55 protein-coding genes and 1 riboswitch (2 of these 56 running past the window's edge) are annotated in these 55,856 nt (G+C 62.5%); of the genes, 27 read left to right on the forward strand and 28 right to left on the reverse strand.

Annotated features, from left to right (window positions below):
* The 9 genes from cbiB to HS961_RS18725 all read right to left on the reverse strand — a co-directional run.
* Positions 1 to 702, reverse strand: the 5' portion of a protein-coding gene (cbiB, locus tag HS961_RS18685; RefSeq protein WP_182324565.1) for an adenosylcobinamide-phosphate synthase CbiB. 393 nt of this gene lie to the left of the window's left edge; the window shows 702 of its 1,095 coding nt (coding positions 1–702); the start codon lies at positions 700 to 702; its stop codon lies beyond the left edge, outside the window.
* Entirely contained in the window at positions 699 to 1,421 is a 723-nt protein-coding gene (gene bluB / locus HS961_RS18690) for a 5,6-dimethylbenzimidazole synthase (protein WP_182324567.1), read from the reverse strand. The genes cbiB and bluB overlap by 4 nt, the downstream gene beginning before the upstream one ends.
* 22 nt (positions 1,422 to 1,443) lie before the next feature.
* Positions 1,444 to 2,013 carry a cob(I)yrinic acid a,c-diamide adenosyltransferase gene (cobO, locus tag HS961_RS18695; protein ID WP_182324569.1) on the reverse strand — a complete coding sequence of 190 codons (570 nt, stop codon included), beginning with the start codon at positions 2,011 to 2,013 and terminating at the stop codon, positions 1,444 to 1,446.
* 63 nt (positions 2,014 to 2,076) lie between these two features.
* Positions 2,077 to 2,898: an ABC transporter ATP-binding protein gene (locus HS961_RS18700; RefSeq protein WP_182324571.1), complete on the reverse strand. Its 822-nt coding sequence runs from the start codon at positions 2,896 to 2,898 to the stop codon at positions 2,077 to 2,079.
* Positions 2,898 to 3,875, reverse strand: a complete 978-nt coding sequence (locus tag HS961_RS18705) for a FecCD family ABC transporter permease (RefSeq protein ID WP_238347960.1) — start codon at positions 3,873 to 3,875, stop codon at positions 2,898 to 2,900. Before HS961_RS18705 ends, HS961_RS18700 begins: the two co-directional genes overlap by 1 nt.
* Before the next feature lie 68 nt (positions 3,876 to 3,943).
* Positions 3,944 to 4,930 (reverse strand): ABC transporter substrate-binding protein, encoded by a 987-nt coding sequence (locus HS961_RS18710; protein WP_238347656.1) that lies wholly within the window; start codon positions 4,928 to 4,930, stop codon positions 3,944 to 3,946.
* 11 nt (positions 4,931 to 4,941) lie between these two features.
* Positions 4,942 to 5,529: a bifunctional adenosylcobinamide kinase/adenosylcobinamide-phosphate guanylyltransferase gene (locus HS961_RS18715; RefSeq protein ID WP_182324575.1), complete on the reverse strand. Its 588-nt coding sequence runs from the start codon at positions 5,527 to 5,529 to the stop codon at positions 4,942 to 4,944.
* Between the two features lie 10 nt (positions 5,530 to 5,539).
* On the reverse strand, positions 5,540 to 6,961 hold the full coding sequence (locus HS961_RS18720) for a cobyrinate a,c-diamide synthase (RefSeq protein WP_182324577.1): 1,422 nt from the start codon (positions 6,959 to 6,961) through the stop codon (positions 5,540 to 5,542).
* Positions 6,962 to 6,983: 22 nt separating this feature from the next.
* Positions 6,984 to 8,885, reverse strand: a complete 1,902-nt coding sequence (locus HS961_RS18725; protein WP_182324579.1) for a TonB-dependent receptor domain-containing protein — start codon at positions 8,883 to 8,885, stop codon at positions 6,984 to 6,986.
* 82 nt (positions 8,886 to 8,967) lie between these two features.
* Positions 8,968 to 9,216, reverse strand: a riboswitch (cobalamin riboswitch).
* 37 nt (positions 9,217 to 9,253) lie between these two features.
* Between HS961_RS18725 and HS961_RS18730 the strand changes: the two genes are divergently transcribed.
* The 3 genes from HS961_RS18730 (at position 9,254) to HS961_RS18740 (ending at position 11,150) form a co-directional block, all read left to right on the forward strand.
* Complete coding sequence (locus HS961_RS18730; RefSeq protein WP_182324581.1) at positions 9,254 to 9,469, forward strand: DUF904 domain-containing protein; 216 nt, start codon at positions 9,254 to 9,256, stop codon at positions 9,467 to 9,469.
* Complete coding sequence (locus HS961_RS18735) at positions 9,469 to 9,882, forward strand: cell division protein ZapA (protein WP_182324583.1); 414 nt, start codon at positions 9,469 to 9,471, stop codon at positions 9,880 to 9,882. The genes HS961_RS18730 and HS961_RS18735 overlap by 1 nt, the downstream gene beginning before the upstream one ends.
* 446 nt (positions 9,883 to 10,328) lie before the next feature.
* Positions 10,329 to 11,150 (forward strand): sulfite exporter TauE/SafE family protein, encoded by an 822-nt coding sequence (locus HS961_RS18740; protein ID WP_182324586.1) that lies wholly within the window; start codon positions 10,329 to 10,331, stop codon positions 11,148 to 11,150.
* Positions 11,151 to 11,167: 17 nt separating this feature from the next.
* Here HS961_RS18740 and hemN read toward each other — a convergent pair whose 3' ends face one another.
* Entirely contained in the window at positions 11,168 to 12,550 is a 1,383-nt protein-coding gene (gene hemN, locus HS961_RS18745; RefSeq protein ID WP_182324588.1) for an oxygen-independent coproporphyrinogen III oxidase, read from the reverse strand.
* A 149-nt stretch (positions 12,551 to 12,699) separates the two neighbouring features.
* On the opposite strand from hemN, the gene fnr reads away from it, so the two are divergent.
* Together fnr and HS961_RS18755 are read left to right on the forward strand one after the other, a co-directional pair.
* A complete protein-coding gene (fnr, locus tag HS961_RS18750) occupies positions 12,700 to 13,422 on the forward strand; it encodes a fumarate/nitrate reduction transcriptional regulator Fnr (protein ID WP_182324590.1) in 723 nt (240 codons plus the stop codon).
* Between the two features lie 156 nt (positions 13,423 to 13,578).
* Positions 13,579 to 14,022: a universal stress protein gene (locus HS961_RS18755; RefSeq protein WP_182324592.1), complete on the forward strand. Its 444-nt coding sequence runs from the start codon at positions 13,579 to 13,581 to the stop codon at positions 14,020 to 14,022.
* 110 nt (positions 14,023 to 14,132) lie between these two features.
* Here HS961_RS18755 and HS961_RS18760 read toward each other — a convergent pair whose 3' ends face one another.
* The 7 genes from HS961_RS18760 to lgt form a co-directional block, all read right to left on the reverse strand.
* Positions 14,133 to 15,689, reverse strand: a complete 1,557-nt coding sequence (locus HS961_RS18760; protein ID WP_182324594.1) for a malonate--CoA ligase — start codon at positions 15,687 to 15,689, stop codon at positions 14,133 to 14,135.
* A 67-nt stretch (positions 15,690 to 15,756) separates the two neighbouring features.
* Entirely contained in the window at positions 15,757 to 16,548 is a 792-nt protein-coding gene (locus tag HS961_RS18765; RefSeq protein ID WP_182324597.1) for an enoyl-CoA hydratase/isomerase family protein, read from the reverse strand.
* A gap of 16 nt (positions 16,549 to 16,564) precedes the next feature.
* Positions 16,565 to 17,581: a tripartite tricarboxylate transporter substrate binding protein gene (locus HS961_RS18770; RefSeq protein WP_202883129.1), complete on the reverse strand. Its 1,017-nt coding sequence runs from the start codon at positions 17,579 to 17,581 to the stop codon at positions 16,565 to 16,567.
* A 205-nt stretch (positions 17,582 to 17,786) separates the two neighbouring features.
* The gene (locus HS961_RS18775) at positions 17,787 to 19,274 is read right to left on the reverse strand and encodes a malonyl-CoA decarboxylase (RefSeq protein WP_182324599.1); all 1,488 of its coding nucleotides are present in this window, start codon (positions 19,272 to 19,274) and stop codon (positions 17,787 to 17,789) included.
* Positions 19,271 to 19,939 carry a GntR family transcriptional regulator gene (locus tag HS961_RS18780; protein ID WP_182324600.1) on the reverse strand — a complete coding sequence of 223 codons (669 nt, stop codon included), beginning with the start codon at positions 19,937 to 19,939 and terminating at the stop codon, positions 19,271 to 19,273. The genes HS961_RS18775 and HS961_RS18780 overlap by 4 nt, the downstream gene beginning before the upstream one ends.
* 274 nt (positions 19,940 to 20,213) lie before the next feature.
* Complete coding sequence (locus HS961_RS18785; protein ID WP_182324601.1) at positions 20,214 to 21,002, reverse strand: transporter substrate-binding domain-containing protein; 789 nt, start codon at positions 21,000 to 21,002, stop codon at positions 20,214 to 20,216.
* A gap of 102 nt (positions 21,003 to 21,104) precedes the next feature.
* Complete coding sequence (gene lgt, locus HS961_RS18790; protein WP_182324602.1) at positions 21,105 to 21,935, reverse strand: prolipoprotein diacylglyceryl transferase; 831 nt, start codon at positions 21,933 to 21,935, stop codon at positions 21,105 to 21,107.
* Positions 21,936 to 22,209: 274 nt separating this feature from the next.
* Between lgt and dapA the strand changes: the two genes are divergently transcribed.
* Together dapA and bamC are read left to right on the forward strand one after the other, a co-directional pair.
* Positions 22,210 to 23,106: a 4-hydroxy-tetrahydrodipicolinate synthase gene (dapA, locus tag HS961_RS18795; protein ID WP_182324603.1), complete on the forward strand. Its 897-nt coding sequence runs from the start codon at positions 22,210 to 22,212 to the stop codon at positions 23,104 to 23,106.
* 39 nt (positions 23,107 to 23,145) lie between these two features.
* The gene (gene bamC, locus HS961_RS18800; protein ID WP_182324604.1) at positions 23,146 to 24,252 is read left to right on the forward strand and encodes an outer membrane protein assembly factor BamC; all 1,107 of its coding nucleotides are present in this window, start codon (positions 23,146 to 23,148) and stop codon (positions 24,250 to 24,252) included.
* Positions 24,253 to 24,491: 239 nt separating this feature from the next.
* Here the strand turns inward: bamC and HS961_RS18805 are convergent, their stop codons facing one another.
* The 3 genes from HS961_RS18805 to HS961_RS18815 form a co-directional block, all read right to left on the reverse strand.
* Positions 24,492 to 24,887: a hypothetical protein gene (locus HS961_RS18805; RefSeq protein ID WP_182324605.1), complete on the reverse strand. Its 396-nt coding sequence runs from the start codon at positions 24,885 to 24,887 to the stop codon at positions 24,492 to 24,494.
* A gap of 201 nt (positions 24,888 to 25,088) precedes the next feature.
* Positions 25,089 to 25,613, reverse strand: coding sequence for a hypothetical protein (locus tag HS961_RS18810; RefSeq protein ID WP_182324607.1), 525 nt, complete (start codon positions 25,611 to 25,613; stop codon positions 25,089 to 25,091).
* Entirely contained in the window at positions 25,613 to 26,761 is a 1,149-nt protein-coding gene (locus HS961_RS18815; RefSeq protein ID WP_182324609.1) for a cupin domain-containing protein, read from the reverse strand. The genes HS961_RS18810 and HS961_RS18815 overlap by 1 nt, the downstream gene beginning before the upstream one ends.
* Positions 26,762 to 26,814: 53 nt before the next feature.
* On the opposite strand from HS961_RS18815, the gene HS961_RS18820 reads away from it, so the two are divergent.
* The 6 genes from HS961_RS18820 to HS961_RS18845 all read left to right on the forward strand — a co-directional run bounded on the left by HS961_RS18820 (position 26,815) and on the right by HS961_RS18845 (position 30,441).
* Complete coding sequence (locus HS961_RS18820) at positions 26,815 to 27,339, forward strand: FKBP-type peptidyl-prolyl cis-trans isomerase (RefSeq protein ID WP_182324611.1); 525 nt, start codon at positions 26,815 to 26,817, stop codon at positions 27,337 to 27,339.
* Positions 27,340 to 27,451: 112 nt separating this feature from the next.
* Positions 27,452 to 28,012 carry a GbsR/MarR family transcriptional regulator gene (locus tag HS961_RS18825; protein ID WP_182324613.1) on the forward strand — a complete coding sequence of 187 codons (561 nt, stop codon included), beginning with the start codon at positions 27,452 to 27,454 and terminating at the stop codon, positions 28,010 to 28,012.
* A gap of 85 nt (positions 28,013 to 28,097) precedes the next feature.
* Positions 28,098 to 28,589, forward strand: coding sequence for a thiol-disulfide oxidoreductase DCC family protein (locus HS961_RS18830; protein WP_182324615.1), 492 nt, complete (start codon positions 28,098 to 28,100; stop codon positions 28,587 to 28,589).
* 42 nt (positions 28,590 to 28,631) lie between these two features.
* On the forward strand, positions 28,632 to 29,561 hold the full coding sequence (locus HS961_RS18835; protein ID WP_182324617.1) for an NAD-dependent epimerase/dehydratase family protein: 930 nt from the start codon (positions 28,632 to 28,634) through the stop codon (positions 29,559 to 29,561).
* Positions 29,558 to 29,965, forward strand: coding sequence for a DoxX-like family protein (locus HS961_RS18840; RefSeq protein WP_182324619.1), 408 nt, complete (start codon positions 29,558 to 29,560; stop codon positions 29,963 to 29,965). Before HS961_RS18835 ends, HS961_RS18840 begins: the two co-directional genes overlap by 4 nt.
* Entirely contained in the window at positions 29,965 to 30,441 is a 477-nt protein-coding gene (locus HS961_RS18845; protein WP_182324621.1) for a DUF2269 family protein, read from the forward strand. Before HS961_RS18840 ends, HS961_RS18845 begins: the two co-directional genes overlap by 1 nt.
* Positions 30,442 to 30,445: 4 nt before the next feature.
* Here HS961_RS18845 and HS961_RS18850 read toward each other — a convergent pair whose 3' ends face one another.
* Positions 30,446 to 31,363, reverse strand: coding sequence for a Dyp-type peroxidase (locus HS961_RS18850; RefSeq protein WP_182324623.1), 918 nt, complete (start codon positions 31,361 to 31,363; stop codon positions 30,446 to 30,448).
* Between the two features lie 205 nt (positions 31,364 to 31,568).
* Here HS961_RS18850 and HS961_RS18855 point away from each other — a divergent pair, with 205 nt between their 5' ends.
* Both HS961_RS18855 and HS961_RS18860 read left to right on the forward strand, forming a co-directional pair.
* Positions 31,569 to 32,600 carry a GlxA family transcriptional regulator gene (locus tag HS961_RS18855; RefSeq protein ID WP_182324625.1) on the forward strand — a complete coding sequence of 344 codons (1,032 nt, stop codon included), beginning with the start codon at positions 31,569 to 31,571 and terminating at the stop codon, positions 32,598 to 32,600.
* Between the two features lie 110 nt (positions 32,601 to 32,710).
* On the forward strand, positions 32,711 to 33,895 hold the full coding sequence (locus HS961_RS18860) for an MFS transporter (RefSeq protein ID WP_182324627.1): 1,185 nt from the start codon (positions 32,711 to 32,713) through the stop codon (positions 33,893 to 33,895).
* Positions 33,896 to 33,908: 13 nt separating this feature from the next.
* Here HS961_RS18860 and HS961_RS18865 read toward each other — a convergent pair whose 3' ends face one another.
* Positions 33,909 to 34,751: a hypothetical protein gene (locus HS961_RS18865; RefSeq protein WP_238347657.1), complete on the reverse strand. Its 843-nt coding sequence runs from the start codon at positions 34,749 to 34,751 to the stop codon at positions 33,909 to 33,911.
* A gap of 92 nt (positions 34,752 to 34,843) precedes the next feature.
* Complete coding sequence (gene fumC, locus HS961_RS18870; RefSeq protein WP_182324629.1) at positions 34,844 to 36,235, reverse strand: class II fumarate hydratase; 1,392 nt, start codon at positions 36,233 to 36,235, stop codon at positions 34,844 to 34,846.
* Positions 36,236 to 36,587: 352 nt separating this feature from the next.
* Here fumC and HS961_RS18875 point away from each other — a divergent pair, with 352 nt between their 5' ends.
* Both HS961_RS18875 and HS961_RS18880 read left to right on the forward strand, forming a co-directional pair.
* Positions 36,588 to 38,141, forward strand: coding sequence for a fumarate hydratase (locus tag HS961_RS18875; protein WP_182324631.1), 1,554 nt, complete (start codon positions 36,588 to 36,590; stop codon positions 38,139 to 38,141).
* 169 nt (positions 38,142 to 38,310) lie between these two features.
* Positions 38,311 to 38,523, forward strand: coding sequence for a hypothetical protein (locus HS961_RS18880; RefSeq protein WP_182324633.1), 213 nt, complete (start codon positions 38,311 to 38,313; stop codon positions 38,521 to 38,523).
* A gap of 83 nt (positions 38,524 to 38,606) precedes the next feature.
* Here HS961_RS18880 and HS961_RS18885 read toward each other — a convergent pair whose 3' ends face one another.
* From HS961_RS18885 to xdhC, 3 genes are all read right to left on the reverse strand, one after another.
* Positions 38,607 to 39,995: a GntP family permease gene (locus HS961_RS18885; RefSeq protein ID WP_182324635.1), complete on the reverse strand. Its 1,389-nt coding sequence runs from the start codon at positions 39,993 to 39,995 to the stop codon at positions 38,607 to 38,609.
* Between the two features lie 158 nt (positions 39,996 to 40,153).
* On the reverse strand, positions 40,154 to 41,383 hold the full coding sequence (locus HS961_RS18890) for a urate hydroxylase PuuD (protein ID WP_182324638.1): 1,230 nt from the start codon (positions 41,381 to 41,383) through the stop codon (positions 40,154 to 40,156).
* 296 nt (positions 41,384 to 41,679) lie between these two features.
* Positions 41,680 to 42,483, reverse strand: coding sequence for a xanthine dehydrogenase accessory protein XdhC (gene xdhC / locus HS961_RS18895; RefSeq protein WP_182324640.1), 804 nt, complete (start codon positions 42,481 to 42,483; stop codon positions 41,680 to 41,682).
* Between the two features lie 243 nt (positions 42,484 to 42,726).
* Between xdhC and HS961_RS18900 the strand changes: the two genes are divergently transcribed.
* Positions 42,727 to 43,125 carry a hypothetical protein gene (locus HS961_RS18900; protein ID WP_182324642.1) on the forward strand — a complete coding sequence of 133 codons (399 nt, stop codon included), beginning with the start codon at positions 42,727 to 42,729 and terminating at the stop codon, positions 43,123 to 43,125.
* Between the two features lie 87 nt (positions 43,126 to 43,212).
* Here the strand turns inward: HS961_RS18900 and HS961_RS18905 are convergent, their stop codons facing one another.
* Positions 43,213 to 43,797 (reverse strand): YSC84-related protein, encoded by a 585-nt coding sequence (locus HS961_RS18905; RefSeq protein ID WP_182324644.1) that lies wholly within the window; start codon positions 43,795 to 43,797, stop codon positions 43,213 to 43,215.
* A 350-nt stretch (positions 43,798 to 44,147) separates the two neighbouring features.
* Between HS961_RS18905 and HS961_RS18910 the strand changes: the two genes are divergently transcribed.
* From HS961_RS18910 to HS961_RS18920, 3 genes are all read left to right on the forward strand, one after another.
* Positions 44,148 to 46,208, forward strand: a complete 2,061-nt coding sequence (locus HS961_RS18910; protein ID WP_182324646.1) for an RHS repeat-associated core domain-containing protein — start codon at positions 44,148 to 44,150, stop codon at positions 46,206 to 46,208.
* Positions 46,208 to 46,789: a tetratricopeptide repeat protein gene (locus HS961_RS18915; protein WP_182324648.1), complete on the forward strand. Its 582-nt coding sequence runs from the start codon at positions 46,208 to 46,210 to the stop codon at positions 46,787 to 46,789. Before HS961_RS18910 ends, HS961_RS18915 begins: the two co-directional genes overlap by 1 nt.
* 789 nt (positions 46,790 to 47,578) lie before the next feature.
* Positions 47,579 to 47,896 (forward strand): Imm58 family immunity protein, encoded by a 318-nt coding sequence (locus HS961_RS18920; RefSeq protein WP_182324650.1) that lies wholly within the window; start codon positions 47,579 to 47,581, stop codon positions 47,894 to 47,896.
* Between the two features lie 843 nt (positions 47,897 to 48,739).
* Here HS961_RS18920 and uraH read toward each other — a convergent pair.
* Positions 48,740 to 49,090 (reverse strand): hydroxyisourate hydrolase, encoded by a 351-nt coding sequence (gene uraH, locus HS961_RS18925; protein ID WP_133854778.1) that lies wholly within the window; start codon positions 49,088 to 49,090, stop codon positions 48,740 to 48,742.
* 92 nt (positions 49,091 to 49,182) lie between these two features.
* On the opposite strand from uraH, the gene HS961_RS18930 reads away from it, so the two are divergent.
* The 6 genes from HS961_RS18930 to HS961_RS18955 form a co-directional block, all read left to right on the forward strand.
* Entirely contained in the window at positions 49,183 to 49,860 is a 678-nt protein-coding gene (locus HS961_RS18930; RefSeq protein WP_116925811.1) for a GntR family transcriptional regulator, read from the forward strand.
* Positions 49,857 to 50,816, forward strand: coding sequence for an allantoinase PuuE (gene puuE / locus HS961_RS18935; protein WP_182324652.1), 960 nt, complete (start codon positions 49,857 to 49,859; stop codon positions 50,814 to 50,816). The genes HS961_RS18930 and puuE overlap by 4 nt, the downstream gene beginning before the upstream one ends.
* A 66-nt stretch (positions 50,817 to 50,882) precedes the next feature.
* Entirely contained in the window at positions 50,883 to 52,658 is a 1,776-nt protein-coding gene (gene uraD / locus HS961_RS18940; protein ID WP_182324654.1) for a 2-oxo-4-hydroxy-4-carboxy-5-ureidoimidazoline decarboxylase, read from the forward strand.
* Positions 52,655 to 53,926, forward strand: a complete 1,272-nt coding sequence (locus tag HS961_RS18945; protein WP_182324656.1) for a M20/M25/M40 family metallo-hydrolase — start codon at positions 52,655 to 52,657, stop codon at positions 53,924 to 53,926. Before uraD ends, HS961_RS18945 begins: the two co-directional genes overlap by 4 nt.
* Positions 53,927 to 54,175: 249 nt before the next feature.
* Positions 54,176 to 55,663 (forward strand): nucleobase:cation symporter-2 family protein, encoded by a 1,488-nt coding sequence (locus HS961_RS18950; RefSeq protein WP_182324658.1) that lies wholly within the window; start codon positions 54,176 to 54,178, stop codon positions 55,661 to 55,663.
* Between the two features lie 103 nt (positions 55,664 to 55,766).
* Positions 55,767 to 55,856: the 5' portion of an NADP-dependent malic enzyme gene (locus HS961_RS18955; RefSeq protein WP_182324660.1), read on the forward strand. It continues 2,214 nt past the right edge of the window; only the first 90 of its 2,304 coding nucleotides appear in the window; the start codon lies at positions 55,767 to 55,769; its stop codon lies beyond the right edge, outside the window.

The raw sequence follows: 55,856 nt of genomic DNA on the forward strand, positions 1-55,856 counted from the left end.
GCGCTGCGCGCCCTGGCCGCGCCAGCCGGGGTAGCCCCACATGGCATCGGCCGTGTTGGCCAGCCGGTACAGCGCAGCGCCCGGCAGGCCGGCGACGGCAAACCAGAACAGCGGCGCCAGCACCGAATCGCTCAGATTCTCGGCCAAGGTTTCAATCGCGCTCTCGCGCACTGTGGCTGCATCGAGCTGCGTGGTATCGCGGCTCACCAGCCAGGACAGGCGGGCGCGGCCCGCTTCCAGCGATTCGCCGAGCGCTGCCTCGACTGCCAGCACCTCGCTGCGCAGCATGCGCCAGGACAGCAGCGGTTTGAGCAGCACGCCCGCCCCCACCGCACCCAACCACCAAGGCGCCAGTTGCAGCAACCACTGCAGCGCTGCATAGACCAGCCAGGCGCCAGCCGCCAACGCACACCAGACCAGCGCCGCCAGCGCAAAGCGCCCGTACGCGCGCTCCTGCGCCTGGCGCGGCGCAATCGCCTGGCCCAGCAGGCCCAGCAGTTGGCCCATATAGACGACAGGGTGCAGCCGTACTGGCGGCTCACCCCAGAGCCAATCGACCAGCAAGGCCACCAATACCGCCAGCAAGGCCGCCATCGGTGCCCGCCAGTGCAGCACAGGGCCAAAATCCATCAAGGCCTGAACCAGTTGCAGCAGCGGGCTGCCACCGGCCAGCGCCAGCGCCCACATGCCACCATCGCTCATGGCTGCTGCCCTTGGTCTGCCGATGCGCCTGCGCCAGCGCCCTGCCAGCAATCATCCATCAGCATGTCCTGCAAAGGCGCGCGGCTGGCCCAGCGCTCTTGCTGCAGCATGGGCTCGGCATAGTAGGCCTCCACAGGGCCCAGGCACAAAACGGCCAGCGGGTGCGCGCCGGCAGGCATGGCCAGCAGCTGCGCCAGCGCTTGGGGCTCGAACAGCGATACCCATCCCATGCCTAACCCTTCGGCGCGCGCGGCCAGCCACAGGTTCTGGATGGCGCAGGCAGTGCTGGCGACATCCATCTCGGGCAAGGTGCGGCGGCCAAACACATGGGCCTCGCGGCCGGGCGGCATGGCAACCACCAGCACCTCAGCCGCCTGCAGGACGCCCTGCACCTTGAGCCGCATAAAGTCGGCCTCGCGCTCGCCCATCGCCTGGGCAGTGCGCAGGCGCTCTTCTTCGACCAGCGCATGGATGCGGCTGCGCATCTGCACATGGCGCACGCGGATAAAGCGCCAGGGCTGCATAAAGCCGACGCTGGGCGCATGGTGAGCTGCCCGCAGCAGGCGCAGCAGCACGGCCTCTTCGACCTGGCCACCGGCAAAGTGGCGCATATCGCGCCGCTCATGGATGGCGCGGTAGACGGCTGCGCGCTCTGCCTCGCTAAAGGCGGTGGCCGCAATCGTGGGTGCGTGGATAGGGGCGGGGATGGTATCGCTCATGCCAGCAATCGGCTGCAGTGCCTCAGTCTTCAATGCCGCGCTGCGCCGGGATGCCGGCCTTGAACGCATGCTTGATCATCGTCATCTCGGTGACGGTGTCGGCCACATCGATGATCTCCTGCGGGCAGCGCCGGCCGGTGATGCAGACATGCACCTCCTTGGGGCGTGCGGCCAAGGTGTCCAGCACCTCCTGCAGAGGCAGCCAGCCATAGATCAGCGGGTAAGTGACCTCGTCGAGCACCACCAGAAAATAGTCGCCCGACAGGATGGCTGCCTTGGCCTTTTCCCAGCCTTCGCGCGCCAGTTGGCCGCTGTGGTCGAGATCGCGGCTCTTCCAGCTGAATCCATCCCCCAGGCCTTCGACCGGCAGGCCCACTTGTTCAGACAGGCGGTGCTCGCCAAAACGGGCCGTCGGCACCTTCATGAACTGGTAGACCTTCACCGCCTTGCCCCGCCCTGTTGCGCGGAAGGCCAAGCCAAAGGCCGCCGTGGTTTTGCCCTTGCCATCACCGGTGTTGACAATCACCAGGCCACGGCGCTCGCCCTCGGGCTTTTCATAAGGCTTTTCGCTGGGTGGCGTTTCAATCTGCATTGCAATCTTTCCTTGTTTCGTTGTGTCGTTGGAAGCGGGGCCAGGCCCGGCTTCCCAAAGGGTTCAGCGCAGGCGCTCGCCGGCTTGCGCAGCGGTGGCCGTGCGCGGCAGGGCCATCCACACGCCATCCATCGCACGCACCTGGATGCGGTGGTCAAACACCGCTTCCAGCGCGGCATGGGTGGCAGGGTCATCACAGCGGCCTTGGTGCAGCACCCTGCCCGCTTGCAGCACCAGCATATGGTCGGCCAGCAGTGCGACGGATATCTCATGCAGCACGCTGACCACAGTGGTGCCCTGGGCCGTCAAGGCCCGCATGCTGTCCACCCAGTCGGTCTGGTGCGGTGGGTCCAGGTTGGCCAGCGGCTCATCCATCAGCAGCACGGGGGCCTGCACGGCCATCGCGCGGGCCAGCAGCACGCGCTGGCGCTCGCCGCCCGACAGCTCGGCCACCGGCCGGTGGCGCCAGTCCCAGGCATGCGCTGCTCGCAGGCATTGCTCGACGACGGCATGGTCCTCGCTGCTGGACGCCGCAAACCAGGGCTGGTGCGGCAGGCGGCCCAGCATGGCCACATCCATTACCGTCAGCTCCTGCGTCACCACCTCGCCCTGGCCCAGCCAGGCCAGCGACTGGGCCCGCTGCTTGCGCGGCCAGCGCTGCAAATCCTTGCCTAACAGCGCCACCTCCCCCTGCCAATGTGCAGCCGGCCACAAGCCGCCCAGCACCTTGAGCAAGCTCGATTTGCCCGCGCCATTGGGGCCAACAATGCTGGTCCAGCAGCCTTGTGCAAACGCGGCGTTGACCCCGTGCAGAATCGTCCGCGCAGGCACAGCGGCATGGATGTTGGTGGCGCTCAGCGCAGCCGTGGTCGCAGTGGCGGGCATCAAATGCCTCCTGCCGAACGGGTGCTGCGGTGCATGCGCCACAGCAAATAGGTACCGCCCAGCGCGGCGGTGAGCACGCCCACCGGCAGCTCTTGCGGGGCCACCAGCCAGCGCGCCAAGATATCGGCGGCCAGCAGCAGCACACCGCCCATCGCGGCAGCCAGCGCGGTGCTACGGCCATGGCCCACTTGCACCAGGCTGCGCACCAGGTGGGGAGCGGCCAGGCCCACAAAGGCAATCAGCCCGGTCTGCGCGACGGAGGTGCCGGTGGCCAGGGCCAGCACCGCTACCAGCCCATAGCGCAGCGGCGCCAGCGGCAGGCCCAGGCTGGCAGCAGTCGCCTCGCCCAGGGTCAGGCCATCGAGCACGCGGGCGCAGCACCAGGTGGCCAGCACACAGAGCAGCAACACGGCGGCCATCAGCGCGCAGCCCTCCCAGCCGACAAAGGCCGAGGTACCCAGGGTAAAGGCCTGCATGGCCTGCAAAATATCGGGGTGGCGCAGCTCCAGCAGATCGCGCATGGCGCCCAGCACCACGCCAACGATCACGCCAGCTAGCAGCAGGCGCAAAGTGTTTTGTACATTGCGCGCCAACACCACCGTCAGCGCCACCGCACAGGCCGCGCCGACAAAGGCCATGCCCGTCATGCCCAGGCGGTAGAACAGATTCAGGCTGGTGACGGACGAGCCCAGCAGCACCAGGCCCAGCGCACTGCCCAGCGAGGCGCCGGAGGCACTGCCCAGCAAATACGGATCAGCCAGCGGGTTGCGAAACAGGCCCTGGGCCACGGCCCCCGCCAGGCCCAGCAGGCCACCAGCGAGCCAGGCGCCCAAAGAGCGCGGCAGGCGGATATCGACCACGATTTGCCAGGAGGTCGGGTCATCGCGCATGCGCAGCACACTCTCCCAACCGGTGCTGCCCACACTGGCGCCCACCAGCAGCAGCACGACGCTGAGCACCAGCAGCACCAGCGCCAACCAGGCACTGCGGCTCAGGCCGGGCGCGACCGAGTGCAGCGCAGCAGATGTAGGTGTGGGTAAAACCATCAACGCGCCACCGCAAGCTGGCTTGGCGCCTTGTCAGCCAGGCAGCGTGCCATCAGCGCCGCCGCCAGGGCCATGCGCGGGCCGGGGCGCACAATCGCATACGACTCTTCATCGCTGAACACGCAGACACGGCCCGCCTTGACGGCCTGCAAGTTGTTCCAGCCCGGGTAACTGGTGGCAGCCTGCATGCTGCGGTTGCCGAGCATGATCACATCGGGCTGGGCGCGCAGCAAAAACTCCGGGCTCAGCCGGGGAAAGGGGCCCAGCTCGGCGGGCACAACATTGTCCACGCCCAGCTGGGTCAGGGTCTCGCCAATAAAGGACTGGGGGCCGGCCGCATAGGGGCCCCGGCTCACTTCAAAGTAGACCCGGGTATGGCGCGTGCGCTCGGGCAACTCGCGCACCACCGCATCAATGCCCGATTCCAAGTCACGCCAGACCCGGTCTGCGCCCTGCGCCTGGGGCACGCCCAGCAGCTGGCCCAAGGTGCCCAGCACCCGGTGGATATCGGCCTTGGATTTCACATCCAGCGCCACCACCTTCAGGCCCAGCGCTTGCAAGCGCTCTGCTGCCTTCGACGCATCGGACAGCAGCACCACATCGGGCTTGAGCGCCACAACGGATTCCACGCTTGGGTCCAGCCCGCCGCCTACCACCGGCAGCTTCTTGACCGAGGCGGGCCAGTCCGAATAGCGGTCCACCCCCACCAGGCGATCGCAGAGGCCCAGCGCGCAGGTGCTCTCGGTCAGCGATGGCAAGAGGCTGACAATGCGCTTGGGCGGCTTGTCCAGCTGCACTTTGCGGCCCCGGTCATCGACGATGGCGGCGGGCCTGACCAGGTCCTGGTCCTTCCAGACCGGCGCATTGGCAAAAGGAGCGAGCCGCAGTTCATCGACACTGGCCGCCTGCGCGGCATGCGCCATCGGCAATGAGATCATCAGCGCCACACAGGCCAGCGCTTTTCGCAGAAGGGGACGGGAAGCCATCAACAAAGCCATCATTTCATCTGCAGGGGCAAGCCCGCTGCCATCAGTTGTACGCGGTTGCAGGCTGCCGCCGCTTGCTGGTTCAGCAGACCCAGCGCATCGACAAAGGCGCGCACCTCGCGGCCCATCGGGATGACACCCAAGCCAATCTCATTGCTGACCAGAATGACGGGGCCCGGCGCAGCCTGCAAGGCAGCGATAAAGGCATCGCACTGCGCCTGCCACGCTTGTGCAGGCGCAACCTCCGATGGCTCCATGGGCATCAGCCAGTTGGTGAGCCACAGGGTGAGGCAATCGACCACCAACAGGTGATCTGGCCGGCTGTGGGCCTGCAGCAGCTGGGCGACGTCGCGCGGCGCTTCCAAGGTGGCCAGTTGCGGCACGCGCTCGCGGCGGTCTCGCTGGTGGCGCGCAATGCGCTCCTCCATCTCCGCGTCATAGGCGGTGCCGGTAGCAACCAGGCTGGCGCTGCGGCCAGCATCGGCCTGCAACCAGGCACGCGCCAGCAGCTCGGCCTGGCGCGATTTGCCCGATTTCTGCCCGCCCAGCAGCAGCAGCTTCAGCGGCGCTCCATCGACTTGGAATATAGATGCATCCATGCCGCGCATCTTAGGCGTTCAACGCTTCGCAGCGCCAGGCCTGCGGATCAACCACCGGCATCTCCACCCCCAGCAAGGCGGCCACCGCCTGCGGGCATGAGGGGAACCAGGCATGGAAATAGCTGGCATGGATGCTGCCCTGCTGGTAGACGGCTTCGCCCTTGCCGCTTTCGGCCGCTTGGCCCGGGCGGCTGCTGCGCGCCACTTCCTGGGCCTCGCTCTGCAGTTTGGAATAGTGAAAGGTATGGCCGCGCAGCATGCCCCAGGGCGTCAGCAACTGCTGCATGCCCAGGCCGGCCAAACGCTGCTGCATAACAGCCTGCGCCGGCAGCAAGCCCCACAAGCTATGCCAGCGGCTGTCCAGATCGGTCAGGCCTTCGGCCAGCGCCACCATGCCGCCGCATTCGGCCCACACGGTCTTGCGCTGCTCCAGGTGCGCTTGCAGATCGAGCTGCAGGCCTGCATTGGCCTTGAGCGCCTGCAGGTGCAGCTCCGGGTAGCCGCCGGGCAGCCACAGCGCATCGCAGGTGGGGAGACGCTCGCCCGCAATCGGCGAGAAAAAGGCCAGCTCGGCGCCCATGGCCTGCAGGCATTCCAGATTGGCGGTGTAGATAAAGCTGAAAGCGGCATCGCGGGCCACCGCAATGCGCCGCCCGGCCAGCCAGGCGGGCACCGGCGCGGCAGCAGCAGGCGCGGTAAAGGCCACCGTCCAGCGCTGCTGCCACTCCTGCCAACTCAGCTGTCCCAGCGGCGTGTGGGCCAGCACATTGGCGGCTGCATCCAGGCGCTCGGCGGCATCGTGCAGTTCATGGGCGGCGACGAGGCCCAGATGGCGCTCGGGCAGCAGGTTGGCGCGCGGCTTGGCGGCATCCAGGCTGATCTGGTTCATCGCACCCAGCCACAGGGCCGGGTCGCGCAGGCCGCTGCGCAGCATCTCGCCATGGTGGGCGGTGGCCACGCGGTTGGCCAGCACGCCAGCCAGCTGCAGGCCCGGGTCATAGTGCTGCAAGCCATGGGCAATGGCGCCAAAGGTAGCGGCCATGGCAGATGCATCGACGACCACCACGGCGGATATGCCCAGCGACTTGGCCAGCTCGGCGGCGCTGTTGGCGCCATCAAACAGGCCCATCACGCCTTCGATCAGCAGCACATCATTGCTCTGCGCGGCCTCAAAAAGGCGGGCGCGCACATCCGCCTCGCCGTTCATCCAGCGATCCAGCGCATGCACCGGCTGGCCACTGGCCAGGCGCAGCCACTGCGGATCGAGAAAATCCGGGCCGCATTTGAACACCTGCACCCGCCGGCCCTGGCGGGCATGCAGGCGGGCCAAGGCCGCTGTCACCGTGGTCTTGCCCTGGCCGGATGCGGGCGCTGCAATCAGCAGTGCCACGCATGGGGCCGTTGGTGCGTGCTGAACCGTTGTGTCTGTCATGGCTGGCTTATCCCCTCTGCGCTCAACGCGGCATCCACTTGACACCCACATACACGCTGCGCCCTTCGGTGGCATAGGTGCGGGCGGTCTGGTAGCGCTTGTCGGCCAGGTTGTTGATCCGGGCAATCAGGTTGACATCCTTGGCCACCTCGGTCTGCGCCGACAGGTTGAACAAGGTGTAGCCGCCCAGCACATTGGTGTTGGCGGCATTGTCAAAGCGCTTGGCGCTGGTCTGCATATCGGCGGCCCAGGTCCATCCTGCTGCACGGGTCTCGGCGCCCAGGGTGGCATAGCGCTTGGCGCGGCGCGCCAGCAGCTTGTCGTTTTCGGTATCGCGCGGGTTCTGGAAGTCGACCGAGCCATGCAGGTTGAAAGCCCCCAGCTTGGTGGTGGCCGCCAAGGTAATGCCCTCCAAGCGCGCCTTGCCCACGTTGGCATAGCAGCCAAATTCGCTGTCGCAGCTGCCGGGCGACGAGAAATTGATCAGGTTGGTGATCCGGTTGCGGTAGGCGGTGGCCGAGAAGCTGTCGGCACCTTGCGCCCAGCGCAGGCCCAGCTCGGCATTGCGGCTTTTCTCGGGGCGCAGCGATGCATCGCCATATTCGCTGAAGCGCTGGTAGAGCGTGGGCACGCGGAAGGCCGAGCCCACCGTCGCCGTGGCGCGCCAGTTCGTCGCAAAGGCATAGCCGTAGGCGGCGCTGCCGGTGGTCTTGCCGCCAAACTCGCTGTCGTCATCCCGGCGCAGGTTCAGCTGCACCGTATGCGGGCCGCTGTTCAGGCCATAGCCCAGTGCCAGCGCATTCTGGTGGCGGTCGCGGTCAATGCCGCCATTGGTCAGCGCGTCGTCGCGCCGCTCCAGCGCGGCCGTCAAGGTGTGCACGCCCAGGCGCCATTCGTTCTGAAACAGGTAGTTCTGCAGCCGGGTGTCCGTCTGGTAAGGTGATGGACGGGTTTCGTAATAGTCGCGCGACTGGGTGAACTGCAGCTTGGTGCTGTATTGCTCTGTCCACTGCGCCTGCCAGTTCAGACCCAGCGCATGCATCTTGTTGAGGCTGCGGTCGTCCTCGGTCAGGCTGCTGTCATAGCCCGAGTTGACATCGCTGGCCAGCAAGGTGGCCTCCAGCCGGTGCTGGCGGTTGATCTGGTAGCCCAGGCGGCCGCTGACTGCATTGCTGCGGTAGTCGTCCTTGTCCGGGTTGGCGGTGGCCACGGTGCGGGCGTTGAAGCCATCGGTCTGCGAACGGTTCAGGCCCAGCGCGTAATCCCAGCCGTCGGCGCCGCCAGAGATGCCGGCCTCGGCCGTGAAGGTGCCCCGGTTGCCAAAGCCCAGGCCCACATAGGGTTGGGGCACGCCGCCCTCGCCCTTCTTGGTAAAGATCTGCACCACGCCGCCCATTGCGTCCGAGCCGTACACGGCAGCGGCGGGGCCGCGCAGCACTTCAATGCGGTCGATCAAGGCCAAAGGGATGGACTGCCAGGAAGCGCCACCGGTCGACTGCGAATCCATGCGCACACCATCGACATAGACGGCAGTAAAGCGCGAATCCGCGCCACGGAGGAACACGCTGGTGGTCGTACCCGGCCCGCCATTGCGCGAAATCTGGATGCCCGGCACCCGCGCCAGCACATCGGCTACGCTGCCGGGGCCCTGTTTTGCAATCGTTTGCGAATCGATGATGGACATATCGGCCACCAGATCGGACAGCGGCTGCGCAATGCGGTTGGCGGTCACCACCATCTCTTGCAGATTCTTACCCTCTGTATCTGCCCCCGGCTGGGCCTGCTGTGCTTGCGCTGGCAGCGACAACAAAGGCAGTGCGGCTACCACGGCCAAAGCCAGGGTGGACGCAGATGGGACAAGGCGGGAGCCGGGCGTGAGAGCGGGACGCGCGCAAGGGCGTGTCAGAAGCAGTGAGGACAACATGGAATGAGCTGGCGATAAACCACCCCGCGCCAGCCTCCCCGCCGGCAATGGGGAACACGGAAGCCGCGCTGGCCTTTGGGCCGCGCGCCTCCACTATGTTGGCCGGTATCCGGGCTGGCGATGACACAGCACACGCCTTCCCAAACACTTGTTCAAGGTATTCAGTGGCATAGTGGTGGCTGTGGATGGCGCAAAAGCCAACCATCGCTTACCGTTGCGGGGGCAGCGCAGGTTGCGTTGGGCTTGTATGGCACAAGCGCCCGCCCCTGCTTCCCGTTGAACTGCCCCCATGTGAACCACCAGGGCGAGCACCAACGGGTACAATTTTAGCGTTAAACCCATTGCGCAATTAAGAAGACTGTCTCTCTATGGCCACTACGCCTTCTACGGATCTGATGCTTGAGCGGGTGGAAGCCCTGCTGAGCCGGCATGAGGCCTTGCAACGTGCCCATGCTCAGCTGCAAGAGCAGGTCACCACCCTGACCCAGGAGCGCGACTCCCTCCAATCGCGCCTGACAGCAGCCCGCGCCCGCGTGGACGCGCTGATCGAACGCCTGCCCAAGACCTTTGACCAGGACGACTGATGAAGCAGCTTGAAGTACACATCATGCAGCAAAGCTATATGCTGGGCTGCCCCGAAGGCCAGGAAGCGCGCCTGATGGCCGCTGTCAAGCATGTGGATGGCGCCATGAGCGGCATCCGCGATGCGGGTAAGATTCGCGGCCGCGAACGCATTGCTGTGCTGGCTGCCCTCAACGTAGCCTTTGATCTGCTGGATCTGCAAGTGCAAAACAGCGCGCTGAGCGAGACCGCCGATGCGCTGCAGGCGCAAGCAGCCGCCCAGACAGCCGCGATGGCCGACGTGCAAGCGGCCCCTGGCCCGCAGGCCAGCCTGGACTGGGATGAGCCCCGGCTGCAGTCCGTGATGCAACGCCTGGACGCCGCTCTCGCTCCATCGCCCGCCCAAAGCCCCGACGCTTCAGCTTCCACACCCTGATCGCGTTGCTGCTGGTCGGCACAACACCAGATTGCCGCGCCATGCAATGCCTTGGCTCAAAATACCGGCCTACACATTCTCCTGTCTGTGTAGGCCGCTCTCTTTTTTGACCAATCTGGGTACATTGGCATGCAGTTTTCACAGGCGCGGTTGGCAGCAGCGATTACAATGGACTCGTTCGCAGCCCCTCTGGGCTTTATAGTTCCTTGAACCAATGCTCTTAGAGCAGGGCTTGGTACATCACCTATTGAGCGTGATCGTCTCGCGTCAGATGAACCCAACGATAGGTTGCCCTCGCCCACCTGAACCCCCGGTTCAGGATGCCGGTCCAGGGGATCCGCTGCGAACACCTTATTTTTGCGGGCAGGCTGCTCGTTCTGTCTTCTCCTCTCCGCGTCAGCGGGGTTTCAGGCCACCTGTTTCAGGTGGCCTTTTTACTGCGCGCCATGGCTGATTTACTCGTGTTGCTGCCGCTGTCCATCCTGGGCCTGATAGGTGGATTTCTGGCCGGTTTGCTGGGCATTGGGGGCGGCATGGTGCTGGTGCCCTTTATCACCTACATCCTCGGCACCCAAGGCGTGGCGCCCGAGCTGGCCATCAAGATGGCGATTGCCACGTCGATGGCGACCATTGTCTTTACTTCCCTGTCCAGCGTGCGCGCCCACCACCAGCATGGCGCCGTGCGCTGGGACCTTGTCAAACGGCTGGCCCCCGGCATTGTGCTGGGCGGGCTGCTGGCCAGCCTGGGGATTTTTGCGCTGCTCAAAGGCAGTTATCTGGGTTTGTTCTTTGGCCTCTTTATCGGCTACTCGGCACTGCGCATGTTCCGCAAACCCAACGGCAAGGCGATGCGGCAAATGCCTGGCACCGCCGGGCTGGTGGCAGCTGGCGGCGTGATTGGCTGCCTCTCGGGCCTGGTGGGTGCCGGAGGCGCCTTTATCAGCGTGCCTTTTATGACCTGGTGCAGCGTGCCCATGCACAATGCGGTGGCCACCAGCTCGGCGCTGGGTTTTCCGATTGCGGTCACCAATGTCATCGGCTTCATGGTGGCTGGCCTGCATCTGCAGGGCCTGCCACCGCATTCGCTGGGCTATATCTGGCTGCCGGGCCTGGCCGCCATTGCCACCTGCAGCGTGCTGACGGCGCCCCTGGGCGCCCGCGCTGCCCACCGCCTGCCGGTGGCCCAGCTCAAAAAGATCTTTGGCGCCATCTTGCTGTGCCTGGCGGTCTACATGCTCTACAAGAGCCTGGCGGCCTTGTCAGGCTAATGCTGGCCTGGCCGCCTTCAGATAATGCGCGAGAAGCGCGCCCGGTTGCGGTCGGCCTGCAGGTTCTTGTCAAACACCATCGCCACGCCGCGTACAAAGTACCAGCCCAGCTCGGTCACGTTGATCGTGTCGTCGCTGAGCTGCACCAGGCCCTGCTCCTGCAGCTCGCGCAGTTGGGACAGCTCGGCTGCAAAGTACTGCGCAAAATCAATCAGCCAGGCCTGCTCCAGCGATTCAATCGCCAGGCTGCCCTGGCACATCAGCCCCATGATGACGGCACGGCGCAGCAGGTCATCGCGGGTCAGCGCCAGGCCGCGCACCACGGGGATCTGGCCCTGATCAATCAGGTCGTAGTACTCCTCCAGTGTTTTGGCGTTCTGGCTGTAGGTAGGACCAATGCGGCCAATCGCAGAAACACCCAGCGCCATCAGATCGCAATCAGGCTGGGTGCTGTAGCCCTGAAAGTTGCGGTGTAGGCGGCCCTGGCGCTTGGCCACGGCCAGCGCATCGTCTGGCAAGGCGAAATGGTCCATGCCCACATACACATAACCTGCGCCTTCCAGTGCTGCCAGCGCCTGCGCCAGCATGGCCAGCTTGTCGGTTGCACTGGGCAGGTCTTGTGCCTGAATGCGGCGCTGCGGCTTGAAGCGCTCAGGCAGGTGCGCATAGGCGTAGAGTGCAATGCGGTCCGGGCGCAGCGCGTTCACCTGCTCCATCGTGCGGGCAAAGCTCTGCGGGTTTTGCTGGGGCAGGCCGTAGATCAGGTCGATATTGATGGATTCAAAGCCGATCTCGCGCGCCTGCGCAACCAAGGCAAACACCTGCTCGGCGGGCTGCTCGCGGTGTACCGCCTTTTGCACCAGCGGGTCAAAATCCTGCACCCCAAAGCTCAGCCGGTTAAAGCCCAGCAGGTAGAGGTGCTGCAGGCGCTCGCGGCTGACGGTGCGCGGATCGACCTCGATCGAGTACTCGCCGCCGGGCTGCAGTTGAAAGCGCTGCTTGACCATATCCATCAGCCGGCTCAGACCCGCATCGGTCAAAAAAGTGGGCGAACCGCCGCCCAGGTGCAGCTGGCTGATGGTGGGGCGGCCACCGACATGGGCCAGTTGCAGATCCAGCTCCCGCTCCAGGTAGTCCAAGTATTCATCCGCCCGCTCGGCATGCTTGGTGATGATCTTGTTGCAGGCGCAGTAGTAGCACAGCGAGGCGCAAAACGGCACATGTACATACAAGGACAAGGGCGCCAGCCGGCCCACCAGCCCGGTGCCGCGCTGGGCTAGCGCCTGCTTGTACGCATCCGCAGCAAAGGCTTCAACAAATCGGTCTGCAGTAGGATACGACGTGTAACGGGGGCCGGGCACATCAAAACGGCGTAGCAGTTCAGGGGTCAGAGAAATCATGGGCTTCTTTCTTGCGGACCCCCAATGTGCCCCAGGGTCTGCCACGCGTCCTTGATGTACATCAAGAAGCCCATTGGCGCCTGCACGCACAATAGGCGCATCCAAGGAACGTCGTTCCTATATGAATAGTTGTTCACGGGTATTGATACATGACATCCACCTCCATCAAAGTAGCTTGCTCCAGCTGCAATTTGCGCGAGCTGTGCATGCCCGTGGGACTGTCGGTCGATCAAATGGAACGGATCGATGAGATCGTGGCCACGCGACGCAAGATCAAGCGCGGCAGCGCGCTGTTCCGCAATGGCGAGACCTTCACGTCCTTGTACGCCATCCGCACCGGCTTCTTCAAAACCAGCATTGCCACCGAAGACGGCCGTGACCAGGTCACCGGCTTCCAGATGGCGGGCGAGATCATCGGCCTCGATGGCATCGTCAATGACCGCCATTCCTGCGACGCGATTGCGCTTGAAGACGCCGAAGTCTGCGTGATGCCCTACTCGTCGCTGGAAGAGGTGTCGCGCGAAGTGACCGCCCTGCAGCACCATGTCCACAAAGTGATGAGCCGCGAGATCGTGCGCGAGCACGGCGTCATGCTGCTGCTGGGCAGCATGCGCGCCGAGGAGCGCCTGGCCGCCTTTTTGCTGAACCTGGTGCAGCGCCTGCATGCCCGGGGCTTCTCGCAGCATGAGCTGATCCTGCGCATGACGCGCGAGGAAATCGGCAGCTACCTGGGACTGAAGCTGGAAACCGTCAGCCGCACCTTCTCCAAGTTCGCAGAAGAAAACATCATCGAGGTCAAGCAACGCCATGTGCGCATTCTGGATACTGACAAGCTGCAAGGGCTGATCAACACCCAGGCCTGCGCGGCTTGATCACCATGTCGATGGCGCCGCACAGCGCCGCAACGGCGCAAACGCGGCCTGATCCGACATCCGTTGTCGCTGCCAGCAGCGATGCTTGGTGATGCAATTACGGCAAGGCTGCACAGCAGCGGCACTGCCCCCTGTCTGACCTGAAAGGAGCCCGCCATGTACCAACATATCCTGCTTGCCACCGATGGCTCTGAGCTGTCCGAAAAGGCCGTTCAACACGCGCTGGCGCTGGCCAAGCTGAGCCACGCGACCGTTACCGCCGTCAACATTTCGCCCAACTACCCGCGCAGCTATTTTGAAGGCAGCACCATGCAAAACCCTGATGACATTGCGCGCATCGAGGAAGGCTGGGAACGGGCTGCACAGAGCGTCGTCGACAAGGTGGTGGCCGAAGGCGCTGCAGCCGGTGTGCCCGTCAAAACCTTGGTGATCAAGTCCGATCTGATCGCCGAGGCACTGCTGGAGACCGCACGCGACGAGCGCTGCGACCTGATCGTTATGGCTTCGCACGGCTACCGGGGCTTGAAGCGCCTGCTGCTGGGCAGCGAGACCCAGCATGTGCTGACGCATGCGACGATCCCGGTGCTGGTGCTGCGCTGATCGCCGCATAAGCCAAGCGCATCAATAGCAAACCCTCGCTGGCGGTAGCTTCTCAGCTACCACCGGGCGAGGGTTTTGTCATGTCGGCACAGGCCGCCATCGCACAGGTATCAGCCCTTGAACAGGTCCTGGTACTGGTCGCGCAGCAGGTTCTTTTGCACCTTGCCCATGGTGTTGCGCGGCAACTCTCCAACCACAAAGCAGCGCTTGGGAATCTTGAAATTAGCCAGCTGCTTTTTCAAGGTGCTCACGATGCCATCGGCATCGAGTTGCTGGCCCGGCTTGGCAATCACCACGGCCACGCCCACCTCGCCAAAATCGGGATGCGGTACGCCCACCAAGGCGCTCTCAGCCACGCCCGGCAGGTCGTTGATAAAGCCCTCGATCTCTGCCGGGTAGACGTTGTAGCCGCCAGAGATGATCAGGTCCTTGCTGCGGCCAACAATGGTCACATAGCCGCGCGCGTCGATCTTGCCCACGTCGCCGGTCTTGAACCAGCCGTCGGCCGTGAACTCCTGCGCGGTCTTCTCAGGCATGCGCCAGTAGCCGCTGAACACATTGGCGCCCTGCACCTGGATATGGCCAATCTCGTCGGCACCCAGCGCCTGGCCATCATCGCCCTGCACCCGCACCCCCACGCCTGGCAGCGCAAAGCCCACCGTGCCGCCCCGGCGCTCGTCCTGGCCGCCATGGCGGGCATCGGCCTGGTAGGGGTTGGAGACCAGCATGATGGTCTCGCTCATGCCATAGCGCTCCAAAATCGAAAGGCCGGTGCGGGTCTGCCAGTCGCGGAAGGTCTCGATCAGCAAGGGCGCGGAGCCTGAGATGAACAGGCGCATGTGCTGCGCGGCCGCCTTGGTCAGGCCCGGCTCGGCCAGCAGACGCACATAGAGGGTTGGCACCCCCATAAACACCGTTGCCCACGCCATCGCAGCAATCACCGCCTTGGGCTCAAACTTGGCAAACCAGATCATCTTGCTGCCATTGAGCAAGGCCGCGTGGATGGCGACAAACAAGCCATGCACATGGAAGATCGGCAGCGCATGGATCAGCACATCGCCCGTCTTCCAGCCCCAGTAGTCCTTCAGCGTAACCGCATTGCTCAGCAGGTTGCCGTGGCTCAGCATCGCGCCCTTGCTGCGCCCGGTGGTGCCACTGGTGTACAAAATAGCAGCCATGTCGTCGGCGGTCTTTTGTGCCGGCGTGTGCGTATCGTCGCAGTGCACGGCGCGCTCCAGCAGGGTGCCACTGCGGTCATCGCCCAGGGTGAACACGCTTTGCGTGCCGCACTGGAAGGCGATCTTGGAGACCCAGCCAAAGTTGGCCGGCGCGCAGACCACCACGGCCGGTTCGGCATTGGTGACGAAGTACGCGATCTCGGCGCTTTGGTAGGCGGTATTCAGCGGCAAAAACACATGGCCTGCGCGCAAGGTGGCCAGGTACAGCGCCATCGCTTCGACCGACTTTTCTACCTGCACGGCCACCCGGCTGCCGGTAGGAATGTTCAGCGAATCGAGCAGGTTGGCAATGCGCGCGCTCATGCGGTCGAGATCGCGCCAGCTGTAGTTCAGCGGCTCACCGTTGGCCGAGGTGGTCTCCACGGCGATGGCATCAAGGTCCTCAGGAAAGGCTGCACGCAGTGCGCAGAACAGGTTGTCGTTGGTCATGTTTGTCTACTTGGTTGGAGGTATTCCTGGGCACCTGCAGCGCAGCCAATGGCCGGCGCAGGCGCCTTCAAAACTGGGGTGTTCGTTTGGCCACAAAGGCGGCGATGCCCTCGCGGTGTTCTGCCGAATCGGCATAGGCATAGGGCTGCTGCAGCACGGGGGCCTGGGCATCGCCCTCGGCCAGCGCGCGCAGCAGCTGCTTGGTCATGCGGGCGGCCTGGGGTGCCAAGCCGCAGATGCGGGCTACAGTGCGCTCCAGCTGGGCCTGCAGCTGGGCAGCGGGATGAACCTGGCTCAAAAAGCCCGAGGCCAGCATCTGCTCGGCGCCAAAGACCGCCGCCTCCAGCAGCATCTGCCGTGTCTTGGCAGGCCCCAGCTGGCTCAACACCAGGGCCGCCTCCTTAGGGGCCATCGGAAAGCCCAGCTTGGCAATCGGTGCGCCAAACTGGGCGGTGTCTGCTGCCAGGCGGGTGTCGCAGCAGCTGGCCAGCTCTACACCGGCGCCCATGCAGGCGCCTTCAATGGCGGCCACCAGCGGCACATCGCATTGCAGCAGGGCATGCAGCGCGGGCCAAACCTCGCCCTCATGGAAGTCGGCGAGGCTGCGCTCGGCAAAGCGGAAGTCCGCATATTCCGAGATATCGCCGCCGGCGCAAAAGGCCTCGCCCTCGCCTTGCAGCACGATGCAACGCAGCCCGGGCTGGCGCTGCAGGTCCTCAAACACGCTGCGCAGCTGCCGCCACATCGCACGCGACATGGCATTGCGCTTGCCCGGGTTGGCCAGCACCACGCGCACTGCTTGCGCGCGGGCCACCGGCTCGCCCGCTGTCCATGCTTCCACCCGAACTTGGCCCGTCATCGTCTCGCTCCCGTGCTTATTCAATCTTGGCGCCCGAGGCCTTCACCACCTCGGCCCAGCGCTTGACCTCGTCGGCCACAAAGGCGGCAAACTGCGGCTGCGTCATGCTGCCATATTCCGCACCGTTCTTGGCCCAGATGGCCTTGATCTCATCGGAGCCGCCCATGCGCTTGGCCTCTTCAAACATGCGCGCCTGCAGCTCCGGCGGGGTGCCCTTGATGGCCCAGAGGCCGTACCAGGTGGTCACGTTGTAGTCGGGCAGGCCCACCTCGGCGGCGCAAGGCACATCGGGCAGCGAGGGGTTGCGCTGGCTGCCCGCCACCATCAGGCATTTGATACGACCGGCGGCTATGTGCGCGGCCGACGAGCCCAGGCCATCGAACAGCATGTCCACATTGCCGGCAATCAGATCCTGCAGCGCCGGTCCCGCGCCTTTGTACGGCACATGCAGGATGTCGGTCTGGCTCTGGATCTTGAACAGCTCACCGGCCAGGTGGTGGCTGGTGCCGGCGCCCGCCGAGGCAAAGCTCATCTTCCCCGGGTTGGCCTTGAGCTGGGCCAGCAGCTGCTGCATGTTGGCAGCGGTCACCCGCTTGGGGTTGACCACCAACACCTGCGGCACGGTCGCCAACAAGGCCAAAGGCACCAGGTCTTTCTGGATGTCGTAATCCAGCCGGGGGTAGACCGAGGGCGCAATCACATGGTGGGTGCCGCCCATGAAGAAGTGGTAGCCATCGGCCGACTGGCGCGCCGCAAAGCTGGCCCCCAAGGTGCCGCCGGCGCCGCCCTTGTTGTCGATCACCAGGGTCTTGCCCGACATCTTTGAGAACTGTGAGGACAGCGGCCGCGCAAAGGCATCGGTGCCGCCCCCTGCCGGAAAGGGCACCACCCAGGTCACCGGCTTGGCGGGCCAGTCTTTGGCTGCTGCCGTATTGGCCCAGCTCCAGGCGGGCAGCGCCGTGCCCGCCATGCCGGCGGCCAGGCCTACCAGCGTTCGCCTTCTGGATGAGGACGGTGTATAGCTCTTGGTCATCTTGTCTCCTAACATTTGTTTTTTAAGATCCACGCACACCCGCCTGCGCGCGCCGATAGCAACGCACAAGCCCTGAGTGGCAGGCTTGTTATGCCTACCACCCAGGCTGCGACCCCTTCAGGAGCCGTCAGCTTTTATCAGGCCAACACAGTGCAAAGGGGCACTGCGGCGTCCTGCCTCATCCACATAAACAAAAATCCAAAAATTAAACCTTGGCCAGCGCCTCGATGCCCGATGACACCGGAATCTTGCCCTGCGCCAGCAAATTGCGGTGCTTGTCCAGGCGCTTCAAGTCATAAAGGTAATTCACCATCAGGCCGTAGGACTGCTTGATGCCCTTGGCAGAGGTGTCGCCCGCCCAATTGAGGCGCTCGACCCGCGAGCCATTGCCCAGGTGGAAACGGGCGACCGGGTCCACCGGTTTGTCCTTGACCAGGCTCTTGCCCAGGTAGCGGGCAGCGGCTTGCATCAGCAGCTTGGCGACGGCGTCATCGGCTTTTAGCTGGGCTGGCTGCTCCAGCGCGGCCAGCCAATCGGCGGCAATCGGCTCGGGCTTGTCCAGTGCCTTGGCCACATCGGCGCGCAGGCGTTTGTCGGCGCCTTCCCAAACTTCGGCTGCGTTCTTGCCCAGCCAGCTGCGAAAACCCGGTATCGGCGACAAGGTGGCGAACTGGCGCAGCTTGGGGAACTCCTGCAGCAGCTGCTCCACGACGGTCTTGATCAGCGAATCACCAAAACTCACGCCGCGCAAACCGGTCTGGGTGTTGCTGATCGAGTAGAAAATCGCGGTGCTGGCCTTGTTCACATCGGTGGCGGCGGCGGCCTCATCGAGCAGCGGCGCAATGCTGTCCGACATCTTGTCCACGAGCGCCACCTCGACAAAGATCAGCGGCTCATTGGGCAGGCGCGGGTGGAAAAAGCCGTAGCAGCGGCGGTCGCTGTCCAGGCGGTTTTTCAAGTCGGTCCAGCTGCGGATGTCATGCACCGCCTCGTACTTGATGAGCTTTTCCAACAGCGACGCAGGCGAATCCCAGCTGAGGCTGCGCAGCTCCAGAAAGGCGATGTCGAACCAGTTGGAGAACAGGTATTCCAGATCGGCATCGACGGCGATCAGCCAGTCATGGCCCTTGAGCTGGGGCAGCATCTGCGCGCGTAGATCCAGCAAAAAGCGCATGCCCTGCGCGGGCACCGCAAAACGCTGCAGCAGACGCATGCGCGGCGTTTGCAGCGCCTTGCGCAGTTGGCGCTCCGCAGCGGCCATGCTGGTGGTGCCCACCGCGTCTTCATAGCGCTGGCGGGCCTGGCCGATCTTGGCCACATCGGGCACAAACTGCTCGCACAGCAGACGCCAGCAGTCCATGCGCTGCTCGGGCTGGGCAGTGGCATACCACTGCATCACCGGCTCGGCCAGACGGCCGCCTTCGGCATCGCTCACCTCGCTGGCGCCCACGGCCTGCAGGTCGGCCAGCAGCCGGCGCAGCTCGCGCGGCGACAGGGCCTCGTTGCCCCGGCGCAAACTGGCCTTGAGGCGCTCGGTGGTGCTGCGCTCGCCCTCCGGCGGGCTGCTGCTATTGCTGCCACCCCGTTCGGTAGGAATGCCGACCGAGCGCAGCCAGGCAGCGCTTTTTTGCAGCCAGGTGTTGGCGGCGCTGTCCACCGCAGCGGCTGGCGTGGTTTCAGTAGCGGAGGTCATAAAGCAATCCTTGACAGTGAGAGAGGGGTCATCCGCAGCAGGGCCTTGCGCTGCTGCAGCAAATGGTCGCGCATCGTTTGTTCTGCGGCATCGGCATCGCCGCTCAGCATCACGGCATACAGAGCGAGGTGCTCCTGCAAACTGGCCTGCAGGCGGCCCGGCGCGCGCAGCTGCTGCAAGCGGGCGAGGCGCAGAATGCGGCGCAGGTCGGCAATCGCCTGGGCCAGCCAGCGGTTGTCGGCCAAGGTGATGAAGGCCTCGTGGATCTGGTAGTTCATGCGGTAGTAGCCGGCAATATCGCCGGCCTGCGCGTATTGGCTGAGCTGCTCATGCATCACATCGAGCACCGCGCGGTCGGCGCTGCTGATTTTTTTGGTGGCCTCGTAGGCGGCGCGGCCTTCCAGCAGCGCAATCACCGGGAAGATATCGTCCAGATCCCTGTCGGTGATGGTCTCCACAAAGCAGCCGCGGCGCGGCTCATGGCGCAGCAGCCCTTCGGACACCAGCAACTTGAGCGCTTCACGCAAGGGAGTGCGCGATACCGCCAACTGCTCGCACAAGGCCTTTTCGTCCAGCAGCTCACCGCCCGCCAAGGTGCCGGCATAAATCAGGTCGCGCACCTGGGTGGCTACGGTGTCGTGCAAAGGCTGTGCGGCAAGCGCCATCCGATCACTCCTTGGAAATAAACCAGCGCTGCGTAGAACGCATACCAGCGCGTTCCGCATCGCATAGCTGTAATTATGGGAAATTACAGCGTATTTCGGCACCCGTGTTAATACCCGGTTCATACCTGCGACCACTGTTACCGGTGCAAACGCTCACCTTCTTCGCCGAACGATGAGTCGAACGCACAAAAAAAGCAGGCGCTGGTTCAACCAGGCCTGCTGTCGTCATCGCTGGGGCTCATCGCCCCAGGGAATTTAGAAGCGGATCACGTTTTCAGTCCTTGCCGTAGGGGTCAAAGTCAAAGTACTTGTCGGCAATCTGCTTGTAGCGGCCATCGGCGCGGATCGCGGCAATCGCATCGTTCAAGGTCTTTTTCAGCTCTGGCTGGCCCTTGCGCATCGCAATGCTGGCGCCTTCGCCAAAAATCTTCTTGTCGACCAGGGTCTCGCTGACAAATTCAAAGTTCTGGCCTTCAGGCTTTTTCAAAAAGCCGTAGGCAATCTCCACGCTGTCGGCCACCGAGCCATCGAGACGGCCGGAGTTGATGTCCAGATAAACAGGATCGCGGCCGGGGTAGGAGACCACATCGGCGCCTGCGGGCTTCAGATAAGTGAGCGCCCATTTCTCCTGGATGCTGGCCTTGAGCACGCCGATTTTCTTGCCCTTGAGCGATTCCGGGCCGCTGTACTTGAAGCCTTTGGGCATCACGATGCGCGAACCGGTGTGGTAGTACTTGTTGGTGAAGTCCACCACGCGGGCCCGGTCCTCATTCTTGGCCATCGAGCTGATGATGACGTCATATTTCTTGGCCTGCAGGCCGGGGATCATGCCGTCCCAAACCTGCTCGACAAACACGCATTTGCGCTTGATCTGGGCGCACAGCGCATTGGCAATGTCGATGTCAAAACCAGCGGGTTGGCCCGACGACAGCTTATAAGTAAAAGGCTCGTAGCTCAGGTCCACCGCCACTTTCAAATCTGGCAAGGCCTGCTGCGCCGACACCGCTGCACTGCCCAGCATCCATACACCGGCCACCAGGCCCAGCACCCATTTTCTTGTCATATCGTCCACTCTCCGCTCAGGCAAAAAACAAAGCCGCTGTGCTGGAGAAACCCGGCACAGCGGCTGATCAGTATAGCCCTGTAAATCCAGAGGATTTGCTGTTTATCGCGGCTGCAGCAGCGGCTGGTTGCGGCCCCGGTTCCAAAGGTAGATACCCAGCAGCACCATCGGCAGGCTGAGCCACTGGCCCATGCTCAGGTTCAGCGACAGCAGGCCCAGGAAGTCATCGGGCTCGCGGAAGTACTCGGCGATGAAACGCAGCAGGCCGTAGCCGATCATGAAGACGCCAGCGACCTGGCCCTCGCCCCGCTGCTTGCGCGAGTACAGCCACATGACGATAAAGAGCAGCACGCCTTCGAGCAGGAACTGGTAGATCTGCGAGGGATGGCGCGGCAGCATCGAGCCGCTTTGCGGAAACACCATGCCCCAGGGCAGATCGGGGCTGGAGAAGCGCCCCCAGAGCTCGCCATTGATAAAGTTGCCCACGCGCCCCGAGGCCAGGCCCAAGGGGATGCAAGGCGCGACAAAGTCAGCCACCTGCAGCCAGGGCCGGCCCTTGAGCTTGGCAAACAGCACCATCGACAGGATCACGCCGACGAGGCCGCCATGGAAGCTCATGCCGCCCTGCCAGACCGCCAGTATCTCAAGCGGGTTGCTCAGGTAGTAACCCGGTTTGTAGAACAGGCAGTAGCCGAGCCGGCCACCGACGATGACCCCAAGCACGCCGTAAAACAGAATGTCCTCGACATCCTTGCGCTGCCAGCGCGAGGGCGTGGTGATCGAGGCAAAGGGCTGGTCCTTGAGGCGGCGAATTCCGAGGAACAAAAACAGGCCAAAGGCGACCAGATAGGTCAGGCCATACCAGTGCACAGCCAGCGGGCCGAGCTTGATGGCAATCGGGTCAAATTGGGGATACATCAGCATGGCAGGCATTGTGCCGCAGTTCGCAGCCGGCAGCGGCATCCCGGGCTGAGGCCCAGGACTTACCCGCAGCCATGCGCATTCAATTACACAATCGATAGCAAGCAAGCGCCCTCAAATTTACGTCATATTTACCAAACATGCATGATAAAACATCCAAAATGACCAAACATTAAAGCCGTACGCAATCAATATGACAGCACTTGCTGTTGAGCACGCTATACTGCCAGCGGCGAAGGCAGTCCTGCCCCCGCTAGAATCTTCCATCCAGCTTTCATTCCACGCTATGACATCCACCAGTGTTCCTTTGACCGGTAGTATTGTTGCCCTGATTACGCCCCTGCATGCCGACGGCAGCGTGGACTATGCAAGCCTGCGAAAACTGATCGACTGGCACATCGCAGAGGGCACCAACTGCATCGGCGTGGTGGGCACCACCGGCGAGTCGCCGACCGTCACCGTCGAAGAGCACATGGAGATCATCCGTGTCTCCGTCGAGCAGTCCAACAAGCGCGTGCCCATCATGGCCGGCTGCGGCGCCAACTCCACCCATGAGGCGATCATCCTGGCCAAGTACGCCAAGAGCGTGGGCGCAGACAGCCAGCTGCAGGTCGTGCCCTACTACAACAAGCCCACCCAGGAAGGCCAGTTCCAGCACTTCAAGGCGATTGCCGAAGCGGTGGGCGACCTGCCTATCTTCCTCTACAACGTACCGGGCCGCAGCGTGGCCGACATGCAGCACGACACCGTGCTGCGCCTGGCCGAGGTGCCCGGCATCGTCGGCATCAAGGAAGCGACCGGCAACATCGAACGCGCGCAGTGGCTCATCAAGGATGCGCCGGCCGGTTTTGGCATCTACTCGGGCGACGACCCCACCGCCGTGGCCCTGATGCTCTGCGGCGGACATGGCAATGTCAGCGTTACCGCCAACATCGCGCCGCGCCTGATGAGCCAGCTCTGCCAGGCGGCAATTGCCAAGGATGTTGGTCGGGCTATGGAGATTCAGAATAAACTGCTGCCGCTGCATAAGGCTCTGTTCTTGGAGGCCAACCCAATTCCGGTAAAGTGGGCGGCTAACAAGATGGGCCTGTGTGGCCCGACCCTGCGCCTGCCGATGACTGAGCTTTCCGCCGGTCTGCATGGCACGGTGGAAGCTGCGATGCGCGGAGCCGCTCTGATCTAGAGCTTTTTTCCGCGCGTTGTCTCTGTTAAGGATTTGAACGTGAATTCCCTCGCAAAACTCAGCATGCTGAGCCTGTCTGTCGCTTTGGCCGCTTGCAGTACCGGCAATATTCTCGAAGGCGACAAGATCGACTACAAGGGCGCCACCAAGGGCCCCACCTTGGAGGTGCCTCCGGATCTGACCCAGCTGTCCAAGGACTCGCGCTATGTCGTGCCTGGCGGCGCAGTATCGGCGGCAGCCTACCAGGTGCAAAAAGATGCAGCGCCCAAGGGCACCGCCAACACCGCTGCCTCGCAGATTGGCGATGTACAGATTGAGCGCGATGGCAACCAGCGCTGGCTGGTGATCGACCGCTCCGCAGACAAGGTCTGGGAGCCGGTCAAGGATTTCTGGCAGGAAAGCGGCTTTGCGCTGACCATCGAGCGCCCCGATATCGGCATCATGGAAACCGACTGGGCCGAGAACCGCGCCAAGCTGCCGCAGGATTTCATCCGCCGCTCCATCGGCAAGGTGTTTGATTCGATCTACTCGACCGGTGAGCAGGACAAGTTCCGCACCCGCATCGAGCGCCGCCCCGATGGCAAGACCGAAGTCTATGTGAGCCACCGCGGCATGGAAGAGGTCTATTCCAACAAGGAAAAAGACAGCACCATCTGGCAGCCCCGCAAGGCCGATCCCGAGCTGGAAACCGAATTCCTGCGCCGTATCATGATCAAGCTGGGCGTGAGCGAAGAGCAATCCCGCGCGATTGCTGCAGCGCCTCTGGCACCTGTCAGCACTTCCAAGATCGCCTCGGCAGCCGACGGCTCGCCGGTGCTGCAGGTCAGCGATCCGTTTGACCGCACCTGGCGCCGCGTGGGCCTGGCGCTGGATCGCACTGGCTTCACCGTGGAAGACCGCGACCGCAGCCAAGGCGTCTACTTTGTGCGCTACATCGACCCGACCGATCTGAACAAGAAGCCTGATGGTTTCTTTGCCAAGATCTTCAACCGCAACCCGGATGCACCGGACCCGATCAAGTACCGCATCCAGGTCAAGAGCGAAGCCAATACCAGCAATGTCACCGTGCTCAACGAGAGCGGCAAGGCTGACACCTCGGCCAATGCACAGCGCATTCTGAAGGTGCTGGCAGACGACATGAAGTGATGCACTGCGCGGCGCCGCCGCGTTGTGAACACACCCCGAGCCACTGCGCCCTGAGCAGTGGCTTTTTTCATGAGCGCCTGCCCTCCAGACAGCCAGCCATAGCAAGACATCCGCAGCGTTGGCATGCGACCCAAGCCCAGCCACCGAGCGCCCAAACAAAAAGCCCGTGCAAAGCACGGGCTCGTTCAGGCAAGTCTGCAACAGCAGGCCCGGCATGCACCAGGCCAGCCATCCAGCGCTTACTTGCTCATCGATTCCTTGGTAGCAGTCGCAGCGTTGGCAGCAGCGTCAGCAGCCGACTTGGCAGCGTCAGCAGCAGCAGCGCCAGCGTCCTTGGCGGCGTCAGCAGCGTTGTGGGCAGCGTCCTTGGTCGCGTCAGCAGCGTTGCCGGCAGCTTCCTTGGTAGCAGCAGCAGCGTTCGAAGCAGCAGCGCTGGCATCAGCAGCAGCGTCCTTGGCAGCATCGGCAGCGGCGTTAGCGGCGTCCTTGGCGGCTTCAACGGCTGGGGCTGGAGCAGGTGCTGGAGCTTCCACTGGCGCAGGTGCTGGCGCCGGCACAACAGCTTCTTCCTTCTTGCCGCAAGCAGCCAGTGCAACTGCAGCGATCATCGATGCGAGAACAAGGGACTTCTTCATTTGGATATTCCTAAGGACGGTAAATTCTTGTGGAAAGGTCCAGGGGCACGTAACCCGCCCATGGCCAAGAGTGCGTAGCACAAAGTAATAACGCCTGAGCGTCTGAAATGAATTATAGGGATTACCCGGTCCGCCTGCCTATGCTAACAGGCGCCGGAACGTTGCCGCCCCGCAACGAAAGACACGCTTGTCAACAATCGCCTACAAGCCCAGCACCGTCGCGGGAAAAGCCGGCGTGCTGGAAGAGCGAATCCACTCCTGCAATTGCTCGCCCAAGGGCACGATGGCGCTGCGCTCGGCACTGGCCACGCCCACGCAACGATCCGCATCCAGGCGCTGCACGGCCCACTGGGGCGACCAAAGCGCGCTGGGGATCCGCGAGACATCGCGGCTTAGCATTCGGCGGCATTGCAAGCGGTGATCCCAGGTCTTGCGCCACTGCAGCCAACGCGGCTGGCGCTGCGCCAGGTGGTCAAAGTGGTGGGCCAGCACCGTCATCTGCCGGCCCCGCCGGGCCCATTGGTGCAGCAGCTCCACCGCAGCGGCGCTGCCCCAAGGCCAGTCGGCAAAGTCGGCATCGGCCACGATGATCTGCGGCCAGCCCTGCTCGGCTGCCTGCTGCAGAAAATGCAGCACCTGCTTCTCAAAGGCAGCCCGGCCTTCAAAGCGACCGCTAAGGCCTTCAGCCGGTTGCCAGGCAGCGGGCGTGGGGCTGGCGCTGGTCATTACTGCGGCACCGCGTGGGCCCAACCGTCTTCGCACCACTGCGACAGCAGCTCCAGCGCATCATCGCTGGCAGCGCTGACATCGCGGCGGTCCAGATGGCGGCCATCGGCCAGCTTCTTCATCAGGCTGAAGTCGGCCCCTGCAGCGCGGTAGCTTTCGCCGTTGATGAAGAGATGCTGCTCGTCGTACATCATGCGGGTCTTGCGGTCCAGCGCCACGGCTTCCAGCATTGCTGGCGAGTCTTCGGGCTCAAACCAGACGTTGGCCTTGGGCTCGGTCAGCGCCTCGCCCAGCGCACGGGCCAGCGCCAGCGGTTCGGCCAGGCGCTTATCAATGGCGGCACGGGCAAAGTCCAGCATCGCAGGCGGTATCGCACCCGGTGCCTGCACCGCCGTTTGCTTGGGGTCCTGGTAGATCGGCGAGGCGGACTTGGCGTTCACCTCGTCCATCTCGTCGCTCTCGGACATGCGCATCAGCAGCTCGCCCGCCAGCTCTTGCTGCGCCGGGGAGCGGAAGCCGATCGAGTAGGTCATGCACTCGCCTTCGGCCACGCCATCATGGGCATAGCGCGGCGGCAGGTAGAGCATGTCGCCGGGCTCCAGCACAAACTCTTCTTCGGCCTCGAACTCGGCCAGAATTTTGAGCGGAATGCCCTCCTTCAAGCCCAGGTTCTTTTGCTTGCCGATGCGCCAGCGGCGCTTGCCATGGGCCTGCAGCAAGAACACGTCGTAGCTGTCAAAGTGCGGGCCCACGCCACCGCCATCGCTGGCATAGCTCACCATCAGGTCATCGAGGCGGGCAGCCGGCACAAAGGCAAAGCGCTGCAACAAGGCATGGGCGGCATCGCTGTGCAGATCGAGGCCCTGCAGCAGCAAGGTCCACTCCCGCGTCTTGAGCGAGGGGATGGCACGGCGGCTGAACGGGCCGTGCTTGACGCTCCAGGCACCTTCTTTGTGCTGGATCAGGCGCGATTCCACGCCCTCCTCGCCTGCCAGTTCAAACAGCTGGCTGCGCGGCAGGGGCAGTTGCAGGTCCTTCCAGTCGCTGACGGCGCCGCGCACCAGCAGCGGTTTTTTCTGCCAGTAACGGCGCATGAACTGGGCCGGGGAGATGCCCCCCAGCAGAGGCAGTGCTTGTTCGATTTGCATGGCTTTCTCAGTAATCCTCTGGGCGCCCGGGCCCAAACTGCGACAATTGTCCTATGGAAATCATTGATCAATGCGTGGTCGCCCTGACCTGGACGCTGAAAGACACTTTAGGCGAGACCCTGGACGTGCTCGACGAGCCCGTGGAATTCCTCGTCGGAGGCCAGGATTTGCTGGCCCGCGTGGAGCAGGCGCTGCAAGGCCATACCGTCGGTAGTCGCGTGCAACTGCACCTGGAGCCCGAAGACGCCTTTGGCGATTACGACGAGGAAAAGGTCTTCCTCGAGTCGCGGGCGCTGTTCCCCACCGATCTGGAAGAAGGCATGACCATTGAGGGCCATGCACTGCCCGCAGGCACCAACCCAGATGCCCCGCGCGACATGATCTACACCGTCACCGAGCTGTACCCGGAGCATGTGGTGCTGGATGGCAACCACCCGCTGGCCGGCATTGCCATTCGCCTGGACATCCAGCTGGCAGCGGTGCGCGAGGCGACCGAAGAGGAAATCGGCAGCGGCACCTGCGGCACGGGCTTCTTCCGCGTGCAACCCCAGGCGCCAGGCAATAACCTGCTGCACTGATCCAGCCTCGTCGGCAAACATCCCCCTTCCCAGGCCATCCTCAGTGATGGCCTTTTTCATAGCTTTAAATTTCTCTCTTGACAGAAATAAATGAAACCCTAGAATTCACCCCATGCAAATGACCGACATCCAACAACAATTTGTGCTGCACTGGGGCGAGATGGGATCGCTGTGGGGCGTGAACCGCACGGTCTCGCAAATCCATGCGCTGCTGTTTGTGCATGGCAAGCCGCTCAATGCCGAGCAGTTGAGCGAGACCCTGAACGTGGCGCGCTCCAATGTCAGCAACAGCTTGAAGGAGCTGCAATCCTGGCAACTGGTGCGGGTGACCCATGTGCTGGGCGACCGGCGCGATTATTTCGAGACCAGTGTTGATGTCTGGGAGCTGTTCCGCACCATCGTGCGTGAGCGCAAGGAGCGTGAGTTCGACCCCACCACCCGCCTGCTGCAGTCCTTGGTCAACAGCCCCGACTTTGCCCGCGAGAGCGCCGATGGCCAGGACCGCATCATGGCCACCTTGGAGCTGATGCAAAAGCTGGGCGCCTGGAGCGACGAGATGCTGCGCCTGTCGCCCGCCACCTTGGACAAGATTTTGACCCTGGGCGCGACCGTGCAGCGCTTTGTGCGCGGCAGCCCAGCCGCGCAAGAGCCCGAGGCGCTCGGTAAGCCCTGAGATAGCGCTGGCCGCAGTCCGTTGAGACCGGCCTTTTTTTGGCACAATTATTTCTGTTTTGACAGAAACATCGAAAGGAACGCATATGACCCGCCGAGACACCGCCGCCACCCAGTTCCCGCTGACCATTTACTACGATGCCAGCTGCCGCATGTGCAATGCCGAGATGCGCCACCTGATGCTGCGCAACCAGGCGGGCAAGCTCATCTTTATTGACGCCAGCACTGCCGACCTGAGCCAGGCCCCCGCCGACAAGGCCGCGCTGATGCAGGCCATCCATGGCGTAGGGGCCGATGGCCAGGTCTACGTCGGGGTGGACTGCCTCACCCGCGCCTATCTGGGTGTCGGCTGGGCCTGGGTGCCTCGGCTGGCGGGGCTGCCGCTGGTGGCAGGCGCGCTGGACAAGCTCTACCCCATGCTCGCCCGCAACCGCTACCGCCTGCCGCTGGCCCCCATGGCCTGGGTGCTGGAGCAAGGTCTGCAATGTACGGTGCGGCGCCAGGCCCGGCAGGCGGCAGCGCGCAGCGCGTCCTGCGCACGCGGCAGTGATGCCTGCGACATCGACCGCCCGCGCTAATCGCACGTCAAGAACCACCGCTTTTGGCCATCAGGAGACAGCATGCACAGCCCCAACACCCCCCAACCCACCGTTTTGCTCTGCGGCGGCCAGGGCTTTATCGGCCAGACGCTGGCGCGCCAGCTGCGCGCGCAGGGCATGCGCGTCATCGCAGCCAGCAGGCGCTCCCAGCCGCCGCTGCAGTTGGGCAGGATGCAGCAGCCGGCCGATTGGCTGCCCCATCTGCAAGGCGTGGACATGGTCATCAACGCCGTAGGCAGCCTGCGCGACCAGCCCGGGCCGGAAGGTGCGAGCTTGGAAGCGCTGCACCAGACCGGCCCGCAAGCGCTGTTCGAGGCCTGCGCCCAGGCGGGCGTGCGGCGCGTGATGCAGCTCTCGGCCCTGGGGGTGGAAGACAACAACACCGCCTATGCCCGCACCAAGCGTGCGGCAGATAGCCGTTTGCTGGCGTTGACCGCGCAAGGCCAGCTCGACGGCATGGTGGTGCGGCCCAGCATTGTGATGGGCGCACAAGGCGCCAGCACCCAGCTGTTTATGCGTCTGGCCTTGCTGCCGGTACTGGTGCTGCCAGCGGTGATGCAGCAGCGCCTGATCCAGCCCGTGGCCGTCGATGAGCTGGCCGAGGTGATGCTGCGGCTGCTGCAATCGTCCACCACCGGCATCGTGTCGTTGGGTGGGCCAAAGCGCCTGAGCATGGCGCAGATGATTGACAGCCTGCGCCAGCAAGCCGGCCGCAGCAGGGCCTTGCAGCTGCGCCTGCCCGGCTGGGCCACCCAGGCCAGCGCGCGGCTGGGCGATGCGGTGCCCACGAGCCCCTGGTGCAGCGCCTCCTTGCAACTGGCATCGCTGGACAACTGCTGCGACCCGGCACCAATGGCGCAGTGGTTGGGGCGCGCGCCCACCGATCCTGCGCAGATGCTGGCGTTGATTCGCAACCCGGCAGCGCCCCCTTCGCACGAAGGCCGCGCATGACCACCGCGCCCCGCGCACAGCCCATGCAGCAGCCTTTGCAGCTGCTGCGTCTGAGTCTGGTCGCCGTCTGGTTGTGGACCGGCATTGCCAGCTTGCTGCAATGGCAGGGCGAAAGCACGGCGCTGCTGGTGGCGGGCGGCATTCAGACACCCGGCATGCAGGCGTGGTTGATAGGCGGTGGCGTGGCACTGGATCTGTTACTCGGTGTGTGGTTGTTGTGCTGGCCCGGGCGCAACGCCTATGCGGCGGCGCTTAGCGCGATGCTGCTGATGACGCTGGCAGCCACGGCGCTGCTGCCCGCCCTGTGGCTGCACCCGCTGGGCCCCTTGTCCAAAAATCTGCCGATTGCCGCTGCGCTGTGGCTGCTGTGGCAGAGCAGCGCCCGCGACGGACGGAGTGAATGATGAACACCTACTTGCTGCTCAAAACCCTGCATATCCTGTCGAGCGTGCTGATGGTCGGCACCGGCTTTGGCTCGGCCTTCTATATGTTCTTTGCCAACCGCAGCGGCAATGTAGCGGCCCAGGCGGTGGTCAGCCGGCTGGTGGTGCGGGCCGACTGGTGGTTCACCACGCCGGCGGTCATCATCCAGCCGCTGAGCGGCTGGGCATTGATGGTGATGGCCGGCTGGCCCTGGCACACGCCCTGGCTGCTTCTGTCGATGGCGCTGTATGTCGTGGCGGGCCTGTGCTGGCTGCCGGTGGTGGCCATGCAAATCCGCATGGCCCATATGGCCGCCCAGGCCGATGCGCAAGGCCAGCCGCTGCCCGACGCATACAGGCGCCTGGCCGGGCGCTGGGAGGCGCTGGGCTACCCGGCTTTTGTGGCGATGCTGGGCGTGTACTACCTGATGGTCAACAAGCCCGCACTCTGGAGTTGACTGCTTACAGTCCCAACGCGCGCAAATCAACACGCCCGTTCAGCATCGGCGGGCACCAGTAGTAGGCGTTGGTAACGGGATTGGACATCTGGAACAGGCCATCTGCAATGCCATCTTCCTCGCCCGCCATGCGGCGCATCTGCGCTTCAAATGCCTCAAAGCTGCGGCCAAAACCGGCAAAGATGGCACCCACGGCATCGCTGCCATCGGGCTGCACGGCCCACCAAGGCATATTGCGGCGCAGGATAAAGGCTTCGGGGTCAAAGCTCTCCTGCGCGGTGCGCTTGACGTGGGCGGACTCGGGCGCGTCGTCCAGCTCTTCGTTGTCGCTCAGGCGGCGGCCAATCATGTGGTCCTTTTGCAGCGCGCTCATACGGGCAAAAGCCTCCATGTCATGCACCCACTGCTGCACGGCAAAGTAGCTGCCGCCGTCCAGGCCCGCACCCATGCCGTCGGCAATGGCGGCATGTACCGCATCGTCGTCCTTGGGGTTTTCAGTGCCGTCTTCGTAGCCGGTCAGATCGCGTACCGCATCCTTGCCGTTCCAGCCGTGGCGGAAGCAATCGACCACCTTCTCGCGGCTAAAGGCCGGCGCCAGCAGCGCTGCGGCTTCGCGCGACAGGCGCAGCACATCGCCCTGGTCATTGCCACGCAGCCACAGGCACAGCGCATGGGGCGTCAGCGCCAGCGGCCCTTGGGGCCCGGTGATGGCCGGAAAATTGCGCAAACCTGGTACCTGCACACCCAGCAGCTCTGCCACCGGTTGGCCGATGCAGACGACGACCTGCTCACCATCGGCCCATTGCTGCAAACGCGCCAGCGCGGCACGCACGGCCGGGGCATCGCCCGAGAGTTTCCAGAGTTGGTAGCGGCTTGCAGCTGGCAAATCCAGCAGGATTCCTGGTTGGTTCAAGGCGGTCATCGTGTTCGGTGCGCGCAGCTGTATCGCTGCGTTTTGGCTATGGGATGGCAATCGGCTATTGTCGCGCAGCTGTCCTACCAACACGGCGCTTGGCCGTTTGCATTGCCCAATCACCGCCATAGCTGTTGCATTTGGGCTTCACCTTGGCAGAATCTGTGCGATCAATGTCATTGCTGCCAAATGGCAATACACGCACACTCTGCGCATGCCCCAGCCCGACACCATCCCGGCCCAGCGTGCCCAGCCCGGCCACCGCGTCCTCTGCATCGCCTACCCGCGTGCAATGAGCCTGGACATCACCGGCCCCATGCAGGTGTTTGCCACCGCCAACGATGTGCGCCAGCGCCAGGGGCTGCCCGCCTTTTACGAGCTGGTCTTTGCGGGCTTGGAGGCCGGGCCGGTCAGCCTGTCCTGTGGCTTGCAGATACTGGCCACCCAAGGCCTGCGCCAGCTGCGCCCGGGTGCCAATAGCACCGTGCTGATACCGGGGGGCGATGGCGTGGTGGAGGTGCAGCACCACAGCGGCCTGCGCCAATGGCTGCAGCGCACGGCGCCCAAGGTGCAGCGCCTGGGCTCCGTCTGCTCGGGCGCGCTGATTCTGGCCCGCGCGGGCTTGCTTGATGGCTTGCCCGCCACCACCCACTGGTGCCGCCTGGCCGAGCTGGCGGCGATGGAGCGCCCCATCCAGGTGGAGGGCGACCGTCTACACACCTTTGATGCCAACCATCCGCAGCAGCGCCATATCTTTACCTCCGCCGGAGTCACCTCGGGCATTGACCTGGCGCTCGGCCTGGTCGAGGCCGACCTGGGCCGCAGCATGGCGCTGGCCGTCGCCCGGCACCTGGTGATGTTTGTGCGCCGGCCGGGGGGCCAGGCGCAGTTCAGCCCGCTGCTGGCGGCCGAGACCACGCAGGCGCCGCGCCTGGCCGGGCTGCTGGAATGGATTCCCGGCCACCTGGGCGAGCGCCTAAGCGTCGAGCAACTGGCCGCGCAGGCCTGCCTGCCGCCACGCACTTTGGCCCGCGTGTTCCAGCAAGAGCTGGGCACCACGCCCGCACGCTATGTGGAGCGCGTGCGGCTGCAGGCTGCCACCACCTTGCTCAGCCAGCGCCAGGCCTCCGTATCGACGGTGGCGCGGATCTGCGGCTTTGGCCACCCGGAAAACCTGCGCCGCAGCTTTCACAAGACCTTGGCCGTCAGCCCCCAGGCCTTTGCCGAGCGCTTTGGCACCGGCTAGCCCAGGGCCGCCGCTAAGCGGCTGAACCCACCGTTGCCCCTCCATGCGATCCGGACCGCCTGCGCTGCCCGGCAGCACCCACACGCCCCTTCATTCTCTGATCACCGCCCATGCTCCTCAAACACCATCCCCAACTGCTCACCCTCAGCATTGCGCAAGCGCTGTACTGGTCCTGCTCCATCATCGGCATTGCGTTGACGGGCTTGGTCGGCCAGCGCCTCTCCCCCTGGCCAGTGTTGGCGACGCTGCCGCTGACCTTGCTGGTGGCAGGCAACCTGCTGTCGATTGGCCAGTTGGCCCGCTGGATGCAGCGGCATGGCCGCGCGCGGGGCCTGCAATATGGGGCGCTGCTGGGGCTAGCGGCCGGGCTGCTGGCCGCCTGGGCGGTGGTGCAGGCCAGCTTTGGGCTGTTTTGCCTGGCGATGCTGCTGCTGGGCGGCTACCAGGCCTCCGCCGGCTTCTACCGCTTTACCGCGCTGGATGGCATGCCGGCAGAACACAGCGGCCGTGCGGCAGCCTGGGTGCTGGCGGGCGGTATCGCAGCGGCGCTGCTGGCACCCACGTTGGCCATCCAGGCCGCCGATGCCCTGGCTACGCCGCTGGCCGGCGCGTATGTGGCGATTGCAGTGCTGGCTTTGCTGGCTTGCGCGCTGCTGCAATGCCTGCCGGCGCGCCTGCACCTGCCGATGCAGGCCAAGTCTGCGGCCGAGCCCACGGTCACGCGCCGCCAGCTCTGGCAGCGCCCTGCGCTGCAGCAGGCCATCATTCTCAGCGCCTGCGGCCATGGGCTGATGGTGCTGGTGATGAACGCCACCCCGCTGGCGATGCATGGCGCAGGCCACTCACTGGCCAGCTCCACCCAGGTGATCCAGTGGCATGTGCTGGGCATGTTTGCGCCGTCCTTGTTTGCGGGTCGCGCGGTGGACCGCTTTGGCGCGCGGCGCCTGGCTTGGCTGGGTGCGGCGTTGCTGGCGGCCAGCGCCTGCGTTGCGCAGGTTGGCATGCAGTTCATGCCCTTTTTGCTCAGCTCCTTGCTGCTGGGTGCCGGTTGGAACCTGATGATTCTGGCGGGCACCAGCCTGCTGAACCAGGCCAGCACGCACCAGGAGCGCAGCCAGGCCCAGCCGATGATGGAATGGAGCAACAACGGCAGCGCAGCGCTGATGTCGCTCAGCTGCGGCGTGCTGATCCAGACCCTGGGTTGGCAGGCGGTGAATGTGGCGATGTTGCTGACCCTGGCGCTGCTGGCCTGGCAAGACGTACGGTCGGCATGGGCGGCGCGGGCGCAGGTCTAATTCCGGTCCCGCTTTAAGCAGGCTTGCGTGCCAGGCGCTCACGCCAGATACGCTCCACCCAGGGCGCAAATCCGCCATCCACCGCCGTCAGCAAAGGCAGGCCCGTAGCATCCACCGCCTCTGCCAGCGCATCGCTCCAACCCTGGCTGCCCCACAGGGCTTGCAAAGGCGCAGCCAGCACCCACTCCTGGCCCCAAAAATACAGCTGCGTCGCCTGCACATTCGCCTGCATCTGCTGCACCTCGGCCAGGGCCTGCGGCTCGGCCAGCTGCAGCCATATATCGGCATACAAAAAATCGACCGGTTGCTGCGGCGCCGGGCGCCACTGCAGCGCATCGGCTTGCACGATATGAATTTTGGCGGCGGCCTCGGCCGGCAAACCTTCCAGCACCTGCATCTGCTCAAACAGCGCAATCACCTCCGGGTCGCGCTCCACCACGGTCAACCGCTGCACGGCGGGGTTCAACGCGATATTGGCCGTCACCCAGCCCATCCCCAGGCCCATGACCACCGTGTGGCCCTGTGCATGCAGGCAGGCCAGCTCCTGACTTTCGATCTCGAAAGGCGACAGCGACATCCAGGTGTCCCAGCCGCCTTGCCCGTTCTTGCGCAGCAGCGCTGTCGTGCTGCCATAGATGCAGGCACCGCTGTAATAGCCTCGGTCCAGCCCCATGCCGCCGCGCAGCAACCGCCAGGCGCCCTGCTCGCCCAGCTGGTACAGGGGCATGTGCCAGGGTGCCTCAAACACCGGCACGCCCAGCGCCTGCGCCAGCGCATGGATATCCACGCCGCCCTCGGGCAAAGCTGTGCCGGGCGGGGAAGAGGCGGTCAACGCTTGCATGGGCTCTGAGGACATGAAGAATTCCAAGTAGAAAGGCAGAAACCGCCAGTGTAAAAGCACAAGGCCCGCAGCAAAGCGGGCCCTGGAACGGTCAAGCGTGTAGACGCTTACAGATTGCCGACCATATGCTCGGGCACAACCCACTGGTCAAACTGCTCGGCCGTCACATGGCCGCTGGCCACGGCGGCATCGCGCAGGCTGCTGCCTTCTTTGTGGGCCTTCTTGGCGATGTAGGCCGCCTTGTCGTAGCCGATATGGGTGTTGAGCGCAGTGACCAACATCAGCGAGCGGCTGACCAGCTCAGTGATGCGCTCGCGGTTCGGCTCGATGCCGACGGCGCAGTGGTCGTTAAAGCTCACCATGCCATCGGCCAGCAGGCGCACGCTCTGCAGGAAGTTATGCGCCACCATCGGGCGGAACACATTCAGCTCGAAGTTGCCCGAGGCGCCGCCGACGTTGATCGCGGCATCGTTGCCAAACACCTGGGCGCAGAGCATGGTCATCGCTTCGCACTGCGTGGGGTTGACCTTGCCCGGCATGATGGACGAGCCCGGCTCGTTCTCGGGGATGGAGATCTCGCCCAGGCCGCTGCGCGGGCCCGATGCCAGCCAGCGCACATCGTTGGAGATTTTCATCAGGCTGGCCGCCAGGGTCTTGAGGGCACCATGGCCAAACACCAGGGCATCGCAGGAGCCCAGCGATTCAAACTTGTTGGGCGAGGTGATGAATGGGTAGCCGGTCAGCTTGGCCAGCTCTTGCGCCACGCCTTCGGCATAGCCCTTGGGCGCGTTCAGGCCCGTGCCCACGGCGGTGCCGCCCAGCGCCAGCTCATATAGATGTGGCAGTGCCGACTTGATGTGCTTGGCGCCGTGCTCCAGCTGCGCCACCCAGCCGGATATCTCCTGGCCCAGGGTCAGCGGCGTGGCATCTTGCAGGTGGGTGCGGCCGATCTTGACGATGTCGTTGAAGGCCTCGCTCTTGGCCTGCAGGGTGCGGCGCAGCTTCTCCAGCGCGGGCAGCAGCTTGCGCTCGATGGCGGTGACGGCCGCCACATGCATGGCGGTCGGGTACACGTCGTTGCTCGACTGGCTTTTGTTCACATCATCATTGGGGTGGACCAGGCGCGACTCGCCGCGCTCACCACCCAGCAGCTCGCTGGCGCGGTTGGCCAGCACTTCATTGACGTTCATGTTCGTCTGCGTGCCCGAGCCCGTCTGCCACACCACCAGCGGGAACTCATCGGGGTGCTGGCCGGCGGTCACCTCATCGGCGGCGGCATTGATGGCCTTGGCTTTTTTCTCATCGAGCAGGCCCAGCGCGTGGTTGACGGTGGCACTGGCCTTTTTCACCTGCGCCAGCGCATGGATGATTTCACCGGGCTGCTTCTCGCCACTGATGTCAAAGTTCTGCAGCGAGCGCTGCGTCTGGGCGCCCCAGAGTTTGTCGGCCGGCACATCGATCAGGCCGAATGTGTCTTTTTCCTGGCGGGTAGCTGTCATGCTTGGATCACTCCTGGTATCTCAACAATTGCAACGCGGCTCGTCTGGCTGGTAAGCGTCTGGCTGGTGGGCCGCCGGATTCATACATATGGCGCCGCCCGCTCAACAAGGAGACGGGCGCGGCATCGCATCCTAACGCAGTCAATAACAGCCGTTCTCATCTGCAGCAAGCAGCCATGCTGCGCGCATGCCCTTGCAGCGGAAGGACGCTTGCGCGACACCTGAGTCTTCTAGAAGACTTATCGGGCATTTGCCACCACCGGTCCGGTGAAAGGCCGATAATTGCCCCCGTGATCCCGAGCGCCATCGGCAGCATAGCCTTGCGCAATCCAAAACCCACCCCACAAGCACGATGACCACCTCCATCCGTCAGCAGGACCTGATCGACTCGATCGCGGGCGCCCTGCAGTACATCAGCTACTACCACACACCGGATTTCATCCAGCACCTGGCACGGGCCTACGAGCGCGAGCAAAGCCCGGCGGCCAAGGATGCGATGGCCCAGATCCTCACCAATTCCAAGATGAGCGCGACTGGCCAGCGCCCCATCTGCCAGGACACCGGAATCGTCAACGTGTTCCTGAAGGTAGGCATGGAGGTGAAGTGGGAAGACTTCACGATGGGCCTGGAAGACGCCATCAACGAAGGCGTGCGCCGTGGCTACAACCACCCCGACAACACCTTGCGCGCCTCCGTGGTGGCCGATCCCCACTTTGCCCGCAAGAACACCAAGGACAACACGCCTGCCGTCATCAATGTGCAGATCGTGCCGGGTGACAAGCTGGATGTGACCGTCGCCGCCAAGGGTGGCGGCTCGGAGAACAAGTCCAAGATGATCATGATGAACCCCAGCGACAGCATCGTTGACTGGGTGCTCAAGACCGTTCCCACGATGGGCGCAGGCTGGTGCCCACCGGGCATGCTGGGCATCGGCATTGGCGGCACCGCTGAAAAAGCCGTGCTGCTGGCCAAGGAAAGCCTGATGGAAGACCTCGACATGTACCAGCTGCAGCAAAAAGCCGCCAGCGGTTCCGAGCTGGACCAGGTGGAAAAATTGCGCCTGGAGCTGTTCGAGAAGGTCAATGCCCTCGGCATTGGCGCCCAGGGCCTGGGCGGCCTCACCACGGTGCTGGATGTGAAGATCAACATGTACCCCACGCACGCGGCCTCCAAGCCCGTGGCGATGATCCCCAACTGCGCCGCCACCCGCCACGCCCACTTCGTGATGGACGGCTCCGGCCCCGTGTACCTGGACCCCCCATCGCTGGACACCTGGCCCAAGATTGAATGGGCTCCGGACTACAACAAGTCCAAGCGCGTGAACCTGAACACGCTGACCAAGGAAGAAGTGGCCAGCTGGAAGCCGGGCGACACGATCTTGCTCAACGGCAAGATGCTCACCGGCCGCGATGCTGCCCACAAGCGCATCCAGGACATGCTGGCCAAGGGCGAGCCGCTGCCCGTCGACTTCACCAACCGCGTGATCTACTACGTCGGCCCGGTCGACCCTGTGCGTGACGAAGTCGTTGGCCCTGCCGGCCCGACGACTGCCACCCGCATGGACAAGTTCACTGACATGATGCTGTCGCAGACCGGCCTGATCGCGATGATCGGCAAGTCCGAGCGCGGCCCGGTCGCCATCGAAGCCATCAAGAACCACAAATCGGCCTACCTGATGGCCGTGGGCGGCGCCGCCTACCTGGTCTCCAAGGCCATCAAGCACGCCAAGGTGGTCGGTTTTGCCGATCTAGGCATGGAAGCCATCTATGAATTCGACGTGGTCGACATGCCCGTGACCGTGGCCGTGGATGCCGGCGGCACCAGCGCCCACATCACCGGCCCGGCGATCTGGAAGGAAAAGATCGCGACCGGCGAATTCAAGGGCATTGAAGTCGCTGGCGCCTGATTGCGCTGCGACGCTCACCAGACAACCGCCTCCGGGCGGTTTTTTGCTGTAGCAAGGCCTGAAAACCCGTTGCTTTACCCTGTCCACCCTGCAAACATTACTATGCTTCGCCCCTAGGTACGGCGCATGCTGTATCGTGGAGGCTGAACACCGCTAAGGAACAAAAAACATGGCCAAGCCGAATTATCAGTACGAGAAGCGCCAGCGCGAGCTGGAAAAGAAGAAGAAAAAAGCAGAAAAAGCCCAGCGCAAGGCCAGCGGACTGCCTGATACGGATACCCCGGACGGCAACGAGGACGCGACTGAATCGCAGCCAGACGCAGACGCTGCGCCCGCTGACGCCAGCGACGCACCCGCAGAGCAAGCCAAGCCAGCAGACTGACCAGACACAGCCCGGCAGGGCAAAAAAATGGGCCGCCAGCATCGCTGCTGCGGCCCATTCGCATTTCTAAAGGCTGCTAGCCACTAGTCACCGAGAGCAGGCAAGGTGTTGAACAGCAGCACCATCAAGAGGCCCACAAAGGAGACGATGGACTGCACCACGGTGATGGTGCGGGTCGCCTCGCCCATGGTCATGCCAAAGGATTCCTTGACCATCCAGAAACCGGCATGGTTGGCATAGTTGAAGAACAAGGAGCCGCAGCCAATCGACAAGGCCAGCAAAGGCAGGTTCAGGCTCGGGTCAGCAGCCGCCAGCGGTGCCAGCAAACCGGCAGCGCCCACAATGCCCACGGTGGCCGAGCCGGTCGATACCGACAGCAGCATCGCAATCAGCCAGCCCAGCACCAGCGGCGGAAACGCAAACTGGTGCGTCATGTGCACGATGGCATCGCCCACCTTGGCGCTGGTCAGCACCTGCTGGAAAGCGCCGCCACCGGCAATGATCATGATGATGCCGGCAATCGGCTTGAGGCTGGCGCCCAAGGTGTCGCGCAGTTTTTCGGCGTCGCCGCTGCGCAGGTAGACCAGGGTAAAGGCCGCAAACAGCACGCCCAGCAGCATCGCAATCAGCGGGTTGCCCAGGAAGGTAGCGACCTGCAGCAGGGCCGAGCCCTTGGGCAAAGCCATCTCGGCCAGCGCATGGGCCAGCATCAGCAGCGCGGGCAGCAAGGCAGACAGCACGCCCATCGCAATGCCGGGCTGGTCCTTGCTGTTATCGGCCTTGGCTTCGGTAAATTGGTCCAGCAGCGCCTGCTCGGGCCGGGTCGTCATGCGCGGGGTGATAAAGGCGCCATACAGGGGGCCGCCCAGCACCATCGCCGGCAAGGCCGCGAGAAAGCCATAGAGCATCGTCGGGCCGACGGTGGTCTTCAAGGTGGCAATGGCAGTCAGCGGGCCTGGATGGGGCGGCACCATGCCGTGCATCGCCGCCAGCGCCGCAATCACCGGCACGCCCACATAAACATAGGCGGAGCCTTTGAAGTTTTCCCGGCTCTCCAGCTTGCGTGCAACGCTGAAGATCAGCGGCAGCATCACCACCAGACCCACCTCGAAGAACATCGGAATGCCGATGATGAAGGCCACCAGGGTCATCGCCCAGGGAATCATCCGGTCCGAGGTATGGCGCAGGATGGCATTGGCCAAGCGCTCGGTGGTGCCGGAATCGGCCAGGATCTTGCCGAGCATGGCGCCCAAGGCAATCACCACACCCACAGCGCCCAGGGTTTTGCCCGCGCCGTTGGTGATGTTCTTGGCAATGTCGCCAGGCGCCATGCCGGTGGCAAAGCCCACGCCGATACAGACGATGAGCAAGGCCAGCAAGGGGTGCATGCGGATGCGCGAGACGATCAGCGCGACCAGCACCAGCACGCTCACCAAGGCGGTCAGCAGCAATTGGATATCGTAATTTGACATGCGAGAAGAGGTGGATTTGTGACACGCATCCCCAGCCGCCCACCGCAAGCAGGGGCCTGGGCATGCCCCAACCCCGCCATCCTACGCCGATCCGCCGCCCTAGGCTGTAGTCGGACTTCGCGGTGCTGGGCGCCTGCCCAGCCGCTGGTTGCAGGCGCTTAAGGCGCGGTAGAAGCGCCCGATTCAAACCAGCGTTTGACCAGATCGCGCTCGTCAGCACTCAGCCCATCGGGGTTGCCAAAGGGCATTTTGCGCAACACCACCACCTGCTGGTAGATCTGCTGGGTGTGCTGGGCCACCTCTGCCGGGCTGTCGAGCTTCACATTCTTTTGTGCCAGCCCCGTGGCGCTGTGGCACAGCACGCAATGCTGGGCAAATACCTTGGCCACTTCGCCATAGGGCACCGCGCCGGCAGCAGGCTGGCTGACGGGTGCCGAGGCAGCCACGGCCGGCTTGGGGCCGGGCCGCAGCCAGGCGATCACGCCCAAAATCACCAGCACCCCTATCAGCGCATAAGGCCAGGGATGCTTGTTGCGCCCCAGCTTGTGGCCATGGCGCAGCACAAAAAACTGGCGAATAGCGGCGCCGGCGAACATCATGCCGATGAGCACCAGCCAGTTGTACTTCTGGTTGTAGAGCCAGCCATAGTGGTTGGACAGCATTGCAAACAGCACCGGCAAGGTGAAATAGGTGTTGTGTACGCTGCGCTGCTTGCCGCGCTTGCCGTAGATGGGATCGACCGGGTCGCCGTTCTTCAGTGCCCGCACAACGGTGCGCTGGCCAGGAATGATCCAGAAGAACACATTGGCGCTCATCGAGGTGGCCAGCATCGCGCCCATCAGCAAGAAGGCTGCTTGGCCCGGAAAGATATGGCAGGCCAGGTAAGCAGCGATGCAGACCAGCACCAGCACCAAAGCGCCCACGATCGCATCGCCATGCTTTTTAAAGCCAAATACGCGGCAGATGCCGTCATACAGCAGCCAGAAGACCGCCAGAAAGCTCAGCGCCGCGAACACCGCCAACGGCGCGCTCATCGCATTGGGATCGGCCGGGTTGACCAGGTAGATATTCGCATTCCACAGGTAGGACACGGTCAGCAGCGCGAAGCCTGACAGCCAGGTGGTGTAGCTCTCCCAGTAGAACCAGTGCAGGTGGTCGGGCAGCTTGGGCGGCGAGACATTGAACTTGACCGGGTGGTAGAAGCCGCCGCCATGCACCGCCCAGAGCTCGCCACTGACACCCTGCTTTTTCAGATCCTCGTCTTCCGGCGGGGTCAGGCTACTGTCAAGAAACACAAAATAGAAAGAGGAACCCACCCAGGCGATGGCTGTGATCACATGCAGCCAGCGCAACAACAGGTTCGCCCAATCGAGGATATAGCCTTCCATTGCTTTCATCCTTGGCAGCGTGGGGTCTGCCAGTGCGAGGGAGGGGGTACTGCCCCGCTCTCCTCATCAAACTGCCAAATCGCATTGGCAGCTTGTTGAACCTGCTCACCACGGCGGGCGATCTGAGCAGCAGACAGGCCGCAATCCACAGCCATCATTGTTGTGACCGGGGCACCGCTGCGACCTTTTGTAGACTTAAAGTGTATGCAATTTTTGCCGCCTGTTGGTCGGCAAAAAGCCGCAAGCCCCCTAGATAAAACCCTGATGCAACGCAGCAAACGTGCGTGCAGCGCGGCTCATCCCTGCAGATGCTGCAGCAACTGGGCAGCGACTGCAATCGCAATCACCTCGGGCGCCTTGCCCTGGATGCCCCGCACGCCAATCGGGCAAGTGATGCGGGCAAACTCCTCGTCGGCAAAACCCCGCTCCGCCAGCCGGTGCGCAAAGCTGGCGCGCTTGGTGGCGCTGCCGATCAGGCCGACCAGGTCCAGATCGCCATGGCTGCGCTGGCGTTGCAGGCAGGCCTGGGTGATCTGCAAGTCCTGCTGGTGGTCGTGGGTGAGGATAAACACGCTGCTGCCTGGCGCCAGGTCTGCCACCGCCCTCTCGATGGGGTCGGAATACTCGGCCTGTACATTGGCAGGCAGCGTGGTTGGGAACAGCGCCTCGCGGCTGTCCACCCAAGTGATCTGCAGTGGCAGGTGGCTCAGCACCTGCACCAGCGCTGCGCCCACATGGCCCGCGCCAAAGACGGCCACGGGGCTGCAGTGCGGCGCCAAGCGCTGCGCCAGTGGTTCGCAGTCGGCCTGTGTCACCCGCTGAAAACGCAGATGCACCACACCGCCGCAGCACTGGCCCAAACGGGGGCCCAGCGCAAAGCGCTCGCTCACCGCGTCGCCGCCACTGGCCAACAGATCGCGGGCCTTGTTGGCGGCCTCCCACTCCAGGTGGCCACCGCCAATCGTGCTCAGCTGGTCCTGCGCAAATACGGCCATCCAGGCACCGGCATCGCGTGGTGCCGATCCCTGTGTAGACTCCACCTGCACCAGGCAGGCATCCTGTGTCGCCAGGCGACCCAATAATTGCTGCAGTACGGGCATGCCTTGTTCCAAGATCAAAATCGGCCTGCCATACTGCAAAGCCGCAATAGACGGATTTGTACCATGAGCGATCGACCTTCCCCCTCTCTGCTGTCACGACTTTGGCATACGCTTTTTCGTATACCGCAGCAGTCGCCAAAGCCCGCTCAGGCGGCAACAGGCGGGCCAGCGAAGGCGCCCAAGGCTTCCGAGCAGGACGATAACCCGGACAGCTATCTCTCCGTCCTCACGGAATTCCCCGGCATGCACAAGTCTCCGTGGTCCTCTGATGCGGATGGGCAAGACTCCGTCCTCAACCCGGTCGCCGACGAGGCCTACCGCAAGCGTTGCGCCCAGCACCTCTATGACCGGTATCCCGAGCGGATCTATACCGGCATGCTGCCGCCCATGCTCTATGCCATCGGCGTGCTGGAGGTTTTGCTCGACGAAGACGGCCATATCCAGGACATGAACTGGATGCGCGAGCCTGCCCAGGCGCCAGAAGTACCGCCGCTGATCGAGGCGCTGGTCCAGGCCGCCGCGCCCTTCCCCGCCCCCCAGCATCTGCGCCATGGCGAAGTGATGGTCTCCTATACCGAGACCTGGCTCTGGGATGCGTCCGGCCAGTTCCAGCTGCACACCTTGAGCGAAGGCCAGCAGTAAGGCGGGCATCGCTCAAACACAAAATACAAGCGCAAAAAAACCGGCCTGCTGACCGGTTTCTGCTTTGCATGCGCTGCGCGCGCTGCTTTATTCCTTGATTTTGGTGATCTTGGCACCTTGCAAGGACACACCCGCTTCCAGACCGGCATTGTTCAGCACAAAGCTGGTCACCGGCGCTTGGGCCGAGGTGGTATCGATGCTGCCATTGGCACCCACGCGGCCAGCAGCCACGGTGGCATCGGCACCTACCGACCAGCCATTGCTGTCACGGAACTTGGCCAGTGCTTCAGGTGTGTTGAACACATAGATCACCGCCTTGGACTGGCCACCTGCCTGCCAGCCGATCGATGCGCCGGTGGTGCTGTAGTAGCTGTCGCTGCGCTTGCCCACGCGCAGCACGCCACGGCCGTGTTCCACACCAATCACAAAGCTGCCACCGATAACGGATGGGAACACCAGCACGCCCTTGGAGCGGGCCACCAGGTCCTTGGAGCCAGGAGCGGTCTGGTACAGGCGCTCCAGCGCGGCGTTGGCACGGGCGTCGACCGACGTCTCATCCGCGCGCGGCGCATTGCTGGTTTCAGGTTTGGTCACCGTGCAGGCTGCCATCGACAGAGCACCAGCCACCACGGCAGCGGCGACACCGAGAGTGCGCATAGAAAAACGTTGCATACCAACTCCTTTGAAATTTACTGTTATTTCGATCAGGTTGGCACCGCCGTAGGGACTGCGGTGCACCTAAGAGCAAATAGTAGCCACACCTGGTGACCGTGGAAGCTTGCAGATACAACTAGCGGCGTCGGCCTACAGCTTGGGCGATGCGTGCTTGAGACAGGTCAAGGGCCTGCAGACGAACCCAGACGCATAAGCCAATAGATGCCGTGTACATCCCTCGAGCATCATCTTCGCGAACCTGCGTTAGCTGGGTTTGAAGCCACAGAAATCCGGCAGATTCGCTCCTATCAAAATTATTTATTTGGTAGTTATGAACTATCATTTTTCAATTTTTGATAGGAGTTCGCATGTCCGGAAAGCCAGCAGCCCGCATCGATGACAAAGTCAAATACGCACGGATCGTCAACTTTGAGCGCGACGCGCTGCACCGAGAGATCCACCGCCAGGTCCTCACCGACATCAAGAACCTAACACCCGGCGAGACCACCGCCAAACCCCTCTACCGCAAGCTCGGCTGGGACGCAGCCGGGCGTATGGAAACGATGCAGTGGATGGGCCTGGAGCAAGGCAGTGCGCTGGATGACATGCTGTCCATTCCTGGTGCAGCCCAAGGCGGTGCTACTACCACCCGCGTCCCACAAACCCTGCTAGGCGCCATGAGCGCCCGGCAGTACTACTACGACAGCCTAGGGCAAATGGTCGGCATGCGTAGCCACGCCGGCATCAGCCGCTTTGCCTACGATGCAGCAGGGCGGCTCACAGGCGCCCACACGCCGCATGCCGGATCCCAGCGCTGGCAGTTCGACCCCGCAGGCAACCGCCTGCCCATCGCCGGCCCCGATACAAAGCCTGTCACCCCAGACGCCATCACCGGCCACCTCAACGAAACCGACCGCCTGCGCGCCCAGCAACGCGCCGCCGCACAAGCCAATCCCATCACCAAAGAGCAGCTGCTGCGCAGCGACTTTCATCCCCTCCAAGCGGACCCTGACCCCAGCAGCAACCAGCCCCTACACACCAGCAAACGCTGGGCCGGCAACCGCGTGGCCTATTACGAAAACCAGGAAGACGCGAGCAGCCAAGGCGCAAAAATCCATTACCAATACGACAGCCGAGGCAACCGCACCCAAAGCTTGGACGAAGCCACGGGCCGCAAGCTAGAGCTGACGTATGACAGTGGCAATCAGCTGGTGCAGGTAGTCATCTCAGAAAAGGAGCAACAAACCGCCCAGCAGTATCGCTATGACGCCTTTGGACGGCGACTAGTCAAATACAACATACCGGCCAACTCAGCAGCGGGCGATTTAGGCGAAACAGCCTACTTTGGATGGGATGGAGACCGCTTGATCCACACCGAACGGTACAACGGCGCGAACGTGAGAGACCGCGATGGCGCAGCCCAACCCGAAATCATCCACACCATCTACGAGCCTGGGTCGTTTACTCCGCTCATCCAGCTGCGAAGAGCCAGCAAAGCCGAACCAGACCTGGGCGATGCACTGTTAGCCAATACGTCACCCGGCGTGGTGCAAGACGCGCTGCGCAGTGCTCTTGCCGATATCAAAGCGCTCAACGCCTCCCTGCCCCAGAACATCGCCTATCTCTCCATGTCCAAGGATGTGCAGGCATTTATGCGCGAGCAGCTGCAGGACTACGAGCAAACGGTGAGCGCCCAACGCAAAGAGGCCGCAGAAAAAGTCGAGATCCGCCACTACCTCTGCGACCACCTGGGAACGCCCAACGCCTTGATCCGGGAGGACAGCCGGCTGGACTGGGCGGTCCAATTGGATGCCTGGGGGAATGTGCGAGCGGAGCATAACCCGGGCGACCTGTACCAGCCGATTCGGCTGCCGGGGCAGCATGCGGATGGGGTGACCGGGCTTTATTACAACCGGCATCGGTATTATGATTCTGGTGTAGGCTGGTACATTAGCCAAGATCCTATTGGGTTAATGGGTGGAATAAACATTAATATCTATCCTGCCGACCCCACGACTTGGGCCGATCCATTGGGATTAGTTCCGATATACAGAGAGGGAGGCATCCGTGTTGAAGCATATTTAGGGCCGCAAGCGGGCGGACTGGAACATGCACGTCACGGCCCCGGCGCACAATACCATGTTCATGTTTATGATGAAAAAGGTAACTATGTAAGAATGGGAACTGAGAACTGGACCCCGCTTACAAAAGAAGACGAGGAGAAAATGAAGAAAAATAAAAAGATCCGTGATTTTTGCAAATCATTATCTTCGGGCGAACAGAAACTTCTTGATCGGGCAAATCGCCAAGTGTTTCATAGAGGGCATCCAACCATCAACCAGTCAATGAGACTTGGCAACATGTCGGGTGCCAGAGCTGCCGGAAGATTTGGAATAGTTCCACCAGTAATTCGCGGAGGAGGCCAGTAATGAAGCATATAGAACCCATTGAGTTAGATATGGCATACAAGGCATATAACGAGCAAGGCGACGTAGAGCTGGCAATATCACTGTATGAAATTGCAGCAAGAAAAAATAGCATTGAAGCAATGGAAGCTTTGATAGATATTTACTTAAACAAAGGAATGATGAAAAGTGGCCGTACATGGATAGAAAAAATTATCCAAGAGGCCGAAAATGGCAAACCAGACTTTCAGCTTGCGTTAGCAAAACTGCACCTATCAAAAAATATTCCAAATGCAAGCAATCAAATAGCCTTTGATTTCTTACTAAGAGCAGCAAATAATTGCAATTCTGATGCTCAATATATATTAGCCGACTTGTACTGCTCTGGTCTACACCAGATAGAAAGGTCAACAGATAGAGCTGGCTACTGGCTCCGAAGAGCATATAAAAACAGACATCCTGCCGCCATCTATGACATCGCATGTTTCCATCTGCATAAAAATAATAAAAAAGAGAAAGCAGTGTGCTTATTAAAAAAATCTTCTGATTTGGGTTTTGATCAAGCTACGGACGCGTTAAATACCCAAGATATTTGGCCGGAATGACGACTTTCTATAATCCGAAATTTTGATTTCACACGCTCAGTTTTGTTGCATTTCTATTTATGGATAGTCGGCTGGACTGCACGGTGCAACTTGACGTTTGGGGGAATGTACGGGCGGAGCACAACCCGGGTGACTTGTACCAGCAGATTCGTTTGCCGGGGCAGCATGCGGATGGGGATACGGGACTTTGTTACGACCGATATCGATACCATAATTCGGGGCATGGATGCTATACAAATGAAACTTCGATTATTTTTTTGGAGGAATTAATACATATGTATATTCCTCAAGTGTCCTCTTGGTATTAGCAATCCATCGAGGCTTGCTGGCTGCCTGTTGTATTTCCCTGATTATTCAATTGATGTAGACAATGAAGTTTCACTAAATTTTGAGGGCGGGCATAGTGGGCTTTTGAGTTACAATGCAAATGGTACAACACAGTATTATGAATTTAACAGACACAACCCAAATAATATTCATATAGTGGGACATAAAAGACCCAGAAATGAAGGGAACGTTAGACGCATTCCAGTCCCATAATTTAGTTATGGACTCAGGGACGGGCCAGCCCACAGCTGCATCATTAAAGAAACTGAAAAAATCACTCTCGAACCGAGCAGGAAAGCAGACCAGAGCAAAATTGACCTGCGATCACAGTGCGGATGAGAAAAAATTAATGGCTATGCAAATAATCTGGCATAAGATCAAAGTCGCTCCCCATATAGCTTAAAGCTAAGCCCTCAAATCAATGTAGAGATTTAGCCAGACGTGCATTAGGAGCCGAAAAAGATGAGTAAATTTAATCGATGGAAAATTTCTTCGATTGTTTTAGGGGCATGTTGCTTCTCAATGATTTATAAAGGATTTGATGATGGCATCACACTTACCTACATGAAAGCAAGTATGGAGAGTACAACAATGCATGCAGAATTAATTAGAGACTTGATTGAGCATGAATGGATGGGATTAAGCAAAGAGGAAGTTATATCGCGCTTGAATGCTTACGCAGAATCACGACCATCCGAGATTGTAGTGATAAAAAAAAACCTCAAGAAAATGCAATTCATTATGACGCTTATAAATTTTGCTTCTTTAATGGGAAACTAGTGAAAATAATATGAATTCAGATCCGCTAGGGAAGCTCAGCAGAACCATTGAATTCAGTAGTGCAGATCGGATCACCGCTGGTTGAGCCACATCTGCACGGTTTTGCAGTTAAGTGCCGCAGCGTTCATGATTACATGTATAAAAACCGCAATCCCATGTTCATGGACCACGAACTCTGCGCGAGGTTGTAGATTCAGCAAATTCCACGGAGACAGCCTTCCATACAAATAGCCCCGAACAAGAATTCCCGTCCCCCCTCCCCCGGCGGCGAGCACCAAGATCGCTGCCAGCAGTAGCAAAAAGACGCCGAGCGTTCTTCGACGCGTCTTGGAATTAACGATCAGAGGCTCTGCAATCGGAAAAAGCGCCAGAACGTGCGAGACCGCTCTCGCACCGAGAGTCGCCTGCAACTCAGCATGAACCCAGCGCTGCTAGAAAGTCTTCGTCATGAAAAGGATTTATCGATGGATGTATGTGCACATCGAACCGAATAAGACGGTAGCCAGCACCAAACCATTCCTGAAAACCTCCAGCAAAGGGGGTCCCGTCTAGATGAGAACGGAGCGAATCAAAATGATGAAGAGTCCAGAAGTCGCTGGTTCGCTGGTGCTGAGCGAGAGGCGAGCAGTAGCCGCGCACTGAACCGTCGGTGGGCACCACTTAAGAATTCCGCGAAACCCTGGCCCGAAGGGCTGAACGCGGATCTGGATGACACACTGAAGTCTTTTTGAAAGGCAAGACGTAACCATTGAGTTGAAAGGCAAAGAAGCGGTTCGCCCGAACCCGCATCCACACCCCAAGGAAGGGAATCGGCAAAATTCGCTATGCCCCCTCCCCCCCGCCTCAAGACCCCCGGTACGTCGAATAGCTCCAAGGGCTCACTAGCAGCGGCACGTGGTAATGCTGATCCGCATGGGCCACACCAAAATCCAGATTTACCTGGTTCAAAAAGTTGGGGCTGGGCAGCTCCACGCCTTTGGCGGCAAAGTAGGCGGCTACCTCAAAGCTCAGGCGGTAGGTGCCGGGGCGCAGGGTGGCGTTGTCAAACAGGGGGGTTTGGGTGCGGCCGTCGTGGTTCAGGGTTTCGCGGCGGATCAGGCGCAGCTCGCCGCCGTCGGTGGCGTACAGCGCGATGTCCATGCCCGCAGCGGGGCAGCCGTGCATGGTATCGAGAACGTGGGTGCTCAGGCCCATAGGTAAATCTCCTGATGATTCTGGGTAAGATCGGACTGGTGATGTGCACTAAAAGTGTATACACTTTTTGTCATTAGGCCTACTATCCTGACATGGAATCCACCTCAACGTCCACCATCGCCCAATCGCTGACCCGTGCCATCGTCGAGCACCGGTTGCTGCCAGGCACCAAGCTGGCCGAGCAAAAGCTCGCCGACCATTTTGGCGTATCGCGCACCCTGGTGCGCCAGGCGCTGTTTCAGCTGTCGCAAAACCACCTGGTCACCCTGGAGCCCGCACGCGGCGCCTTTGTGTCTACCCCATCCGTCACCGAAGCGCGCCAGGTGTTTGCCGTGCGCAAGATGCTCGAAGCGCAGATGACGCGCAGCTTTGTCGAGACCGTCACGCCCAAGCAGATCAAGGTCTTGCGTGAGCATGTGCGGCAAGAGGCCGCCGCCGTACACCGTGCCGATGTCACCGAGCGCACGGAGCTGCTGGGCGACTTCCATGTGCGCATGGCAGAACTGATGGGCAACGATGTGCTGGCCCAGCTGCTCGGCGATCTGATCTCGCGTTGCGCGCTCATCACCCTGATGTACCAGTCGGCCAGCGCCGCCGCCCACTCGCACGAGGAGCACGAAGAAATCGTGCAGGCCCTCGCCCGCAAGGATGCCGAAGGCGCGGTGCAACTGATGATCGCGCACCTGGAGCATGTGGAGCAAGGCCTGCAGTTCGAACGCGAGATTCCCAGCAACGATTTATCCATGGCTCTGTCCTCGATCACGCTATGACCTACGACGCTACCACCCCCTACCCCCGCGACCTTATCGGCTACGGCCGCGATGTGCCCCATGCCCAGTGGCCCCAGGGCGCACGCATTGCGGTGCAGTTTGTGCTGAACTACGAGGAAGGCGGCGAAAACCATGTGCTGCATGGTGACCCGGGCAGCGAGCAGTTCCTCTCCGAGATGTTCAACCCGGCCTCCTACCCCGACCGCCATATGAGCATGGATGGCATCTATGAATACGGCTCGCGCGCCGGCGTATGGCGCCTGCTGCGCGAGTTTGAAAAGCGCGGCCTGCCGCTGACGGTGTTTGGCGTGGCCACGGCCTTGCAGCGCCACCGCGAGCTGGCCCAGGCGTTTTCCGATCTGGGCCATGAGGTGGCCTGCCACGGCCTCAAATGGGTGCACTACCAAAGCACGCCTGAAGACGTTGAGCGCGCCCACATGCAGCAGGCGATGGACATCTTCCACAGCCTTTACGGCAGCCGCAGCACCCACGGCCTGGGCTGGTACACCGGCCGCGACAGCCCCAACACCCACCGCCTGGTGGCCGATTTTGGGGGCTTTGCCTACGACAGCGACTACTACGGCGACGACCTGCCCTTCTGGATGAAAGTCGGCAAAAGCGATGGCAGCGCCGCGCACCAGCTGATCGTGCCCTACACCCTGGACTGTAATGACATGCGCTTTGCGCTGCCCCAGGGCTACTCGCATGCCGATCCTTTCTTCCAGTACCTCAAAGACACTTTCGATGTGCTGTACGCCGAGGGCGACCCGGCCGTTGAGAACCGCCCCAAGATGATGAGCATCGGCATGCACTGCCGCCTGCTGGGCCGCCCGGGCCGCATCACCGCATTGCAGCGCTTTTTGGACCATATCCAGCAGCACCAGAACGTCTGGGTCTGCCGCCGCATCGACATTGCCCGCCACTGGGCCGAGCACTTTCCCGCCCCCACGCTTTGAAAGATGACACAGCGCCGCGCCTAAGCCCAGAGAGCGCTAGTACCGCATTCATTCGATAGGAAACTCATGGCTCTGACCCTGGAACAACTCAACCAAGCCACGCCCGATGCGGCGCTGGCCATGCTCGATGGGCTGTACGAGCACTCGCCCTGGATTGCCCAAGCCGCGCTGGCCCAGCGGCCCTTTGCGTCGCTGGCCCAGCTCAAGCACGCGATGGTGCGCGTGCTGGCGCAGGCGCCGGTCGATGCGCAGCTGGCCCTGATCCGCGCCCACCCCGAGTTGGCGGGCAAGGCCATGGTGGCCAATACCTTGACGGCAGAATCCACCCTGGAGCAAAACCGCGCGGGCCTGACCCAATGCACGCCCGAGGAGTTTGCGCGCATCCAGCAGCTCAATGCGGACTACAACGCGCGCTTTGGATTCCCCTTCATCCTGGCGGTGCGCGGGCCACGCGGCCTGGGCCTGCCCAAGCAGGACATCATCGACACGTTTGCAAGGCGCCTGAACCACCACCCGGATTTTGAGCGCAACGAAGCGCTGCGCCATATCCACCGCATTGCCGAGATCCGCCTGAACGACAAGTTTGGCTACGAGCCGGTGCTCGGCAATGACGTCTGGGACTGGCAGGAGCGCCTGGCCCAGCACAGCGATGAAGGCTTTGCCGAAAAAGGCCAGCTCACTGTGACCTACCTGACCGATGCCCACCGCGCCTGCGCGCAACGCATCAGCCACTGGATGCGCGACAGCGGTTTTGACGAGGTCGAGATCGATGCGGTCGGCAACGTGGTGGGCCGCTACCGCCCCGCGCAAGAAGGCGGCCAGTACCTGCTCACCGGCAGCCATTACGACACCGTGCGCAACGGCGGCAAGTACGACGGGCGCCTGGGCATCTTTGTGCCGATGGCTTGCGTGCGTGAGCTGCACCGCGCCGGCAAGCGCCTGCCCTTTGGCATTGAAGTGGTGGCCTTTGCCGAGGAAGAAGGCCAGCGCTACAAGGCCACCTTCCTGGGCTCGGGCGCGCTGATCGGCCACTTCAACCCGCAGTGGCTGGACCAGGCCGATGCCGACGGCATCACGATGCGCGAGGCCATGCAGCACGCCGGCCTCTGCATTGATGACATCCCCAAGATCCAGCGCGATGCCTCGCAGTACCTCGGCTTTATCGAGGTACACATCGAGCAAGGCCCGGTGCTGACCGAGCTGGATATTCCGCTGGGCATCGTCACCTCCATCAACGGCAGCTCGCGCTATGTTTGCGAGATGATCGGCATGGCCAGCCATGCCGGCACCACGCCGATGGACCGCCGCCGCGATGCCGCCTGCGGCGTGGCCGAGCTGATGCTGTATGCCGAGCAGCGCGCCGCGCAAGATGGCGATTCGGTCGCCACCTTTGGCATGCTGGAGGTGCCCAGCGGCTCGATCAACGTCGTGCCCGGCCAGTGCAAGTTCAGCATTGACATGCGCGCCCCCACCGATCCGCAGCGCGATGCGCTGGTGCGCGATGTAATGGCGCAGCTCGACGCCATCGCGCAAAAGCGTGGCCTGCGCTACCGTGCCGAGCAAACCATGCAGGCCGCTGCCGCCCCCAGCGCGGCCGCCTGGCAGCTGCGATGGGAAAAGGCCGTGGCCGCCCAGGGCGTGCCACTGTTCCGCATGCCCAGCGGCGCCGGCCATGATGCGATGAAGCTGCACGAGATCATGCCCCAGGCCATGCTCTTTGTGCGCGGCATCAACAGCGGCATCAGCCACAACCCGCTGGAATCGTCCACCGCCGATGACATGCAGCTGGCGATAGACAGCTTCAGCCACGTCCTTCAACAACTAGAAAACGAATCCGTATGACCACGAACAACGCCACCTACGCCGCCCTGGACCAGTGGATTGACCAGCACTTTGACGAGCAGGTGCAGTTCTTCCAGAAGCTGGTGCAGGTGCCCACCGACACCCCGCCCGGCGACAACACCCCCCACGCCGAGCGCACCGCCGAGCTGCTGCAGGCCATGGGCTACGCCGCTGAAAAGCATGTGGTGCCCCAGGCCGATGTCGAAGCCTATGGCATGGCCTCGATCACCAACCTGATCGTGCGCCGCCCGTTTGGCGCAGCCGGCTCGGGCCGCACGATTGCGCTCAACGCCCATGGCGATGTGGTGCCACCGGGCGAGGGCTGGAGCCATGACCCCTATGGCGCCGGCATTGTCGACGGCAAGCTCTACGGCCGCGCCGCTGCCGTGAGCAAGTGCGATTTCTCCACCTTCACCTACGCCTTGCGCGCACTGGAGGCCGTGGCCAAGCCCAGCAAGGGCGCCGTGGAGCTGCACTTTACCTACGACGAAGAGTTTGGCGGCCTGCTGGGCCCCGGCTGGTTGCTGGAGAAGGGCCTGACCAAGCCCGACCTGTTGGTCGCTGCCGGCTTTAGCTATGAAGTCGTCGTGGCCCACAATGGCTGCCTGCAGATGGAAATCACCGTACACGGCAAGATGGCCCATGCCGCCGTGCCGCACACGGGCGTCGATGCGCTGCAGGCCACCGTCGCCATCATGAATGACCTGTATGCCGAGAACATTGCCTACCAAAAGGTCTGCTCCCAGGTCGAAGGCATCAAGCACCCTTACCTGAACATTGGCCGCATCGAAGGCGGCACCAACACCAATGTGATCCCCGGCAAGGTGCTGCTCAAGATTGACCGCCGCATGATCCCCGAGGAGAAACCGGCCGAGGTCGAAGCCCATATCCGCCAGGTGATTGCCAAGGCGCTGGAGCGCTTCAATACCGAGCGCGGCTACCAGGGCGACGATGCTGTGTATGTCGACATCAAGCGCCTGCTGCTGGCCAACGCGATGACGCCACTGGCCGGCAACCAACCGCTGGTCGATGCGATCCAGACCCATGGCGAAGCCGTGTTTGGCGAGAAGCCGCCTGCTGTCGGCACTCCCCTGTACACCGATGTGCGCCTGTATGTCGAGCGCGGCATTCCCGGCGTGATCTACGGCGCAGGCCCCCGCACCGTGCTGGAGAGCCATGCCAAGCGCGCTGACGAGCGCCTGGACCTGGAAGACCTGCGCCGCGCCACCAAGGTCATCGCCCGCTCCCTGGTCGATCTGTTGGCCTGATCCAACGTGGCGCCCCGCAGCGCCACTTGAAACAAGCTTTTACCACCGCCTTCCGGCTCTGCGCCTGGGGGCGTTTTTGCTGGTGGCGGCAGGCTTTTGAAGGCGGCCGCATCGCCCAATCACCCATCCCAATGCCGAGGCTTGAGGGTAATCGGGGGGTTGCTGCAGCCCTTCATTTGTATACACTTTTTGTATGGATTTTTAAGACCGTTCTACCTTTCTAGTTCCCCACGATGAGGAGTGAAAAACATGCAAACAGACAAACACCCGGTCGATCAAATGCTGCCGCTGGGGCGGCTCACCACCTTGGGCTTGCAGCATGTGCTGGTGATGTACGCGGGGGCCGTTGCGGTGCCGCTGATTGTGGGCCGCGCACTCAATCTTGATTCGCACCAAATCGCCAAGCTGATATCGGCCGACCTGTTTGTCTGTGGCCTGGTCACCTTGATACAGGCCTGGGGAGCGACCCGCTGGTTTGGCATCAAACTGCCGGTGATGATGGGCGTGACCTTTGCCAGCGTGGCGCCGATGATCTCGATGGCGCAGAACACCGGCGGCGTCTATGGCGCGGGGCTGATCTTTGGCTCGGTCATTGGGGCGGGGGCGATATCGATACTTATCTCACCTCTGGTCAGCCGCATGCTGCGCTTCTTTCCGCCCGTCGTCACCGGCACCATCATCACGGTGATCGGCATCAGCCTGATGCGCGTGGGCATCAACTGGATATTTGGCAACCCGGTCGGGCCCACCGCGCCTTCCATGCCCAACCCCGAGCATGTCAAATGGCTGCAAAACGCACAGGTAGCGGCTGGCGTGCCTGGTTCGGCCCTGCCGCCCATTCCGCATGGCCTGGCCATCCTGCCCTCCGTCCCCAACCCGCGCTATGGCGATCTGAGCGGTGTCGGCATCTCTGCGCTGGTGCTGGTGTCCATCTTGCTGATCACCAAGTTTGCCAAAGGTTTTTTTGCCAATATCGCCGTGCTGGCCGGCATTGTGATTGGCGCCGTCGTCGCCACCGCCATGGGCCTGATGACCTACGAGAAAGTCGCGCACGCCGAATGGTTTGACTTTGTGATGCCGTTCGAGATCGCCACGCCGGTGTTCGACCCGATCCTGATCCTGACGATGACCTTGGTGATGATTGTCGTGATGATCGAATCGGTCGGCATGTTCCTGGCGCTGGGCGATATGACGAACAAAGAGGTCAGGCCTGACGACCTGACCCGGGGCCTGCGCACCGATGGCCTGGGCACCTTGCTGGGCGGCATATTCAACACATTCCCCTACACCAGCTTTTCGCAAAACGTCGGCCTGGTGGCAGTCACCGGCATCCAGAGCCGCTTTGTCTGCGTGGCCGGCGGTTTTATCCTGATCATTCTGGGCGTGCTGCCCAAGCTGGGTGCGCTGGTCGAATCGCTGCCCACGATGGTGCTCGGCGGCGCAGGTCTGGTCATGTTCGGCATGGTGGCCGCTACCGGCATCCGCATTCTGGCCAATGTCGATTTCCGCCATAACCGCTACAACGCGATGATTGTTGCCGTGTCCATCGGCTTTGGCATGATCCCGCTGATTGCACCGCAGTTCCGCCAGTGGATGCCCCATGCCATCCACCCGCTGATTGAATCGGGCATCTTGCTCGCGTCAATCTGCGCCCTCGCGCTGAACCTGTTTTTCAACGGTGCCAAGCTCGACAAGGCCCAGATCATCAAGGCTGCGCAGCAAGCAGATGCCCACTGACCAAATTGCTGCGGTGCAGCATCGAAACTTAGGCCCACTGCCCCATAGGGATGGGCCTGCGCCTTTATCATCCGCCTGGTACACACTGGATTGACTCACTCTTATGGCACAACAACTCTCCGCCGCCGAACAGGCACTGCGCGAAGCCGCACTCGAATACCATCGCAGCCCCAGCAAGGGCAAGATTTCGGTG

The organism is Comamonas piscis, assembly GCF_014109725.1.
GTDB classification, from domain to species: domain Bacteria; phylum Pseudomonadota; class Gammaproteobacteria; order Burkholderiales; family Burkholderiaceae_C; genus Comamonas; species Comamonas piscis.

Coding starts and splice junctions, on each gene's coding strand:
- HS961_RS18890 (WP_182324638.1), bottom strand. CDS start 41,383: ATGGAAGGCTATATCCTCGATTGGGCGAACCTGTTGTTGCGCTGGCTG.
- HS961_RS18855 (WP_182324625.1), top strand. CDS start 31,569: ATGCCCCAGCCCGACACCATCCCGGCCCAGCGTGCCCAGCCCGGCCAC.
- HS961_RS18820 (WP_182324611.1), top strand. CDS start 26,815: ATGGAAATCATTGATCAATGCGTGGTCGCCCTGACCTGGACGCTGAAA.
- HS961_RS18780 (WP_182324600.1), bottom strand. CDS start 19,939: ATGGCGCTTGCCGCACAGCCTTTGCACGACACCGTAGCCACCCAGGTG.
- HS961_RS18920 (WP_182324650.1), top strand. CDS start 47,579: ATGAGTAAATTTAATCGATGGAAAATTTCTTCGATTGTTTTAGGGGCA.
- HS961_RS18865 (WP_238347657.1), bottom strand. CDS start 34,751: ATGTCCTCAGAGCCCATGCAAGCGTTGACCGCCTCTTCCCCGCCCGGC.
- HS961_RS18815 (WP_182324609.1), bottom strand. CDS start 26,761: ATGCAAATCGAACAAGCACTGCCTCTGCTGGGGGGCATCTCCCCGGCC.
- HS961_RS18770 (WP_202883129.1), bottom strand. CDS start 17,581: ATGACCAAGAGCTATACACCGTCCTCATCCAGAAGGCGAACGCTGGTA.
- HS961_RS18785 (WP_182324601.1), bottom strand. CDS start 21,002: ATGACAAGAAAATGGGTGCTGGGCCTGGTGGCCGGTGTATGGATGCTG.
- dapA (WP_182324603.1), top strand. CDS start 22,210: ATGACATCCACCAGTGTTCCTTTGACCGGTAGTATTGTTGCCCTGATT.
- hemN (WP_182324588.1), bottom strand. CDS start 12,550: ATGATTTCTCTGACCCCTGAACTGCTACGCCGTTTTGATGTGCCCGGC.
- HS961_RS18735 (WP_182324583.1), top strand. CDS start 9,469: ATGAAGCAGCTTGAAGTACACATCATGCAGCAAAGCTATATGCTGGGC.
- HS961_RS18805 (WP_182324605.1), bottom strand. CDS start 24,887: ATGAAGAAGTCCCTTGTTCTCGCATCGATGATCGCTGCAGTTGCACTG.
- HS961_RS18740 (WP_182324586.1), top strand. CDS start 10,329: ATGGCTGATTTACTCGTGTTGCTGCCGCTGTCCATCCTGGGCCTGATA.
- HS961_RS18880 (WP_182324633.1), top strand. CDS start 38,311: ATGGCCAAGCCGAATTATCAGTACGAGAAGCGCCAGCGCGAGCTGGAA.
- HS961_RS18730 (WP_182324581.1), top strand. CDS start 9,254: ATGGCCACTACGCCTTCTACGGATCTGATGCTTGAGCGGGTGGAAGCC.
- HS961_RS18875 (WP_182324631.1), top strand. CDS start 36,588: ATGACCACCTCCATCCGTCAGCAGGACCTGATCGACTCGATCGCGGGC.
- HS961_RS18720 (WP_182324577.1), bottom strand. CDS start 6,961: ATGACAGACACAACGGTTCAGCACGCACCAACGGCCCCATGCGTGGCA.
- bluB (WP_182324567.1), bottom strand. CDS start 1,421: ATGAGCGATACCATCCCCGCCCCTATCCACGCACCCACGATTGCGGCC.
- uraH (WP_133854778.1), bottom strand. CDS start 49,090: ATGGGCCTGAGCACCCACGTTCTCGATACCATGCACGGCTGCCCCGCT.
- HS961_RS18930 (WP_116925811.1), top strand. CDS start 49,183: ATGGAATCCACCTCAACGTCCACCATCGCCCAATCGCTGACCCGTGCC.
- HS961_RS18885 (WP_182324635.1), bottom strand. CDS start 39,995: ATGTCAAATTACGATATCCAATTGCTGCTGACCGCCTTGGTGAGCGTG.
- HS961_RS18715 (WP_182324575.1), bottom strand. CDS start 5,529: ATGGATGCATCTATATTCCAAGTCGATGGAGCGCCGCTGAAGCTGCTG.
- cobO (WP_182324569.1), bottom strand. CDS start 2,013: ATGCAGATTGAAACGCCACCCAGCGAAAAGCCTTATGAAAAGCCCGAG.
- HS961_RS18905 (WP_182324644.1), bottom strand. CDS start 43,797: ATGCAACGTTTTTCTATGCGCACTCTCGGTGTCGCCGCTGCCGTGGTG.
- HS961_RS18725 (WP_182324579.1), bottom strand. CDS start 8,885: ATGTTGTCCTCACTGCTTCTGACACGCCCTTGCGCGCGTCCCGCTCTC.
- HS961_RS18840 (WP_182324619.1), top strand. CDS start 29,558: ATGACCACCGCGCCCCGCGCACAGCCCATGCAGCAGCCTTTGCAGCTG.
- HS961_RS18775 (WP_182324599.1), bottom strand. CDS start 19,274: ATGACCTCCGCTACTGAAACCACGCCAGCCGCTGCGGTGGACAGCGCC.
- HS961_RS18700 (WP_182324571.1), bottom strand. CDS start 2,898: ATGCCCGCCACTGCGACCACGGCTGCGCTGAGCGCCACCAACATCCAT.
- lgt (WP_182324602.1), bottom strand. CDS start 21,935: ATGCCTGCCATGCTGATGTATCCCCAATTTGACCCGATTGCCATCAAG.
- HS961_RS18825 (WP_182324613.1), top strand. CDS start 27,452: ATGCAAATGACCGACATCCAACAACAATTTGTGCTGCACTGGGGCGAG.
- HS961_RS18810 (WP_182324607.1), bottom strand. CDS start 25,613: ATGACCAGCGCCAGCCCCACGCCCGCTGCCTGGCAACCGGCTGAAGGC.
- HS961_RS18915 (WP_182324648.1), top strand. CDS start 46,208: ATGAAGCATATAGAACCCATTGAGTTAGATATGGCATACAAGGCATAT.
- HS961_RS18910 (WP_182324646.1), top strand. CDS start 44,148: ATGTCCGGAAAGCCAGCAGCCCGCATCGATGACAAAGTCAAATACGCA.
- HS961_RS18755 (WP_182324592.1), top strand. CDS start 13,579: ATGTACCAACATATCCTGCTTGCCACCGATGGCTCTGAGCTGTCCGAA.
- HS961_RS18860 (WP_182324627.1), top strand. CDS start 32,711: ATGCTCCTCAAACACCATCCCCAACTGCTCACCCTCAGCATTGCGCAA.
- HS961_RS18850 (WP_182324623.1), bottom strand. CDS start 31,363: ATGACCGCCTTGAACCAACCAGGAATCCTGCTGGATTTGCCAGCTGCA.
- HS961_RS18765 (WP_182324597.1), bottom strand. CDS start 16,548: ATGACGGGCCAAGTTCGGGTGGAAGCATGGACAGCGGGCGAGCCGGTG.
- HS961_RS18950 (WP_182324658.1), top strand. CDS start 54,176: ATGCAAACAGACAAACACCCGGTCGATCAAATGCTGCCGCTGGGGCGG.
- HS961_RS18845 (WP_182324621.1), top strand. CDS start 29,965: ATGAACACCTACTTGCTGCTCAAAACCCTGCATATCCTGTCGAGCGTG.
- fnr (WP_182324590.1), top strand. CDS start 12,700: ATGACATCCACCTCCATCAAAGTAGCTTGCTCCAGCTGCAATTTGCGC.
- HS961_RS18945 (WP_182324656.1), top strand. CDS start 52,655: ATGACCACGAACAACGCCACCTACGCCGCCCTGGACCAGTGGATTGAC.
- HS961_RS18835 (WP_182324617.1), top strand. CDS start 28,632: ATGCACAGCCCCAACACCCCCCAACCCACCGTTTTGCTCTGCGGCGGC.
- xdhC (WP_182324640.1), bottom strand. CDS start 42,483: ATGCCCGTACTGCAGCAATTATTGGGTCGCCTGGCGACACAGGATGCC.
- HS961_RS18710 (WP_238347656.1), bottom strand. CDS start 4,930: ATGGCTTCCCGTCCCCTTCTGCGAAAAGCGCTGGCCTGTGTGGCGCTG.
- fumC (WP_182324629.1), bottom strand. CDS start 36,235: ATGACAGCTACCCGCCAGGAAAAAGACACATTCGGCCTGATCGATGTG.
- HS961_RS18900 (WP_182324642.1), top strand. CDS start 42,727: ATGCACAAGTCTCCGTGGTCCTCTGATGCGGATGGGCAAGACTCCGTC.
- puuE (WP_182324652.1), top strand. CDS start 49,857: ATGACCTACGACGCTACCACCCCCTACCCCCGCGACCTTATCGGCTAC.
- HS961_RS18760 (WP_182324594.1), bottom strand. CDS start 15,689: ATGACCAACGACAACCTGTTCTGCGCACTGCGTGCAGCCTTTCCTGAG.
- uraD (WP_182324654.1), top strand. CDS start 50,883: ATGGCTCTGACCCTGGAACAACTCAACCAAGCCACGCCCGATGCGGCG.
- HS961_RS18830 (WP_182324615.1), top strand. CDS start 28,098: ATGACCCGCCGAGACACCGCCGCCACCCAGTTCCCGCTGACCATTTAC.